The organism is Buttiauxella sp. A111, assembly GCF_014189855.1.
Classification (GTDB): Bacteria; Pseudomonadota; Gammaproteobacteria; order Enterobacterales; family Enterobacteriaceae; genus Buttiauxella; species Buttiauxella selenatireducens.
On sequence record NZ_BJFN01000004.1, the window covers coordinates 288,358 to 346,028 of the forward strand.

A 57,671-nucleotide genomic window follows, 5' to 3' on the forward strand; every position below is an offset into this window, starting at 1 on the left:
TCAGCATGAAGGCCGGAATACTCTTTTAGGCAAATCCAGGTTGTAACCCTTCATCATCGTTTGGCTGTAGCCAGGCTCTGACTTTATTCACCAACTCATCAAGACAATCATCATGCATTCCGCGCTTCATGAGTTCTTGTTCCAGCGAAAACAGATACTGCGCGTTAGTGCCTAATGGGCCGCTGGCGGCGGCAATTAACGGGGCAATCACCTCAGCTCGGGTATCGGCTTCGTAAAGCGGATGACGAGGGTCCATGATAAACACCAACGCATTGACCACCCGACCATCATCCAGCTCAAGTTTGCACCAGGTGGGTAAATAACAGCCGGTGATCATTTCTCGTTTCCAGACCAGCGTCAGTTCGTCTACAAGAATCTCTTCGGGTAGACGATACGCAAGACCGGTGGTGCGCCCGCCCTCTTTCAGTGCCAGCATGCGTCCTGGCTGGCAAGCGGTGCCGCGCCCCGCTGTCAAACGTAAACAAAATGCACGATGCCAGCCAACGAGCGTTCCTGCGGCTGAATCTTCATATTCGAATGCCGGGTTCCACATCAGGGAACCGTAGCCAAAAATCCATACGGGACTGCTATCGGGACGACAGGCGAGCGTTGCGGCAAGTGAAGCCGAGCGCTGCTCAGGGGTCCACAACAACGATTCCTCAATGGAACCAAAAGCTGTCTTACAATCCGCTTTCATTAAGAAATCACGTGTTAACACGATACACCTCCGCCACTGCAAACTTCCGTGTGATTACGTCAGATGCGCCTTCCGGGCTTTATATTGACTGCTCAATAACCTTAATAATTCGCGATGCAACTCGAAATATGTCGGTTATTTATAGAGCAGCATAACTGTGAACATATGCAATTAACGGGACGCTGGCAAGTTTGATGACAGTCACAAAAAAACAAAAATGTCATATTAACTTGCCATACTGAGGAGTCTTGCGCCGTTTGAATATCAATATCAATGCATTATGTAAGGTTAATTTTTTTCGTGTGCGACTTATACGTGTTATACCCAAAATTGAAGATGTGTAGGCGTCATTGATGAGGTAAAAATCATCTATTATTTATTTACTTAAAATGCATCTTCATGTTTTGCATTGCTTAATATCAGTAAACATAGATTTTTAATCATCAGAAATACTATTGCTATTGAAGCGGTAAAACTGAGTAAATTTCCGCAGAAAACGTTGATTATTTGTTATGTTAACGGGGTTTTATTGCACGACTATAATAAATAAATGACTTAGCAACTCTGGATATGGAGAAGTACTTTGACCAAAACACAACATGAGGCGGTGAAAACCCGTCATAAGGAGAGTTCCCTCATTTTCCCGGTGTTAGCGCTGGCTGTATTGGCGGTTTGGGGAGGGAGCCAGTCTTTGCCAGCGGTTGTTGGGATAAATATTCTGGCCCTGGTGGGCATTTTAAGTAGCGCCTTTAGTGTGGTTCGTCATGCTGACGTACTCGCACACCGTTTGGGTGAACCCTACGGTTCCCTGATTCTGAGTCTTTCCGTCGTTATTCTTGAAGTCAGCTTAATTTCCGCATTGATGGCAACGGGTGATGCCGCGCCGACGCTGATGCGTGACACGCTCTATTCCATCATTATGATTGTGACGGGCGGTCTGGTTGGCTTCTCATTGCTGCTCGGTGGCAATAAATTTGCCACGCAATATATGAATCTGTTTGGTATCAAACAGTATTTAATTGCCCTCTTCCCGCTGGCGGTGATTGTGCTGGTGTTACCTACCGCGCTGCCCGCAGGCAATTTTAGTACCGGACAGGCATTGATGGCGGCGGCAATTTCCGCAGCAATGTATGGTGTCTTCTTGTTAATTCAAACCAAGACGCACCAAAGTCTGTTCGTTTACGAGCATGAAGATGAGTCTGACGACGACGACCCGCATCATGGCAAACCGTCTGCACACAGCAGCACCTGGCATGCCATCTGGCTTATTGTTCACCTGATTGCGGTCATTGCGGTCACCAAAATGAACGCGGTGCCACTGGAGTCACTGCTAAGCACGTTGAATGCTCCTGCGCAGTTCACCGGTTTCCTGATCGCATTATTGATCCTCTCGCCTGAAGGTCTTGGCGCATTGAAAGCGGTATTGAGTAATCAGGTTCAGCGTGCCATGAATCTGTTCTTCGGCTCGGTACTGGCAACCATTTCATTGACGGTCCCGGCGGTTACGCTTATCGCGATGTTGACAGGCAACGACCTGACCTTTGGCTTAGGGATGCCGGAATTAGTGGTGATGTTGACTTCGTTAGTGTTGTGCCAGATTTCGTTTTCAACCGGGCGTACCAACGTGCTCAACGGTACCGCGCACCTGGCGCTGTTTGCCGCTTATTTGATGACGATTTTTGCCTGACAAATCTATGAGACAAAAAAAGCCCTTATCTCACGATAAGGGCTTTTTTGTTTTTATCTGCTAATTACTTGCTGGTATCAAGCGGTTCAAAGTTCTTGACCAGGTCGTCAATGGCTTTGATTTGCTTGAGGAACGGTTCAAGTTTCGCCAGCGGCAGTGCTGATGGGCCATCGCAACGTGCATTGTCTGGATCCGGGTGCGCTTCGATAAACAGACCCGCCAGGCCAGTCGCCATACCTGCACGCGCCAGTTCTGTTACCTGCGCACGACGACCGCCAGATGCAGAACCAAACGGGTCACGGCATTGCAGAGCATGGGTCACATCAAAGATTACCGGTGAGCCATTAGAAACTTGTTTCATTACGCTAAAGCCCAGCATGTCGACAACCAGGTTGTCATAACCGAAATTTGCACCACGGTCACACAGGATAATCTGATCGTTGCCACCTTCGTGGAACTTATCAACGATGTTACCCATTTGGCCTGGGCTTACGAACTGTGGTTTTTTGACGTTGATAACCGCGCCGGTTTTCGCCATCGCTTCTACCAGGTCAGTCTGGCGTGCAAGGAATGCAGGCAACTGGATAACGTCAACCACATCGGCAACAGGTTGTGCCTGGCTTGCTTCATGAACATCAGTGATGATTTTCACGCCGAAGGTTTGCTTCAGTTCCTGGAAAATCTTCATCCCTTCTTCGAGGCCTGGGCCACGATAGGAGTTGATGGATGAACGGTTGGCTTTATCGAAGGACGCTTTGAATACGTACGGGATGCCCAGTTTCTGGGTCACAGTGACGTAATGCTCACAAATACGCATCGCCAGGTCGCGTGATTCCAGCACGTTCATGCCGCCAAACAGAACAAACGGTAGGTCGTTTGCGACGTTGATATCACCAATACTAACCACTTTTTGTTTCATATTTTCGCCTTGTCAGGAGAGCCCGTCATACTTCAAGCTGCAGGCGTGTTGGCTGCAACTCGAATGATTAAGGGCTAAATTTTAGTCTTAATGCAAAGTTATCTGCTTTTGCGAAATCGAGTTGATTTGCGCTTTGATCATTTCGCTAATCGGGTCTTCCGGGCACTGCTCAACAAAATAGCTGAGGTCGGTGAGTGCCACATGTTCACAATCGAGTTGAGCATAAATCAAACCGCGATCGCGGATTTCATACGGATCTTCCGGATTGAACTGGAGCAACGCTTCGCTGGTACGCAGTGCCAGCTCCATTTGACGTTCTTCCATCAGCGCAGATTTCAGGGTGTCGAGTAGTTTACGCACCACTTCCGCGTTATCTGCTTCATCTAAATCTTCATCGAACAGTTCAGCTGTTGGCCCGACATTACCTTTCAACCACACTTCCAGCGTGTGCTCGTTGAGCGTATCGCCGTTAAACGGATTGATAAGCCACATTTCGCCGTCCATCCAGTCGCCGCGTAAAATCAGCTGGGTCGGGAAAATGACCGGATTTAACGGAATATCGAGACGCTCGGCAATCCACAAAAGAATAGCCCCCAGCGACACCGCACTCCCCTGACGTTTGTTCAGCACACTATCTAGCCACAATGCGTCGGATAGACGGTAAACGCCACTGGCATCTTTGAAACCCCAACTGCCGTAAAACAGTTCGACTAATTTTTCGAGTTGCACATCCTGGTGGAGACCTTCGCAGATCTCTTCACGCGCCAGGCTCGCCAGGCTTTCCAGTTGTGCACGTACTTCTTCTGCCGGGAAATCATCACGGATCAACTGCGAGACTAAAATCATGCCCTCGCACAACGGCGCCTGATTGAATTCGAAATCGGCTAACGACCTCATGACTTACCCCAATAATGGTATTTTTGTGGTGGCGAGTTTAATGATGATGTAAAGCACCACCAGGGCCAGCAGAAAGGCAAACAGCCGAATCTGCTGACTGCGCGGGCGTTTGCCCAGCACGATAAACCCTAAAACGATATAGATAATAACGCCAAATAGCTTCTCAGTCAGCCATGCACCTTGCGGTGTGAAGGGATAGAAATGCGTAATCATCACCAGCGCAGCACCACTGACCAGCAATACCGTGTCATTCACATGCGGCACAATGCGCACCCAGCGCTTGTTCGACATGGCTGAATCGCGGTATTGCCACCAGTAGCGTAAAACGAACAAACTGATGGAAATGAAGACCGTCAGTATATGCAAATGCTTGAGCGCGAAGTAAGTTGCCATTTAGCTCGATTCCTTCTTTCTAAAAAAAGCGTCCTACTGTCAGACGGTCATTGCCACCGTAATCCTGACAGCTTTGTATCTCGGTATACCCAGCATCGGTAAACAATTCGCGAACCTGGGATGCCTGCTGCCAACCGTGCTCAAGCAACAACCAACCGCCAGATTCAAGGAAGTGGCGCGATGTTTCCACCAGTATGCGTAAATCGGCCAGACCGTGGTTTCCGGCCACCAGCGCACTACGGGGTTCAAAGCGAACATCACCTTGCGAAAGGTGCGGATCTTCCTCATCGATATACGGTGGATTACTGACTATCACCGCAAAACGTTGTGTATTGAGCACACCAAACCAGTTGCTTTGCAAGACCTCAACATTGGTTATTCCGAGGCGCCTCGCATTATCGCGAGCAAGCTCGACTGCATCAGGAAGCAGATCAAGTGCGGTAATGTCACAATCAGGACGTTCACTGGCGATAGCCAGGGCAATGGCCCCGGTACCAGTGCCTAAATCCAGCACTGAACACGGAGTAGCAGGCATTCTTGCGAGGGCTTGTTCGACAAGGCATTCGGTATCAGGACGTGGGATAAGCGTCACCGGTGACACACGCAGTGGCAGCGACCAAAACTCACGCTCACCGACCAGATGCGCAATCGGCTCGCCCTGCACCCTTCGCGCCAGTAAAACCGCCAACTGCTGCTGTTGCTCAGTGGTCAGGACGGTTTCCCCGAAGGCCAGAATGAAGGTTCGCGCTTTTCCAGTGACAAAACCCAGCAGGATTTCCGCGTCGCGACGCGGACTTTCACTTTCCTGTAGCTGGCCGATTGCCTGCTGTAACCAATGTTTAAAATCCATTAATCCTGCTCAGACAGCGCCGCTAATTGGTCTGCCTGGAACTCCTGCACGATAGGTTCGATCAGCGCGTCGAGTTTCCCTTCCATCACTTCATCCAGACGGTACAACGTCACGTTGATGCGATGGTCAGTCACGCGCCCTTGCGGGAAGTTATAAGTACGGTTGCGATCTGAACGGTCTCCACTACCGAGCAGGTTGCGGCGCGTTGAAGCCTCTTCCTGCTGGCGTTTTGCCATTTCAGCAGCGCGAATACGCGAGCCCAACACTGAAAGCGCTTTGGCTTTGTTTTTATGCTGGGAACGCTCGTCCTGACATTCCACCACGATACCTGTCGGCAAGTGGGTAATACGGATTGCAGAATCCGTGGTGTTTACGTGCTGACCGCCTGCGCCTGAAGAACGGAAGGTATCAATACGCAGATCGCCTGGGTTGATATCAGGCAATTCTGCTTCAGGAATTTCTGGCATGACCGCAACCGTACAAGCGGAGGTATGAATTCGGCCCTGGGATTCAGTCGCAGGAACACGCTGCACGCGATGACCACCGGATTCAAACTTCAGACGCCCGTAAACACCTTCACCACTGATTTTGGCGATCACTTCTTTAAAGCCGCCATGTTCGCCATCGTTGGCGCTCAGGATTTCAACTTTCCAGCGGCGCGATTCCGCGTAACGGCTATACATGCGGAACAGATCACCGGCAAAAATAGCCGCTTCATCGCCGCCAGTACCGGCACGAACTTCAACAAAAGCGTTACGTTCATCGTCAGGATCTTTTGGCAGCAACAGAACTTGCAGTTGTTGTTCTAATTCTTCGCTGTCACTTTTCGCCTGATTTAATTCTTCTTGCGCCATTTCGCGCATTTCCGGGTCGTCGAGCATGCTTTGTGCGGTTTCAATATCTTCCTGCACTTGACGCCATTTCAGGAAGCAGCTGGAAACGTCACTTAACTGGGCATATTCACGTGACAACGCACGGAAACGATCCTGGTCGGCAATTGTGGCAGCATCCCCAAGCAGAGCCTGAACTTCTTCATGGCGCTCTTGCAGAGCTTCTAGTTTGGCAACGATAGAAGACTTCATGGGCGGTGTTTTACCTTGTAATAAGAGTTTATTTGCTAATCCAGCCCGAGGCTGTTACGCAGAATCTGCAGGCGTTCGTCATCCCCGTCACGGGCAGCCTGCTGAAGAGATTTGGTTGGAGCGTGGATCAGGCGATTGGTTAATTTCCATGCCAGATCCTGAAGAACAGTTTCGGCATTCGCACCTTGCTGAAGCGCGGCGATGGCCTTAGCAGCCAAATCGTCACGAACTTGCTCAGCCTGACTGCGATATTCACGGATGGTTTCTGTGGCGCTTTGCGCGCGCAGCCATGCCATAAATTCACTGCATTCCTGCGCGACGATGGTTTCGGCTTCAACAGCGGCAGCTTTGCGCTGCGCAAGGTTGCTTTGAATAATCGCCTGAAGGTCATCAACGCTATAAAGATAGGCGTTAGCCAGTTTGCCCACTTCGGGCTCAACATCACGTGGAACTGCAATGTCTACAAGCAGTAAAGGCTGATTGCGACGGGCTTTCAACGCGCGCTCTACCATACCTTTACCAATGATAGGCAGTGGGCTGGCGGTAGAACTGATAATAATGTCGGCTTCCTGCAAACGTGAATCGATGTCGCTAAGGCTGATGACTTCGGCTCCGACTTCATCAGCCAGTACCTGAGCACGTTCACGGGTGCGGTTGGCTATAATCATTTTCTGCACGTTATGTTCACGTAAGTGCCGCGCAGCAAGCTCAATCGTTTCGCCTGCACCGACCAGTAATACGGTCACGGTCGATAAAGATTCAAAGATTTGTCGCGCCAGCGTACAGGCCGCAAACGCAACCGATACGGCGCTCGCGCCAATTTCAGTTTCAGTTCGGACTCGTTTCGCGACTGAGAAGGATTTCTGGAACATGCGTTCCAGTTCGCTGGAAAGCGAATGCCCTTTTTGGGAGTCGGCAAAGGCTTTTTTGACCTGGCCTAAAATTTGCGGCTCGCCGAGCACTAGTGAATCAAGACCACTTGCGACACGCATTAAATGCGTGACTGCATCGTTGTCGTGATGCCAGTACAGGCTTTTACGCACTTCTTCCTCGTTGAGGTTGTGGTAATTACACAGCCAGCGTACGAGTTTCTCGTGCAGATTTTCCTGTTCTTCAACGCTCAGATACAACTCAGTACGATTGCACGTAGACAGCACCACGCCGCCCTGCACCATCGGCTGTTCAAGCAGGCTGTTCAACGCCAGGTCGAGCGTGTCCGGCGAAAACGTAACACGTTCTCGCAGCGAGACTGGAGCTGTTTTGTGGTTGATGCCAAGTGCTAATAGGGTCATTGAGCGGTCTGAGTAATACCGATGTTGATAAGGATTAACTCGGCGCATCATACAGGATGCGCGCAGTCAATAAAAGAGAGCCACCCCTTGCGGGGTATCAGTGCAATTAATGATTTAAGACAACTTGACCGTAGACGGCCTGACCGACCACCGCTAGCATAAACAGTTAACAACTAAAATGATTGAGAAGGATCTGCTGCCGCTATGTTTATGCCGAAAGCCCGTCTGCTGTGCCTTGCGCCACTGGCAAGCCTTGTTTTGACCGCTTGTGTAACCCCACAATCTAGCGGTCCAGGCAAAAGTCCTGACTCTCCACAGTGGTTGCAACACCAGCAACAAGTGCAAAAAATCACCCAATATCAGACGCGTGGTGCTTTTGCCTATCTTTCTGATAGCCAAAAAGTTTATGCGCGTTATAACTGGCAACAAACTTCGCCAGACCGTTATCGTTTATTGCTGACTAACCCATTAGGCAGCACCGAACTCGAGCTCAATGCGCAGCCAGGCGTTGTCCAACTGACTGACCGCAATGGTAAAAAGTACGTTGCCGATAACGCCGAAGAGATGATTGGGCGCCTGACCGGAATGCCTATTCCGATCAATAGCCTGCGTCAATGGATTCTCGGCCTGCCAGGCGATGCCACTGACTATAAAATTGATGCCCAGTATCGTCTGAGCGAAGTCAATTACATGCAAGACGGTAAAACCTGGAAAGTGGTTTACAGTGATTATGATGACAGTGTGAAACCTGCTCTGCCGTCAAACATGGAACTGCGCGAAGGTTCGCAACGTATCAAGCTCAAAATGGATAGCTGGACGGTTAAGTAATGAAAAATCGTTGGCCGTCACCGGCAAAATTGAACTTATTTTTGTACATCACGGGCCGTCGTGAAGATGGATACCATAATTTACAAACTTTATTTCAGTTCCTCGATTATGGCGATACCATCATCATTGAGCCCAAAAACGATGGCCAAATTCGTTTATCTACCCCTGTTGAAGGGGTACCGAATGAAGAAAATTTAATTGTCCGCGCCGCCCGATTATTACAAGACACCGCCTTACTGATGGGGACTTTACCCCAGGGGGCAGGAGCCGAGATAAGCGTTGAAAAACGCTTGCCTATGGGGGGCGGTTTAGGCGGAGGTTCTTCAAACGCAGCAACGGTTTTAGTTGCGCTAAACCACGTGTGGAACACCGGCCTGACTGAAGATCAGCTGGCGGCACTGGGCGTTACCCTGGGTGCCGATGTGCCCGTATTCGTACGAGGATTTGCCGCTTTTGCCGAGGGTGTTGGCGAGAAGCTCACCCCTGTCTCACCACCAGAAAAGTGGTACCTGGTTGCGCATCCTGGTGTCAGCATTCCGACGCCGGTTATTTTTAAAGATCCAGAGCTACCCCGAAATACCCCGATTAGATCAATTGACACGTTATTAAACTGTGAATTTGGTAATGATTGTGAGGTTATCGCAAGAAAACGTTTTCGTAAGGTTGATGACCTGCTTTCCTGGCTGTTAGAATACGCGCCGTCGCGCCTGACCGGCACCGGCGCTTGTGTGTTTGCTGAATTTGACACCGAGAACGCTGCCCGCCAGGTGCTTGAGCAAGCCCCGGAATGGCTGCATGGGTTTGTTGCGCGAGGCGTTAATGTCTCCCCGCTGCATCAGGCCATATCCGGGCAAGCTGAGTATTGGTGACAACGTCACCTTGTTTCAGACGTTGCATCAAGCTCTTTATACACCGCCTGGATGGCGCTACCCCGCCCGCATATGCTGCGGTAGTACCATCCGCCACTGGACGCATGCCTGAGGTTTTTCTCGTGCCTGATATGAAGCTTTTTGCTGGTAACGCCACCCCGGAACTAGCACAACGTATTGCCAACCGCCTGTACACCTCCCTTGGTGACGCCGCCGTCGGTCGTTTTAGCGACGGAGAAGTAAGCGTACAAATCAACGAAAATGTACGCGGTGGTGATATTTTCATCATCCAGTCCACCTGTGCACCCACCAATGACAACCTTATGGAATTGGTTGTTATGGTAGACGCCCTGCGCCGTGCTTCTGCAGGTCGTATCACCGCTGTTATCCCTTACTTTGGTTATGCTCGTCAGGATCGTCGTGTGCGTTCTGCCCGTGTGCCAATCACCGCGAAAGTGGTTGCTGACTTCCTCTCAAGTGTTGGGGTTGACCGTGTTCTCACCGTGGACTTGCACGCAGAACAGATTCAGGGCTTCTTCGATGTTCCTGTAGATAACGTCTTCGGTAGCCCAATCCTGCTGGAAGATATGCTGCAAATCGGCCTGGAAAATCCAATCGTGGTTTCTCCAGATATCGGTGGCGTTGTGCGTGCTCGTGCTATCGCAAAACTGCTCAACGATACCGATATGGCTATCATCGACAAACGTCGTCCTCGCGCTAACGTTTCCCAGGTTATGCACATCATCGGTGATGTATCCGGCCGTGATTGCGTACTGGTTGACGATATGATCGATACCGGCGGTACTCTGTGTAAAGCTGCTGAAGCGCTGAAAGAACGTGGTGCGAAACGTGTGTTTGCTTATGCAACTCACCCGATTTTCTCCGGCAATGCGGTTCACAACCTGCGTAACTCCGTTATCGACGAAGTTATCGTATGTGACACCATCCCACTGTCTGATGAAATCAAAGCACTGCCAAACGTCCGCACCCTGACTCTGTCCGGTATGCTGGCTGAAGCAATTCGCCGTATCAGCAATGAAGAATCAATCTCTGCGATGTTCGAGCACTAATCGAACTCGCATAAAAAACCCGCTGCGGCGGGTTTTTTCTTTTCTATCACCTGCCATTTTTGACAGATGATGCGCTCACGGATGGAATCAAAGTGAAAACCGTATCTTCTTCTGTATTGCCTTTCCGCGCTTTGGTAGACGCTTGTTGGCGTGAGAAATACACCGTATCCCGTTTTAGCCGCGACGTTATTGCCGGGATTACCGTTGGGATTATTGCCATTCCACTGGCGATGGCGTTGGCTATCGGTAGCGGTGTAGCACCTCAATATGGCCTGTACACTTCGGCGGTTGCAGGTATTGTGATTGCGCTAAGCGGTGGCTCACGTTTTAGCGTTTCCGGCCCTACTGCCGCCTTTGTGGTCATCCTCTATCCGGTGGCACAGCAATTTGGCCTTGCCGGTTTGCTTATCGCGACATTAATGTCCGGTCTGTTTCTTATTTTATTTGGGCTGGCACGTTTTGGCCGCCTGATTGAATATATTCCCCTTTCCGTGACGCTCGGTTTTACCTCCGGGATTGGGATTACTATCGCCACCATGCAGGTAAAAGATTTCTTTGGCCTCCAGCTTCCCCACGTCCCCGAACATTACCTGAATAAAGTGGCGGCGCTGGCAATGGCGATGCCGACCTTAAATTTCGGCGATGCGGCAATAGGGGTGGTCACACTCGGCGTGTTAATTCTCTGGCCTCGCCTGGGCATTCGTTTACCAGGTCATTTACCCGCACTTTTAGCTGGTTGCGCTGTTATGGCGATTGTTCATGCGATGGGCGCTGATGTAGCAACGATTGGTTCACGCTTCCACTATGTGCTCGCCGATGGCACGCAAGGTAACGGAATTCCGCAGCTGTTACCGCAATTGATGCTGCCATGGAACATTCCCGACTCAAACTTTACGTTAAGTTGGGACTCCCTGAGTGCCCTGCTTCCGGCGGCATTTTCGATGGCGATGCTCGGTGCCATTGAATCGTTGTTATGTGCCGTGGTGTTAGACGGCATGACCGGCACCAAACACAACGCCAACAGCGAACTTATCGGCCAGGGGGTGGGCAATATTATTTCGCCATTCTTCGGCGGGATAACCGCCACCGCCGCGATTGCCCGTTCAGCCGCCAACGTACGCGCAGGTGCAACCTCCCCGATAGCCGCCGTGATTCATGCGCTGCTGGTGATTATGGCGTTGTTGGTGTTAGCACCGTTGCTTTCATGGCTACCGCTTTCTGCAATGGCCGCCCTGTTGTTGATGGTCGCATGGAATATGAGTGAAGCGCATAAAGTGCTGAGCCTGCTGCGCCATGCGCCAAAAGACGACATTATCGTGATGCTTATCTGCATGTCATTGACGGTGTTGTTTGACATGGTTATCGCCATCAGCGTGGGCATTGTATTAGCCTCGCTGCTGTTTATGCGGCGTATTGCGCGCATGACTCGGCTGGCACCAGTAAACGTCCAGACGCCGGAAGGTGTGCTGGCTTTGCGCGTAACCGGTCCACTGTTCTTTGCTGCGGCAGAAGGATTATTTAATGACCTCGCCCAACGTATTGAGCAAAACCATCTGATTATTTTGCAGTGGGATGCGGTTCCAGTACTTGATGCGGGAGGACTGGATGCGTTTCAACGTTTCGTCGAGAAGCTGCCGGAAGGTTGCGAATTACGGGTGACGAATCTTGAATTTCAGCCATTGAAAACCCTTGCACGCGCTGGCGTGAAACCTATTGCAGGCCGCCTTGCTTTCTTCCCGGATATTCACGCAGCACTGGCTGAGTAACATTTGGGCCAAAAAAAACGGTTCTCAGAGAACCGTTTTTGTTTAATCCCGAGGATTAACTGTGGCGATGATTATCATCACGACGACAACGTTTATCAAAGTGGCGAACCCACCAGTAACGGTCGCAGACTTGTTCGTGTCCCCCCACGCGCGCACCAGCTAGCCAAAGAACCGCACCAACAAAGATGCTCAGAACAGCACCGTGGGCGAAGTATTGCGGGAAGTTAAACTGTGGGAGTTGGTTTAAAATGGAGTAACCGACACCACCCACCATGACGACAAGCCCCAACCCCATGAAAATATTGCCGAGTAACGAAGCGTTTTTGCGTTTCATATGTCACCTCCGGGTGTTACTGGGTCGGCGGGGAAAATCCCCATTCCTTGTGTGTAAAGTATAGACAACACCGCTTCGGATTATGTGCGTCAGCGATCACAATTACGAACGAAGGACTACAAATATTTACAAATAACTCGCTGAATAGCATGCAATTACAATGGTTAACCATGGGAACTATTCAATAGTTTGGGTAGCGGCACATTGCCGCTTTGTCATCGTGACATCAGCGCAGTAAACTACGCGGCTCTGGTCTGTTTTCAGGAAATTAAACGTGAGTATTAAATTAATAGTTGGCCTGGCAAACCCAGGTGCGGAATATGCGGCGACTCGCCATAACGCTGGGGCCTGGTATGTGGATCTGCTGGCACAGCGCCATAACCAGTCGCTAAAAGAAGAGAGCAAATTCTTCGGTTACACCGCGCGCATAAACCTTGCAGGTGAAGATGTTCGCCTGTTAGTGCCAACCACGTTTATGAACCTCAGTGGTAAAGCTGTCGGTGCAATGGCTACCTTTTTCCGTATTGCTCCGGATGAGATCCTCGTCGCCCATGATGAGTTAGATTTGCCGCCTGGCGTAGCAAAATTCAAACTCGGTGGCGGACACGGTGGCCACAATGGTCTGAAAGATATCATCAGCAAATTAGGCAATAACCCAAACTTTCACCGCTTACGTGTCGGAATTGGTCATCCAGGTGATAAAAACAAGGTTGTTGGTTTCGTACTGGGTAAACCACCGCTGAGCGAACAAAAGTTGATTGACGGCGCGGTAGACGAAGCAGCACGTTGCACCGAAGTTTGGTTAAAAGAAGGGTTGACCAAAGCGACCAACCGCCTACATGCCTTTAAGGCACAATAACGCATGCGCGGCTGTTAGGCAGGATTTCTGCCCCCGTTATATAGCGTTTGGGTGTATAATGGGGAAAGTTACGATCATTTTATCAATGAGATAACATTAACTCATTGAATATCAAGTCATTAAGGTGAATTAAACCATGGGATTCAAATGCGGTATCGTCGGCTTGCCGAACGTTGGTAAATCAACCCTGTTCAACGCGCTCACCAAAGCGGGAATTGAAGCAGCAAACTTCCCGTTCTGTACCATTGAGCCGAACACTGGTGTGGTACCGATGCCGGACCCACGTCTGGATAAACTGGCCGAAATCGTTAAACCACAACGCATTCTGCCTACAACCATGGAATTCGTTGATATCGCCGGTCTGGTGAAAGGCGCGTCCAAAGGTGAAGGCCTGGGTAACCAGTTCCTGACCAACATTCGTGAAACCGAAGCTATCGGCCACGTTGTACGTTGTTTTGAAAACGACAATATCATCCACGTGAATAACAAAGTCGATCCTGCTGATGATATCGACGTTATCAATACCGAACTGGCGCTTTCTGACCTCGACACCTGCGAACGTGCCATCCACCGCGTGCAGAAACGTGCTAAAGGCGGCGATAAAGACGCAAAAGCTGAACTGGCTGCGCTGGAAAAATGTCTGCCACAGCTTGAGAACGCGGGTATGCTGCGCGCCCTGCCTTTGACGGATGAAGATAAAGCAGCAATCAAATATCTGAGCTTCCTGACGTTAAAACCAACCATGTACATCGCTAACGTCAACGAAGATGGTTATGAGAACAACCCATACCTCGACAAAGTGCGTGAAATCGCCGCGGCTGAAGGCTCTGTGGTTGTTGCTGTCTGTGCGGCTGTTGAGTCTGACATTGCTGAACTTGACGACGCTGACCGTGACGAATTTATGGCTGAAATGGGTCTGGAAGAACCGGGTCTGAACCGCGTTATTCGCGCCGGTTATGAGTTGCTGAACCTGCAAACTTACTTTACCGCTGGCGTAAAAGAAGTGCGTGCCTGGACTATCCCTGTTGGCGCAACAGCCCCACAAGCGGCCGGTAAAATCCACACCGACTTCGAGAAAGGCTTTATCCGCGCTCAGACTATCGCGTACGAAGATTTCATCACCTACAAGGGTGAACAAGGCGCGAAAGAAGCCGGCAAAATGCGCGCTGAAGGCAAAGACTACATCGTCAAAGATGGCGATGTGATGAACTTCCTGTTCAACGTCTAAATCCCTTTCATGCCCACGGTATTTTATACGGTGTGCTGACAGAGTAAATAATTCAAAATCCACGCGAAAGCGTGGATTTTTTTATATTCTCTTAAGCGCTCCCACAACAGCGCCACGTATACTTTATAAAATCACTTCTATTGGAACAGAATGGCCATTTATGGACAGTTCTAAAATATAAAAAAACTATTAAGTTCAACATTTAAAATCTGCGAGACACAACGAAAAATAAAATATCACGACATTTAAATGATTTTATTAAGGCGTCGTTATCATTGACGCAATAATTAGCCAACCCTATAATCCAGAGCTCACTGAGAAAGCCGTCTTCGTCATGCAATTACAATGCACTAACATTAAAAAAACAATGTGCCATTAATGTATTCATATAAGCAACAATAAATAACAGTTTATATATTTTAGTTTCCCTTTTGAGCCTTCTTTAATCACTTAAAAAGAGTACGAATAGAACAATGGTTGATAAAGAGCTCATTCATCATGACGTTGTGCCGCCTTCAAAGAAGGCGCTCAATATACAAGGGAAACATCACTGGTATCATTCGATTACCGGAAAAGTGGCAGTTTACTTGATGCTGGGGGTGTTGATTGCCTATGGAGTTGGTTCTGGTGCCGGTTTTTTTGAAGTGAATCGCATTTCTCACGAGCAGTGGTTTAAGCAGGCTGCTACCAATTCACAAATCACCAGTTATATCATTCGCAATATCTACACTTCCGTTTCCGTTAGATCCAGTAGCGAAGGTCAGGTTGTCGCCATTGAATCCGAAAGGCCACTATGGGATGACGAGAGCATGATCCAGACGGGTTTTAACCCAGCTGACATTCTCACGTTAGTTTCAACACAAACCCATAATCCAACGTGGCTATTGTTTTATGACGATAAAAACGGTTTTTTCGATACTCAGTCAGAAAAAAAAACAACCACGACTGATGATAAAGCGGGCCACTTTGCATTAAAAGAGTATTACCGCGGATTTGCCACGCTCAACGGGAAAGATTATTTCGTCGGTTCGATCCCCATCGTTAATTTATCAGGCAAGACCATAGGTGCAGTGGTCACCAGTATCGGTGAACGTGAAGCACTTTCAGCCACCCATAATCAATTGTTAACACACACCTTGCTAATGTTGATATTGATCCTCGTCGTGACGGTGGTGGTGGTTAATTGGCTGGTGCGTAATCTCTTTCGCCCGGTTCCCCGCCTTATCCAGGCAGTGAGTTTGATAGCCGATGAAAAAACCGATCAGGTCACCCCATTCCAGTCTCAAGACGATGAGATAGGTGAACTGGCAAAAGCGATTGAAAAGTTGCGTGTTGCCATGGTTGACCGTGGATATTTGCAGCGCATGCAGGAGATGGCGCAAAAAATGGAGTACATGGCGCACCATGATTCCCTGACGCAACTGCCCAATAGAGTTGCCTATCGAAACTCCATCGACGAAAGGCTGATCAAACTGAGATCCGAAGGGAGTCTCTTTAATCTTTTGTTGATCGATTTAGACCACTTCAAGCCTGTCAATGATACTTATGGGCACATCGTTGGCGATGAACTGCTCATCGAATCCGCTGCTCGTTTGTCTGCACAACTTGGCGAAGGTGATATGGCCATCCGACTCGGTGGCGACGAATTTGCCATTCTTCAGCAGGTCAATGGCGACGCAATTTCAGAAGCGCAAGCGCTGGCGGAAAAAGTGTTAGCCGCCCTTAATACGCCCTTTGTATGTAGCGGGCATACCTTTGCCATCAGCAGCAGTATCGGGATTTCTTGTGCACCACAGCATGGTCTAACCCGTGAAGATTTGTTCGCCCACGCCGATCTCGCGCTTTACTCCTCTAAAAGCTTCGGCCGCAACTGCTTCCATTTTTATACTCAAGGCATGGCGATGACGCCATCTCACGACCTTCCCATTATTCCAAATGAGTCACACATATAAAAAAGGGAGAAAGATAATTTTCTCCCTAAATATATCCATATTTATTACATCAATTGCAGAATCATGCAGAAAGACATTCCGCACAAGACACCATATAACAAGTTGTTCTGTGCTGTTTTACGCACACGTTTCTGAGAATGGATGGTAGCATCTTCCAATCTTTTACGTACGCTGCGAGAAGCCTGAACATGGTGCGATATTACATCTTTTGAACAATGTCGGAATCTAGCGATATCATCCCGAATAAACTCATCGACAACACCCTTGTTAGCTTTGAGTTCGCGGACAATTCCTTCCAGCATTTTTTCCATGCCTTTTACCCGCAGGACAACATCTTCTTCCATTTCCAGTGGCAACATAATCCAAATCCGTGATTAATAAGAACACTCAGAGATAATTCATTTACCTCACATCCATTGCACAATAATAATGTAGTTAAGAAATAACCTAATCAAGCTTATAAACATTAATAAGCCTTAAGTTGAAAAGAATTCAAGTGAATCGGTGTTTAAATGTTCATCTGTGAATGATTAATTAATCACGCTCTCCATTTGTTATTTTGTTATTACTCTTGGGCAACAAACGAATGTCTTCCGCACGCCGTTGGCATACGGTTATCCCCCTGAGCAGCCATGCTAATTCAGTCAGCGTTTAGAATTAGTGACTGAGGGTTACACGCTGTGCCAGGGTAGAAAGACCGCTCTCCGGGAAAGGGCTTTCCATCGCAAAGTTCCATTCATGCGCGGTACAGATGCCATTACTTCCTCCCTGGTGTTCACATGCCGCAATTCGTTTTGCGGGACCGTTGGCGCAAGCAAGTAAGAAAGCCACCACAATAACACTGGGAATTATTAACTTAATCATTACAAAAATTTTTCACTGATGGGGGAAAACGGGGAACAGAATGCCTATTCTACGCAAATAAATTTTAATAAATCATTTAAATTTGATATTAATAGTTGAGGCGCTGACTGCGCTTTGTTGATGATGTACACAATCCCTGCTTAACCTCATCAATTTTTTAATACTCATTTAACGCACTGATAACACATCGGTGTATTTGTGCGCATTCTAAATTTGAAACAGCGTTTTTAATTCCTTTCAGGCCAAGTTGCCCCTATAATATGCGCGATCCCCACTTGAATGGTTTCAGCGCATTGAACTGTCCTACTACACTAAAAAGTCATCAATCTCTTCGACAGGCTGAACCGCAAGCACACTTTCCTCTGCACGCTTTATTTCTGTCACCTATCCTTAGTAGCGGGTGGCACTTGAACAATACCAGCATTTGTTTGCGCTCCGGCGCCCGTATCGACCGGAACCGAATTTTCACAATCCTTCTCAACTTACAGATAAGACTGTCATGAAAAAGACTAAAATTGTTTGCACCATCGGTCCAAAAACCGAATCCGAAGAAATGCTGAGCAAAATGCTTGATGCTGGCATGAACGTAATGCGTCTGAACTTCTCCCACGGTGACTACGAAGAACACGGTCAGCGTATCAAGAACCTGCGCAACGTCATGGCGACTTCAGGTAAAAAAGCAGCAATTCTGCTGGACACCAAAGGTCCTGAAATCCGTACCATCAAACTGGAAGGCGGCAAAGACGTTTCTCTGAAAGCGGGCCAGACCTTTACTTTCACTACTGACAAAACTGTTGTCGGTAACAGCGATATCGTTGCTGTGACTTACGAAGGTTTCACCAGCGACCTGAACGTGGGCAACACTGTACTGGTTGACGATGGTCTGATCGGTATGGAAGTTACGGCTATCGAAGGTAAAAACGTTGTTTGTAAAGTACTGAACAACGGCGACCTGGGTGAGAACAAAGGCGTTAACCTGCCAGGTGTTTCTATCGCTCTGCCAGCTCTGGCTGAAAAAGACAAACAAGATCTGATCTTCGGTTGCGAACAAGGCGTTGACTTCGTTGCTGCGTCCTTTATTCGTAAACGTTCTGATGTGGTTGAAATCCGCGAGCATTTAAAAGCTCACGGCGGCGAAAACATCCAGATCATCTCTAAAATCGAAAACCAGGAAGGCCTGAACAACTTCGACGAAATCCTCGAAGCTTCTGATGGCATCATGGTTGCTCGTGGTGACCTGGGCGTTGAAATCCCAGTTGAAGAAGTTATCTTCGCTCAGAAGATGATGATCGAGAAATGTGTTCGCGCACGTAAAGTTGTTATCACTGCAACTCAGATGCTCGACTCAATGATCAAAAACCCACGCCCTACTCGCGCAGAAGCGGGTGACGTTGCTAACGCCATCATTGACGGCACCGACGCAGTAATGCTGTCTGGTGAGTCTGCTAAAGGTAAATACCCACTGGAAGCTGTGACCATCATGGCAACCATCTGTGAGCGTACTGACCGCGTGATGACCAGCCGTCTGGATAACAACCATGACAGCCGTAAACTGCGCATCACTGAAGCAGTTTGCCGCGGTGCAGTTGAAACTGCAGAAAATCTGGAAGCTCCAGTCATTGTTGTTGCAACTCAAGGCGGTAAATCAGCTAAAGCTGTGCGTAAATACTTCCCGAATGCAACCATCCTGGCTCTGACCACCAATGAAGTGACTGCTCGCCAGTTAGTTCTGAGCAAAGGTGTGATTCCTCAGCTGGTTAAAGAAATCGCTTCTACTGATGATTTCTATCGTCTGGGTAAAGAAGTTGCTTTGGAAAGCGGCCTGGCTCGCAAAGGCGACATCGTAGTGATGGTTTCTGGTGCTCTGGTACCAAGTGGTACAACCAATACTGCGTCCGTTCACGTACTATAAATTTACTGCGAACGAATAATTTGCTTTAAAAGCGCCTTCGGGCGCTTTTTTTATTCGCTTTAATAGCTGTTCCGAACTAAAAATCAAATCGGCCTGATCTATTTAAGTCTCATTTTACTAAGAAGAATCCGATTAAAATCCCCTGTTTTTTCTATTTTTTTTAGGTTTCACCCTCAGTTCGGTGTTTCTTTGAGCGAACGATCAAATTTAAGTGCATTCCCATCAAAAATTTATTCTCAAGATAAAAAACTTTGTGTAATACTTGTAACGCTACATGGAGATTAACTCAATCTAGAGGGTATTAATAATGAATCGTACTAAACTGGTACTGGGCGCGGTAATCCTGGCTTCTACTATGCTGGCAGGTTGTTCTTCTAACGCTAAAATCGATCAACTGTCTTCTGACGTTCAGACTCTGAACGCTAAAGTTGATCAGCTGAGCAACGACGTGAACGCAATGCGTTCTGACGTTCAAGCTGCTAAAGACGACGCAGCACGCGCTAACCAGCGTCTGGACAACCAAGCTCACTCTTACCGTAAGTAAGAGTACTTGTATTAAAATGGCGCACATTGTGCGCCATTTTTTTTGCCTGAATCTCCCGCACTCAGAACCTCTCTAATTCATCACCACACTACTTTGCCCACTTACCATGCTTCCACTGCCTCTGGTCGTCCTGACGCCCTGTATCGGGGTAATATTCACCGGTTGTGATGGGACACCTTGTGGCGCATTAACCAGTACCGGATAACCCGCACGCCTTACGATGGCACTATCCACCTGCGCTTTGTCGCTCAATGGGTTATCGATAAATGAACCAAAGGATGCGGAAATTGCAATCGGGACGGTTTGTGGATTTTCCCAATCATTGCGCGATAGCGGCTGATGCACTTCAACATAGCGCCTTCCATCCGGCTCTGTGGTGAATTTTACGGGCTCATTAATTATCTGCACGCGAGTCCCCACGGAAACCTGGCTAAACACGGCCTTGATATCGGGTGCACGCATACGCATACAACCCGAGCTCACACGCAAGCCAATGCTATTACGCGCATTGGTACCGTGAATCAGGTATTCACCACCACCCTGCTCAAGACGCAGTGCGTAGCGGCCAAGAGGGTTATTTGGCCCTGCTGGCACCATAGCAGGCAGCGTTATGCCTTGCGCTGCTGAACGTGCGCGGATATTTGCCGTTGGCGTCCAGGTTGGATTAGGGATCCTCTGGCTGACTCGAGTCACCATCACTGGCGTTTCTCTCCCAAGCTGCCCAATACCCAGCGGATAAACTTCAACACGATTCTGCCCCGGCGGATAATAATACAACCTCAACTCAGCAAGATTGATAACAATACCCACGCGTGGTGCATCCGGTAGGATCATTTGCGACGGTATCGTTAATTCGCTGCCGGGTTTTGGTAACCAGGGATCAACGGTATTGTTTGCCTCAATCAGCAGTAACACACCGGTATTATATTTCGCGGCGACGGCCTCAAGGTTTTTACCGTCATTCGGAACAATGTAGGTTTGATTTTCACCTATTATTCGGCTACCCGGTGGAGGCAATAAATAGTCAACAGCCCATGCTGACTGGCTTGCAGCAAGAGCACTTATCAAAACTAATGTTATTTGAGAGAACGCGCGTTTCATACTGAATTCCTGTATTCACCGACTAAGTGCCGGAATGCTGAAAGCCGTGCGAGGCAATAAAATTACCTCGCGTTAACAGGATGAAAGCTGTTCTTTGAGTTTAGCTAAGATTGGCGGCTTTGGTGCGGATTGCGCGGATCATTGCTTCAAGCCCTTGGGAGCGAGACGGTGTAAGATGCTGAGCCAACTCAAGTTTCTCAAACCAGGGGCGGACATCAAACACGACAATATCCTGCGCCGTCATCTGTTGGTAGAGAATAAACACGATTGCAATCAGCCCTTTGACGATGGCTGCGTCACTGTCACCCTCAAGCGTCATGACACCATCAGGCTGTTGGTGCATCACAATCCACACCTGGCTCTGGCAGCCCTGAATGGTATTTTCAGCTATGCGCTCACTGTCAGGGAACTCCGGAAGCCGTCCGCCGAGTTCTATGATGTAGAGATACTTGTCTTCCCAGTTGCTGCACCGACTGAAATTTTTCAGCAACTTTTCTTTGTCTGGCAAATTAGCCATGGCTTTCTCCCTGTTAGCCCAGCAGACGATGAATGCGCTGCAAACCTACCACCAGACGATCCACCTCTTCTTCAGTGTTATACATGGCGAACGAAGCGCGGCACATCGCCGGAACCTTGTAGAACGCCATTAATGGCATCGCGCAATGATGTCCGGTGCGAACCGCAACGCCATAGTTATCGAGGAAACTCCCCACGTCGTAGGCGTGGTGTTTGCCCAGATTAAACGCGATTACACCGAGGCGTTGGTCCGGGCCATAAATCGTCAGGTCTGGAACCGTTTTTAACGCCTGCTGTGCATACCGCATAAGCGATTGCTCATACTCGCTCACTTCGGACAAATTAAGGCTCTCGACATAGCGCAAGGCGGCACCCAGACCGATAATGCCTGCGGTATTGGGCGTACCCGCCTCAAAACGCCACGGTGCAGCTGCGTAAGTGGTGCCAGCGGTCAGACTGACACTCGCAATCATCGATCCGCCCCCTTCCCACGGTGGCATGTTTTGCAGGATTTCCTCGCGTGCATACAGCACACCGATACCCGTTGGGCCATAAATTTTGTGGCCGGAGAACAGATAGAAATCACAATCCATCGCCAGCACGTCGATGGCGTGATGCATGATGGCCTGTGCGCCATCCACCAGCACTTTCACCCCAGCCTGATGGGCAATCGAAATCATCTCCTGTACTGGGTTTTCAGTGCCCAACACGTTCGAAACCTGGGTAATCGCCAGCAGTTTGGTATGTTCGTCAATCAGCGTCGGGAACACGTCCAACTGCAGCGTACCGTCCTGATTAAGTGGGATCACACGTAATGTTGCACCCGTATGCTCGCAGAGAATTTGCCATGGCACGATATTGGCATGGTGCTCCATAGTGGAAATAATAATGTTATCTCCAGCATGAATATTGGCGCGCCCCCAACTATTGGCGACCAGGTTAATGCCTTCGGTCGTACCGCGAACAAAAACAATTTCTTCCGGCGTTCGCGCATTAATAAAGCGTGAAACCTGGTTGCGCACATTCTCCATTAACTGTGTCGCTTCCGCGCTCAGAGTATGAATGCCGCGATGCACCGCCGCGTAACCATGGCTGTAAAAATCCAGCTCCGCGTCGATAACCGCCTGCGGTTTTTGCGCGCTGGCGGCACTGTCTAAATAGACCAGCGGCTGCCCGTTCACTTCGCGGCTCAAAATTGGAAAATCAGCCCGCACCCGTTCGATGGAAAAACTCATGCTTCTCCCCCTGCAAAGCGCTGGCCGATCCTCGCCAGCACCTGCTGTTTCAATGCTTCGTCGCGAATATTTTCCGTTAGCTCTGCGGCAAAGGCATAAATGATCATCTGCATTGCAGCCTGCTCTTTAATCCCGCGCGAACGCAGGTAGAACATCTGTTCGTCATCGATGCGGCCAATGGTGGCTCCGTGGCTGCATTTCACATCATCGGCATAAATTTCCAGCTGCGGCTTGGTGTCCACTTCCGCCAGACGCCCGAGCAACAAGTTGTTGTTGGTCATCTGCCCGTCAGTTTTAATCGCATGCTGCGCCACGTTGATCATGCCGTTAAACACCGCGCGCCCTTTGTCGCGGACGATAGTTTTATGCAACTGGCGGCTGTTGCAGTAACCCTTGTTGTGCTCAAGCCAGGTGCGGGTATCACACACTTCGTTATTTATCGGCAGCGCCAGGCTGTTGATACGAAGTTGAGTGTTTTCACCGTTAAGCTGCGAACTGGTGTTGTGGCGCAACACCGCCGCCCCAAGCAGAAAGCTATTGCTCTCAACCGTGGCATCCTGGCCGATGACCACATCGTTATGAGCGAAGTGATAACTTTGCGCGTTTTCAAACGCCAGTTTGTAGTGATGCAATTGGCTGTTTGCCGCCACATCCGCGGTGAAACGCGCCCCGGTAAAATGCGCGTGCTCATCAAGGCTGACGAAATGTTCAATAACTGTCGCACGGGCCCCTTCGCCAAGCGATAAGTGATGGCGATAGTGCGCGGTATTCATCTCATCCTGCGCACTGCCACGGCTGATATGCATGAGCAGCAGAGCTTTAGCGGGGCTGTCATTGCGGGAAACGCGAATGTGCGTCACCGTTTCAGCCAGGCTTTCGGTAAGGTGCAAGAACACCTCGCCCTGCACCGCAGCAGGCAACGACGCTCGCTGGGTATCAATGGTGATATCAAACCCGCTGTTGGTCAGATCGTCGCTCAACTCGCGGCTAAATCGCCCATCCACAAAGACCAGACGCCACTCGTCCAACGGTAATGCCAGCGCGTTACGTTGAATTTCGCTTAACGCTTCCGAAGCAGGCAACACAAACTGGTTATTGAGCAACCCTTCAAGCGGTGTGTATTTCCAGTTCTCATGTTTGCGTGTTGGCAGCCCCAGGCGCAGCATTTGCTGCATATGTTCCTGGGCTTCTTTGCTGCGCATTGAGCCCTGTGTTTCAAACAGGTGGTGCCACTGTTGCAGAGCGTTGCCGTTACTGCTGTTCGGTAAGCCAGCCATAACCCTGCTCCTCCAGTTGTTTCACCAGACTGAAATCTCCTGATTTCACAATCCTGCCCTGATAAAGCACATGGACAAAATCAGGTTTGATGTAGTCGAGAATACGCTGATAGTGCGTAACGATGACAAAGGCTCTGTGACCATCGCGCAGTGAATTCACCCCTTCAGCAACAATTTTCAGCGCATCAATATCCAGCCCCGAATCTGATTCATCCAGAATGCAAAGTTCAGGTTCGAGAACCGCCATTTGTAGAATATCGTTACGCTTTTTCTCACCACCGGAGAAGCCTACGTTCACCGAGCGGCTCAGTAAGTCTTCCGGCATTTTCAGCAATTTGATTTTTTCTTCCATCAAGTCCTGAAAATCGAAACGGTCGAGATCGTCCAGCCCACGGTATTTGCGCACTGCATTCAGCGCGGTCTGCAAAAAGAACTGATTACTCACGCCTGGAATTTCCACTGGGTACTGGAATGCCATGAAAATGCCTTCACCCGCACGGTCTTCCGGCGATAATTCCAGCAAGTCTTTGCCTTTAAAATGGACCTGCCCACCGGTGACTTCGTAATCTTCACGTCCGGCAAGCGTTGCAGAAAGCGTACTTTTCCCTGAGCCGTTCGGCCCCATAATCGCGTGCACTTCGCCAGGTTTTATCTCCAGACTCAAACCGCGCAGGATCTCTTTGTCCTCAACGCTTACCTGTAAATCTTTAATGCTCAGCATACTTTCTCCTGGTGCCTGGTCCATCAGGCGTAATTGTTGCCGTCAGTTTGGCTCGGTATAGCGCGCAAGAACCGGAGCGTACACGTAGTACGTGAGGATTCTGAGCACTACACCGGGTCAAAATGACCAATAAAATAGCCTGCTGGGACAGGCACTTATCCGACGCTGTGTTCAAGGCTAATTGCTAATAATTTTTGTGCTTCCACCGCAAACTCGAGCGGTAATTCCGAGAACACATCTTTGCAGAATCCATTGACGATCATTGAAATCGCATCATCCTGCGCTATTCCGCGTTGCAGGCAGTAGAACAACTGGTCTTCCCCGATACGCGAGGTTGTCGCTTCATGTTCAAGCTGGGCGGTGTTGTTGCGGCATTCGACATACGGGAAGGTATGCGCTCCGCTGTCTGGCCCGATGAGCATGGAATCGCACTGGGTAAAGTTACGGGCGTTGGTCGCGGTTGGCATGATTTTCACCAGCCCGCGATAACTGTTCTGGCTGTGTCCGGCGGAGATACCTTTCGAGATAATCGTCGATTTGGTGTTTTTGCCGATGTGGATCATCTTGGTGCCGGTATCGGCCTGCTGGTTCCCAGCGGTCAGCGCGACGGAGAAAAACTCGCCGATAGAGTTATCACCGCGCAAAATCACACTGGGGTATTTCCATGTAATAGCCGAGCCAGTTTCGGACTGCGTCCAGGACATTTTGCTGTTTGCCCCTTCACACAACGCACGCTTGGTCACGAAGTTAAGGATCCCGCCAGTATTGCCGTCCCCAGGGAACCAGTTTTGCACCGTGGAATATTTAACTTCAGCGTCTTTATGAATGATGACTTCCACGACCGCGGCATGCAGTTGATAGCTGTCGCGCACCGGCGCGGAGCACCCTTCGATGTAGCTGACGTAGCTGCCTTCGTCCGCCACTAAAATGGTGCGTTCGAACTGACCGGTTTTTTCGGCGTTAATCCGGAAATAGGTCGAAAGCTCCATCGGGCAACGCACGCCTTTTGGCACATAAATAAAGGTGCCGTCAGATGCCACCGCCGCATTTAGCGCGGCAAAAAAGTTGTCATTGCTGGGAACCACAGTACCGAGATATTTTTGCACCAGTTCAGGAAACTCATGAATCGCCTCACCGAAAGAGCAGAAAATAATCCCCTGTTCAGAGAGTTTTTCACGATAAGTCGTCGCGACCGAAACCGAGTCAAAAATGGCATCCACGGCCACATTTGAACCTTCGCGCACCGGCACACCGAGCTGGTTAAACGCTTCTTCCACTTCGCCGGTCAAATAAGCATTGCCTCCCGGCTGTTGAACCGCACCGGGCTGGGATTCGCAATTATCGTCACAGCTGCCGCACGAAGGGGCTGAGTAATAGCTGTAATCCTGATAGTTAAGTTTTTCGTAATGCGCTTTCAGCCAGTGGGGTTCTTCCATCTCAAGCCAGGCACGATAAGCGCTCAGGCGGAATTCCAGCATCCATTCAGGCTCATTACGACGCGCAGAAATCGCCCGCACCACATCTTCGTTGATGCCGTGTTCCAGTTCGTCAGTTTTGAGCTGGGTGAAAAAACCTTCTTTGTACTGATGGCCGCCCGCCCAGGTTTTCACTTCTTCAGTCGTTTCAGTGTTACGTGACATAATCCCGCCTACACCCCAAAGCTTTCACCACAACCGCATTCGTGCTGGGCTTTCGGGTTGTTAAATTTGAATATTTCATTTAATCCTTCGCGCACATAATCGACTTCCGTCCCGTCGATAAACGGCATCGCAGAAAGCGGAACCCACAGTTTCGCGCCGCCCGCCTCAAAAAGGAGGTCGTCGGCTTTAGGCTCTTTTACGGTATCCAGCACGTAGCCGAACCCCGCGCACCCTGTCTGTTTAATGCCCAGACGGACGCCGAGAAAGCCGGGCTGCTGGCATGCCAGTTTGCGAATATGTGCCGCAGCATCAGGGGTTAACGTCAGCCCCTTCCAGGCAAATTCACTGGGATCGAAGCTACCGGTTCGCACATCCATAATTCACCTCTTGATGTTTTGCCGCCCAACGGCCAATACCCCATGTTAATGATAACTATTATCAATACAACATCCTGATAACAGGGGTATTCACGAAATGCTCGATTTTTAGGCGTCTTAACTAAGGATAGACCCTGTTGAAACTCTTGCAGAGGGTGAGTTGTGCTAATTAAGCTAATGAAATAAAGAGAATTTATCTTTGAATGGAAAGCTCAGGAGATAGAAAGTAAAAGATGTATAGAAAATACCAATTATTACAAAAGGCAGGAGCTAAAAAAAACGAACGCAGGTCTGGGAAACCTGCGTTGGATAAAAAAATCAGGAAGCGTTGAGCAGCGATTTATTAGCTTCAAGGGCGTCAACCGCACATTGTTGGTCCAGATGACCACCCGGCGCACCGCCGATACCAATGGCACCGATGGTCTGGTTATCGACTTTCACCGGCACGCCTCCACCCAACAGCAAGAAACCTGGGATATCACGCATATTCTGTGCACCGGCGTTATCCTGCGCACTCTTCATTACATCGCCAGTGGCATTTTTGGTTGTCAGCGCGGTATACGCTTTCATACGGCTGGCTTCAACGGTATGCGGGCCTGCGTTATCCATACGTTTAATTGTTTTAACCACGCCGGCGCGATCCACAACCGTCACCGCGACGTTATAGTTTTTGGCACTACAGGCCTGAATCGCGCTTTGGGCGAGTTTATCGGCAAACTCGAGTGAGAGGTTCTTTTCAGTCAGAACGTTGCTGGCAAAAGCGGGCATTGCGGCTGCGCTGCTGAACAGGGCAGCGGCGAACAAGATGGAATTTTTCATGGTTTCGTCTCTCAACTCGGTGTGATTAATTTACATGAGTTAAGGTAACCAGGCGCAATCAGAGAAACCATTCGGGTGATTACCAGGAAAACCAGGTAATTTTACTTACCCGTCAAACCACCGTAGATTTTTATCAGTTTCGCCAGCGAATTAATCTCAAGCCGCGCAAACAGGCTGGCACGATGGGCTTCTACAGTTCGTGGAGATAACGAAAGGTCTCTCGCCATCTCTTTGTTCGATTTCCCCTGCATGATCAGCGCCATCACTTCCTGTTCACGGGCAGAAAGCGTTGCCAGTTTTGTCTGCAAATCGGCCTGGCTTTCACGCTTTTGCTGACTCAGTTTCTGCTGTTCGAGCGCTGCCCCCACCGTTTCAATCAGAAGGTCGGCATCAACGGGTTTGGTCAGAAACTCGAATGCTCCGTTTTTAAACGCACGACGGCAAAGGTCAATGCTGCCATGGCCTGTCATCATGATAACCGGCAGCGTACTCCCCATTTGCTGCCAGTTTTCCAGGAGTGTAATACCCGACTTGCCGGGCATCCGAATATCCAACAGCAAGCATCCGTTGAGAGTCGTAAGATCAGATTCAGACTCCTGAAAACTCTGCACGCTGTCATAGCTTTGCGTTTCCCAACCCATCGTCGCGAGCAGCGCAGTTAACGAAAAGCGTATCGCTTCATCGTCATCAATAAGATAGATGCGTTGCACAATCATGCCTCCGGTTGAATAAGGGGAAATATCAGGGTAAAACACGCCCCTCCGGTCGCGCTATTATCCGCCTGAATGCTGCCGTTATACCGCTGCACCAGCGTCTCGGTCAGCGCCATACCCAGGCCAAGCCCCTCTTTTTTGGTGGTGAAGAAAGGCATAAACACCTGCTGTAATGCCTGTTCGCTCAGCCCTGGTCCGCCGTCGGTGACAGTCAAAATGATATGGCTCTCGGTTTGGCTGGCGCTGACGGTGACCCAAGCTTTATCCGTTTGCTGCTGAGCCTGAATAGCGTTATTGAGAAGATTATGGAATATCTGCTCAATACCCAATGGGGATGCCATCAGCAGAGGCAACGACTCAGGAATTTTATTGATAACACTGACGTTGCCACGCTCAATTTCATTGCCCAGCAACATCACTACTCTTGTCCAGACCTGACGTAAATCCACCGGTTGCAACGTCTGTTCATCACTGTGCAGTTTTTCGCGAAATGCCAGCAGCAAACTGCTAATGCGCTTGGTTTGCATTACTGCCGCATCCAGCAACGGCTCCGCCTTTTCCGCTTGCTGCTGTTTAATCAGACGTTGCGCGGTTTGCGAGTAACTGAGAACGGCGGTGAGCGGTTGATTCAGTTCATGAACCATTCCTGCGGCAATTTCCCCCATCGTATTTAACCGCGCCAGTTCTGAAAAATGGGCACGTAAATCGGCGATATGGCGCTGGCGTTTTGTCGCCTGGTACTGATTATAGAAGTAGATTACCGCCGCCCAGAAAATCCCCAGCAGTGCCAACATAAACCAGGGCAAGCTTCGCCAGTCCGGGTTATTTGTCACTAACAGATTCAGCGGCTGAGAGGGACTTGCCACCTCTTTCTCCCAACGCCACCAATCCCCCTTCCCTTCAGCCCCCTGCGTGAGAAGCCGTGTTCCCTGCCAGCTCAGGCTAAAGTGCCGAAATTTCTGTGAACGAACGAAATCGGCCAACAATGTGGGTAAATCAATCAGCAACGAACCTTGCGGGGAATTTATCCAGTACGTTCCGGCGCGGGCGGGGTTTATATCCGGGCGTGGCGGTTCATGGGGTTTGGTTTGCCAGCGCAGAATATAGGGGAATTTTTTCTGCACCACAGCGGGGTCGCTGCTGTTAGAAAGCAGCGCCAGAATGACATCGTTTTGCGAAAGCTTGACCGTAATATCGCGGTACAAAATACGGAACTCAGCACTTTGTTCCTCGTATTGCTGATACAGCGCATAGATAACCACACCGCCACCGGATAGAGCCGTGAGCATCAGCCAAACCAGCGCCTTTACCATAAAACTAGAGCCAGCCTTTTTTAGTAAAAGTGGCTTTGGTGGCTTCGTTCAGATCGTAGCGGTGAAGATCTGCCGGTTTAACCCAGGCGATTTCCTGAAACTCTTCGTTAAAAGTGATCTGCCGGTTAGCACTGACACAGTTGAATAGCAGATAGATCATGTAGATTTCTTCTTTCGTACCATCTGCATAGGTTTTTGTCCGCACATCGTCCGAGAACGTCCACGGTGTAATACGTGTGATCTGCAACTCCGCGCCCAGTTCCTCGCTGATTTCACGCAGTAGCGCTTGCTCAACATTTTCGCCCGGCTCCATTCCGCCACCGGATAACGCCCATTGCCCTGGGAAAACCCCTCTGTCGTTTGCCATTTTGCACAGCAACACTTCGCCGTTGTTTTCAATGATTGGGCAAACGATAACTCTCTGCCGCATATGACCTCCTGGTGTCTTTTAGTTTATGCAAACGTTAGCAGAAACAGGTTCAGGAGTCTCATCGGTAACACGTTTAAGGCGCTGTTAGTTGATTATTTGCGAGGCGCTTTCCACAAACCAATAACGTACCGAGTACGGAATCAATCTTTGCGAAATACCCGACTATCCGCCCAGCGAAGGGCGGTTGTCATTTTCCAACCCAGCACCTCAATGCCATTCCCGCCCACGTGATTGCAACGTCTCAGAGGGTTTTTCCAGGAACAAGCGTTGATAGTCAGTTGCGAACTGGCCGAGATGCCAGAAGCCCCATTGCATCGCGGCATCTTTCACGGTGCTCCAGGTAGACCACGGGCTTATCAATTCCCGGCGCACAGCATTCAGACGCAGCGTTTTAAGCCACGCATTTGGGCCGATACCCAGCACCGCATGGAAACCATTTTGCAATGTACGACGGCTAACATGCAGCTCATTGCAAAGTTCAAGCACCGTTAAGGGTTCCGATGTGCGACTTAATACGCAATCACGCGCTTGCGACACCAGCCGTTGATAGCTAGTTTTACGCGACATTAGCTCAGAAACCACGGGCTGTGCACTTTCAAGCAGTTCACTCATTCCCGATAGCAAATTGTGTGTGAGCACCTTGCGCACATTTTCGTTGCTCATACATTCCGGGTCATGGCTACCGTGCGCCAGTGCCTGATGTATAAATTGCCAGATTGCTTCTTTTTTCTGCGGACATACATCGAGGGCTGAGTTTTTTTGCAGAAGCTCAAACAAGATTTCCGGTTGATAAAACAGCCCTGCATTGCGAAATAGCACATCGTTACCAATGACCACGCCGAGGATGGTGTACTCATCAGGCGTGCTCAATTCAAATTCCGTCCCGCCAGGACGCGCCGCAATCTCTTCTTTGCCCAACAGTTGAGTACCAATAAACCCTTTTTCACCATAGGTGGCCGGAATGCCAAACCAGAAGGCATTCGGCCACACCATGCAAGACTGTCGCAGGGCAAGATTGGTGTACTCACGGAACATCTGAATGCCATCAAGCAGAAGCTCCGTCAGCTCCCCCTGGAAGTGTCCAGGCTGAAGCTGATCATAGAGCTGCTGCCACGCAGTGATAGTGCAAGCGTGTTCATACACATCTTTTGTCTGGCGCCGATGTACACACTTATCCTCAATCAGCGGCGCCACTTTCTCGTCCCGCGCGTAGTCCGTTTTACGCAGATGATGTAAGTCAGTGTTAATTTTCTTACTCATACGCGACTCCTTGCGCCGCTACACAGTCTTCAAACGATAACGACTGCTACGCTTACGTAATTTTCCGTCATGGAATAATGCATCAAGTTGTGTTCTGGCTTCTTCGAGCGGCCAGTTAAAATGCGCCGCAACTTCACCTGCGGTCATACCGTGCCCCTGAGTTTGCAGCACATCGAGTAACGCTTGTGCCACCTCCGATGTGGCTATCGTTGCTTTTACCGCTGCTGATTTAACGTCGGGCTTACGGTTAAAACTGCACACCAGCCGCTCGATGTCCTCATCGGGACGGCCCAGTTCCTTACGGCTAATCACTCGCCCGGTGCGGCTTGCAGCAGCCGCACCCGCATCCAACGCCGCGCGACACGCAGCGAGATCCCCTTCAACAACCAGCGTCACCATGCCAGGATTGAGCACTTCATGGCTCAACAAACGCACGTTTGCCGCTTTTAGCATCGCATCTGCAGCGTCAATTCCCGCCACCAGACCGTAAACTTCAAGTAATCCGAGAGAGTTCATTGATGACTCCCTAAGCGCGCTGAATTGGGTTACGCGCTATCTCAAGCACGGCCTCACTAAAGGCATTACAGGCGGCTTTACAAGCGGCCTGACTACCGGTCATGAACGCTGCCGAGTAGTTGGTTTCTGACGGCGGCGGCACGTAGGTCACAATGCGCACATCGGCAGATTTCAACGCAGCATCAATGCCAAATGTCGCTTCCAGTGGCGGCGCAACCAGATATGCCATTGGATCACCAAGCAAAATACCGGCCGTTGTTGAAAGATACGATCCTGTACGGGAAATAAGATGAGCCAAAAATGCGGTATCTTCCGAATCGTTAGCCCACTGAAACGCAGGACCTTGTTCTATAGTGGCATACATCGAATCCAGGCCAGCACGCACCTCCGCCGGATTTGGCCCGCCCAGCATAATCAGCACTTCCCCGGCGGTCGGTGATGGGCCATGCGCTGCACCTGCGTACAACGAGCGGCCAAACACGACTTCAACCTGAGCCTGTTTCGTGGCTTCATCGGCGGCGATATAGGTTACATCATCGGAATCAGCAGTAATCAAACCCAGGCTACGAATATGGGAAGGTAATTTCAACTCGCGAGCAAACCCTTCGCTGACGTTTGCGATAACCCGCATCGCTTTCACATTCGGTTTAATCAAATCTAAAGCTGGCATAGTTATGCTCCCTTAACGAGTCAGGTTGATGCCCGACGCTTTCTGCGCCAGCATACGTTTTGCAAGTTCGACAATCACAGCAGCCGCTTCAACAGGTGGCGTACCACCCCGGTGAATATTGGAGATACAGGTGCGATCGGCTTCCACCGTCGTGGCGGTTTTTGGTGAATACACTGCGTAGCAAGATAAGCTTTCTGATTGACCCAGCCCTGGGCGCTCCCCTACCAGCAAAATCACCACTTTCGCGCCCAGCAATTCACCGATTTGGTCCTCGATCTTCACGCGCCCATAGCGGACAAAGAACGGTGTGCCAACATGCAGCCCGGATTGTTCCAGTCCCTGTAACAGCGGCGGTAAGATCTCGCCATAGTTAGCGGTGATAGCGTCGGTTGAAAGGCCGTCAGAAATCACCACCTGAACGTCAGGGTTCTGTTTGCAACTGGTGCGCAGCGTTTCGATAGCGTTAGCGCTCAAGCGACGCCCTAAATCTGGGCGGGTGAGATAGAGATTTTTGTCGCTGATTTCTGATTGCAGCTCCAGCAGCCCTTGCTGTTGAACCCATTCAGCTGGCACTTCTTTGAGAACGGTATCCTTCGAGCGTGAATGGTCAGCCAGGAATCGTAATAACGCCTGCGTGCGCGGACGAGGGCCTGCGCGCCCGGTACAAACACGTGCAGCGGTGCTGTGGCGCAGTTCTTCCAGAACCTCGGCACGATGAGGGTTCTTCACACCAATCCACATTTTGGCTTCAGTTGAGCCCAAATCCACGCTACAGCTTTCTTCTGTCGTTTGAACAACGGCTTGCGTTACTGGCGTTGAGGCAACGGCAGGCTGCACGGCATTTTCCGGTTTATGCATCTGATCCAGAACACTGCGCACAATCTCTTCAATCTGTTTTTGATCCATGATGATTTCCCTGATGATTTCAGAAGAACAGCGACGGGTCGCCCGCCCGTGACGTTAAACGGCCATTAGCCATTAACCCCATTGTTTCCAGCCATGCTTCAAACTCCGGCGATGGACGCAGATTCAGCAGCTGGCGCACGGTGGCGGTATCGTGAAATGCCGTGGTCTGGTAATTCAGCATGATGTCGTCACCCAGCGGCATACCCATGATGTAGTTACATCCGGCAGTCGCCAGTAGGATCATCAGGTTCTCGTTAAGATTCTGGTCCGCATCCGCATGGTTGGTATAACAGCAGTCACAGCCCATTGAGATGCCGCTGAGTTTGCCCATGAAATGGTCCTCAAGCCCGGCACGGATAATCTGGCGGTCGTTATAGAGATATTCAGGCCCGATGAAACCCACTACGGTATTAACGATGAAAGGATCGTAATGGCGCGCCAGACCGTAATTTCGTGCTTCCATGGTCACCTGGTCTGCGCCAAAGTTCGCACCAGCGGAAAGTGCCGAACCTTGCCCTGTTTCGAAGTACAGGCAGTTTTCTCCGGCGATGCGGTTAAACTCAGCGCCTACCGCACGCGCCTCGTCCAGCATGGCAAGCTCGACGCCGAACTCTTTGAGCCCTTTTTCGCTGCCACAAATACTCTGGAAGATAAGTCCACCCGGAGCGCCTCGTTTAATCGCTTCAATTTGGGTGGTGACGTGCGCCAATACGCAGCCTTGCGTCGGAATCGAATACTTGTCGATAACGTTGTAGATGGTATCAAGCACGCGGGTTAAGTTACCCACATCGTCCGTCACCGGGTTAACGCCAATGACCGCATCACCCACACCAAAACACAGCCCTTCGTAAATTTGCGCTTCGATGCTGCGCACATCATCACGCGTGTCGTTAGGCTGCAAACGCGCGCTGAAAGTGCCAGGTAAACCAATGGTGGTGTTGGCTTTTTTAATCACCGGCATTTTCTTGCCGCCGTAGATTAAGTCCGCGTTCGAGCATATTTTAGCGACGGCGGCGACCACTTCAGAACTAATGCCTTTGCGCAGAAAAGCAATATCGTCAACGCTGGTGTCATCGCTAAGGATGTACTCACGCAGCTCGCTTATGCTCCAGTTTTTAATCCGTGTATAAGAGGTTTCGTTGATGTCGTCCTGGATAATGCGCGTCACGCAGTCATCTTCATAAGCGATAACTGGATTCATGCGAATATCCGCAACCGTCATCTCAGACAGCACCTGTTTTGCCGCCACACGTTCCTGAGAACTCTGCGCAGCAACGCCTGCCAACACATCGCCGGAACGTAATTCGTTGGCTTTCGCCAGTACTTCTTTAACATCTTTGAACTGATAAACTTGCCCAAACAGCGTGGTTTTTAGTTTCATTATGTCGATCCCTCAGGAAGGAAAGGCGAGTGATTTGATCGTTACCGGGACGACTGCTCCACTAAACAACGGCAAACCAATGTCAATATAATCGCCAGTACGGGTGACGACTTCGTCTATCACCGCAAGCTTGCGCGGCTCCACTTGTGGAAACAGCAGCATTCCCAACGCTTTACCGAGGTCCTGCTCCGCGACAACAATCAGCGGTTGCGAGCCAGGAAGGCGTTGGGTAAAAAGTTTCAGAGCGTTGATAACCAACTGCACGGTTGCATAGCTGGTTGGAAGTGCAGGTGGAATGGCTAACGCGTAACAATCCTGCGTCGCATTAAGGTCCATTTGTTCCAGTCCCTGTTGCCAGGTTTCTGCGAGTTCGCCCTCGCCAACGGGGTGAACAACCGGAATGTTACGCAGCGGTAACGTCATCTCGTCGAGCCAGATGGTGCTACCTGAAAGCGAGAGAGTATGCGCGCCGGCACCAATCACGGTAGCGCGCACGGTTTGATCGGGAATGTGTACACTGAGCGAGGAAAATCCTGCATGCCGATGAATTGAGCGCGCCAGAAGCGGGCCAATGTCACCGTAGCCAAACGGTGTTTCTGGTGGCTGGCGATAGCATTCCCCTACCCCACCCGACAGCGTAATCACGTCAGCAGGTTTACCCGCGGGCAACGTATCGGTCATTAACAAGCGTTGCGCCAGTGCTGAAATCTCACCGGTGACGACTTCATAAAGCAGTTGCGCCATGCGGTCGGCAACAGCGTCTAGCTGAGCAGGCGTGAGCGGTTTTTTACCTTTGCCGCATACGCCTTCACCGAACAGCTCATCCGCAATCCACTGCCCTGGTTTATGGATAAATGTGACATTGCCGTGAGCATCGGTTTCAAACAAACGTCCGCCAACATTAAGGCAGGCTGAAGCGACAACCTTGCCTCCTTCGAACAGCACGTAGTTCGCTGTACCGCCGCCAATATCAATATTCATGACTCGGTTTAGCTGGCGCTGTGATAACGCCTGCGCCCCGGAGCCGTAACCTGCAATGACTGACTCAAGATGCGGTCCGGCGGTCGCGACGACAAAATCCCCAAGCTTTTGGGAAAGCGCCATCACGGCTGGACGCGCATTGCGAGTTTTGGCGGTTTCACCGGTAATAATAATTGCCCCTGAATCAATGGATTCTGGGGCTAAACCCGCGGCTTGATACTGCGCGAGAATAAGGCTTAGCAGCTCTTCTTCTCTCAGATGTCCATCGTTATCAACCGGGGTAAAAAACACCGGGCTTTGCCAGGTAATTTCACGTTTCACGAACTCATAGCGCGGAACCTGCGAGATTGCAGCTCGGTTAACCAATGCAAGGCTTGAGAAAATCACCTGTGTTGTGGTGGTGCCGACATCAATACCAACGCTATGCAGTTCGCGAATTTTCACGATTGCGCCTCCGCAGAATCAACCACGACATGGGTGCTTTCTTCTTTCGGCACCAGCAGCATTGCCACACCTATCGCGGTAACGCCGCCCACCAGCTTGCCGACAATCATAGGGAAGATCATCGGTGACATGTTGGCCGCAGCGAACCCCAAATGGTCGCCGAGTGCGAAAGCCGCCGACACCGCAAATGCACAGTTGATGACTTTGCCGCGCGCATCCATATTCTTCATCATGCCGTACATCGGAATGTTGTTGGCGAGCGTCGCAACCATGCCGCCTGCAGCAATATTGTTGATTTTCAGCAAATTGCCTACGCGCATTAACGGCTTGTCAAACCAGCGAGTCAGCAGCAGTACCATCGGATAGGCACCAAGTAACACACAAGAGATCGAACCAATGACTTCAATGGCTCGCATCACTTCGCCAGGCTTGTCACCTTCACTCATAAAGATAGGATCAAGCCCGGGGATCAGCGTCCAGCCCACGAGGAATTTCACCACGGCCGCCGCAAGGCCGACGGTAATAATCGCGACGAGGATTTTGGCGAAGATTTGGAAACCGTTAATCATTTTTTCCGGGATAAACTTCAACCCCAGCGCGACTAGCACCGCAACGATTATCACGGGGATCATGTTGAGCAAAATCAGGCTCATGGTGAATTCAATCGGCTGCCCGTTCACTTCAACACCGGAGTACATCGCCACCAGGCCACCAGCAATGCAGCCAATCGGAATGGTGACAATCCCCGCCAGCACGCCAAGCGCCAGGTAACGGCGGTCTGAAGGCTCGATAATGCCCAGCGCAACGGGGATAGAAAACACAATGGTTGGCCCCATCATGGAACCGAGGATAAGCCCTGAATAAAGCCAGGCCGCGACGTCCCCTCCGGCAAGTTCTTTGGCAAGGAAGAAACCGCCCATATCACAGGCCAGCAGCGTCCCGGCAAACATCGACGGGTTTGCGCCAAGCATTTCATAGACAGGGATAATCACCGGGCCAAGCAAGAAAGCCAAAACCGGTGCCAGCGCCGTCATCCCGACCATCGCCAACCCCAACGCTCCCATTGCCATAAAACCTTCTTCAAACTGGCTACCTGAACCGGAAATACTTTTGCCCAGTTTGCCCAGCCCTACAAAACCGAGGATTTTTTCTGAGCCACCAAACTGAGTAAAAACTCGGTCAAGCGCGGCAATCAGCATAAAAATCATCATGATGTACATGATAACGTCGTTAATGCCCATTTCCCTTCTCCTTCATCGCCTGCGAACAGGCCGGTGTAATGCCCGTTCAGGCGTCCTGATACAGCGTAATAATCTGGGCTTCCGTCACAGTGCGTGGATTAGTGGTAATACAGATGTCGTTGAGTGCCGCACGGGCGAAACCGACATAGTCAGACTCGCGTCCTCCAGCCGCGCATAACCCGCTGCCTAACTCCAGTTCGTCGATGAGATGTTCAACAAAAGCGATGGTTTCGCTGGCCGCACAAGATTTGCCCGTCAGGGCGTGACCAATCTCGCTATAGGCGGTTTTGCACACCAACTGGTTAAATTTCATGACAGCAGGCAGCATGATGGCGTTAGCCTTACCATGGGGAATGCCATAGGCGGCACCTATCTGGTGTGCGCTGGCATGGCATAACCCAAGACCTGCATTAGAAAACGCCATTCCGGCCATATACGATGCGAGCATCATCGCTTCACGAGCAGCCAAATCATGCCCTTGCCCTACAGCCTGCGGTAACGCGTGCCCAATACTGTTGATGGCGCGATACGCAAGCCCGCGTGTTAACGGTGTGCCATTACTTGCCACATAAGCTTCAATAGCGTGTGTTAAGGCATCGATTCCTGTTGCGGCGGTAATATGAGGTGGGACACCCAGCGTCAGACACGCATCAATAATGGCGACATCTGGGATCAACATAGTGTGGACAAGAACCTGTTTACGGTGAGTCTGCGCTGCGATAATTACCGCCACGTTGGTGGCTTCCGAACCCGTTCCCGACGTGGTTGGAATAGCGATAAACGGCAGACGGCGATTCAGGCGTGTTCCGGCCACTATGCTTTCGAGGGCGAGTGATGGATTCGTGGCAATCACAGCCACCACTTTTGCGGCATCCAGAACGGAACCGCCCCCCAGAGCAACAACGCCATCGCACTGGCAACGGGCGATTTGTTCAACCGCTGCACCGATATCACTGTCAACAGGTTCGCCAGGCGAACATGGCCAGATTTCATACGCGATGCCGCTGCGCTTCAGATTACGTTCCAGCACATCGGTCATTCCGGCTTGATGCAACATGCTATCAACCATCACGAAAGGACGGTAAATGCCGCGCTCAAGTAATGCCTCGCCGCAACGCGCCACTGCACCAGGCCCCATAAACGTGGCGGGCGGTACAGAAAACTCGCGCACGTTGCGGGCATTCATCATATCCAGCGCCTGATAGAGCGCGGATTGCATCTCTTCACTGTGCATGAGCACCCTCCACGTGTGTCATCCCGCAAACGGCAATGGCCAGCGGAGTCATGAAAATAGAGTGCGGAGGCAACTGAATAGTTAATTCAGGGAAACACTGACGGAACAGCCCTTCGACACCCGGCTGCATACAGGAACCGCCCGCCAGCCAGAGCTGTTCGACGTCGTAACCCTCAATATGACGAGCGACAATGTCCGCCATTTTTTCGTAAACCGGGCGAACCACAGGCCAGAGATTTGCATCGCTACCGCGCTTCATTTGTTCAGCTTCTTCCAGCGCGATGCGTTGATTACCTGCGAGCGTAAGGGAGATATGGTGCCCGCCCGTGGCTTCATCGCCGGAGTAAATCACTTGACCTTGTGAAACGACGGCAATGCCAGTGGTGCCACCGCCAATATCCACTACCGCCGCTTTATCAAGCTGGAGCATATCGGCAACGGCTGTCGGCTCATCAAGCACACGGCTCACTTCCAGACCCGCAGACTCAAGCACATTGACCGAAATACGCGGATCGGTGCCCGGTGGAAATGAGGTAGCGGCGTGGCTAAAACGAAAGCCAAGCTGTTGCTCTAGCGTGTCGAGATGACGACGTACAATCTGCACCGCGCCGAAAAAATCCCAGACCACGCCATCACGAACCACATCGGCCCAATCGAGGCAAACCGCAACGGGCTGACAATCGCTGTCGACAACCAGCGACACGACATCGCACGTACCGAGATCGATTCCCAGCCACAGCGGTTGCTGATCGGCATTCATTGGCCTGTTGCACAGCAAAGATGCATTCCGTAAACGGTCATTGAGCCAGGTTTGTTCGCTGCGTGCCATTGCCCCTCTCCTTAAACGATGCGGAATCCATCGACCAGTACACAACGACGCAGGCGTACAAAGGTTCTGGCCGATGTCACACCTTCGCCAGTTGGCGTGGTGATGGTCATGGAGGTCCAGCCTTCGCCACCCAGTCCCAGCCCGGCGATACACGAGCCATTTTTAACGAAAATACTGGTGTCGATGGCATTCGCCATTGCGTTCATATTGTCGATATTGCGCGAGTGCATGGCGGCGGTATGGTGGCAGCCTCCTTCCAGCTTCACCGCCAGCGCAATGGCCTCGGTGACATTTGCCACACGGATCATCGGCAATACCGGCATCATCATTTCTGTGACGGCAAAAGGATGGCGCGCCGTGGTTTGCACCAGCAGCAAGCGTGTTTCATGGGCCACGTTAAGATCGATAGCGGCGGCAATTTTGGCCGCATCACGCCCAACCCAGTCGCGAACGACTTGCCCTTTTCCCTGTTCATCCACGTTTTTCAGCACAATCGGCAGCAGTTTTTCGGCCTGCGCATCGCTGAGCAAAACGGCGTGATTACGCTGCATCTCTTCCAGCAACGCGTCCGCCACGCTTTCCACCACGATCAGCACTTTTTCATCGGCGCAGATGATGTTGTTATCAAACGACGCTCCCTGCACGATAGCTTTAGCTGCGCGAGGAATATCGGCGGTTTCATCCACGACAACCGGTGGATTCCCTGCACCTGCGGCGATCAAACGTTTGTTAGTGTGTTTACGCGCCGCGTCTACCACCGCTTCGCCACCTGTCACCACCAATAAACCGATGCCAGGGTATTTGAATAATCGTTGTGCGGTTTCGATATCAGGATTGAGAACCGTCACCAGTAAATTCGCCGGTCCACCCGCCGCAACAATCGCTTCGTTGAGCCAGCTGATCGTTTGCTGCGAGACATTTTTTGCCGCTGGATGCGGTGCAAAGACCACGCTGTTCCCGGCGGAGATCATGCTGATTGCGTTGTTAATGACGGTTGCCGCTGGGTTGGTAGACGGAGTTACCGAAGCCACCACGCCCCATGGCGCATTTTCGATGAGCGTCAGACCGTTATCACCGGTTAACACTTGCGGAGTCAGGCATTCAACGCCCGGAGTACCGCGAGCCTGAGCAATATTTTTGGCACATTTATCTGCAACGCGGCCCATCCCGGTTTCCGCTACCGCCATTTCCGCAAGCGGTTGTGCATGTTGCTCGCCCGCCAGGCGGATGGCCGCCACGGCTTTCTGGCGCATCGCCACGCTGGTTAAGGATTTTTGTGCCACGCAAGCCGCTTCAACGGCATCATCCAGTGAGGCAAAAACGCCTGCGCCGCACGGTTTTGTGACGGGTTGTGGTGTTGTGTTTGCCGCCATTCCTGCCAGCACAGCTTTCACCACCTGTTCAATTTGTTGCCTATCCATGCCGCTCAACCCTCACTATTTATGGAAGATAATTTCTCTGTCCATGACCACTTCATCGACGATGCCTATCACGCACATGTCGACCGGAGAGGCTTCACTATGATGTGCACGGCGAGCGGAACTCCCGCCCACCAGCAACACCCATTCGCCGTTTCCGGCACCAATGCTGTCAGTGGCAATTGCACACTCACCACTCGGTTCGCCCTGGCGGTTAATCATCTCCACCATCAGCAATTTGTCGTGTTCAAGCCCGCTGTGGCGGACTGTGCAAACGATTTGACCAATGACCATTGCCAGCTTCATGCTCGCCTCCGGACAAAATTCAGATAAAGCAATCCTGTGCCGCCCTGAGGCTGCCAGATAATCAGGTAAAAGAAGGGTGACGTCGGGGGATGACGTCACCGGCTATCAATCGATAGTTTTGTCGCTACCCAGGCCAATCGGGAAGACTTCTTCCAAATCGCCATGTGGACGTGGGATGACATGAACGGAAACCAACTCGCCAATACGCTGAGCCGCAGCAGCTCCGGCATCCGTTGCAGCTTTACAGGCTGCTACATCACCACGCACCATTGCCGTTACCAGCCCACCGCCGATCTGTTTTACGCCAACCAATTTGACGCGTGCGGCTTTGACCATCGCATCCGATGCTTCAATCACTGCGACCAAACCTCTTGTTTCGATAAGTCCTAGTGCTTCCATGATTTATTTCCTCTCACTCGGTTAAAAAGTTAGACATTTATGGGTGCATATTCTTCACATAGGGCACGTGCTAACCCCTCGACAATGCGGGTTCGGTACATCTTTCCATCTCGGTATAAGTTTGTGTCTGAGCAATCAGCACCAGCTCAATGATTTCACGCGTGCTGCATCCTCGAGAAAGGTCATGCAATGGTGCATTCAATCCCTGAATCATCGGGCCAATTGCGCGGAATCCGCCCAGCCGTTGCGCAATTTTGTAGCCAATATTGCCCGCCTCAAGCGACGGGAAAACCAGCACATTTGCCTGCCCTCCCAGCACACTTTCAGGCGCTTTTTGCGCAGCCACCTGGGGAACAAAGGCTGCATCAAATTGCAATTCGCCATCCACGCACAGTTCAGGGGCGCGCTCACGTACTATCTCCGTCGCCTGTTGAACTGTGGCAACGCAAGGATGGCGGGCGCTGCCGTTGGTAGAAAATGACAACATGGCGACACGTGCTGGCTGCCCGGTGATTGCCTGCCAGCTTTGTGCACTACTGATAGCGATATCAGCAAGCTGAGCGGCTGTCGGTTGCGGTACAACGCTGCAATCGGCAAACCCAAGGATCCTTTCTCCCTCTGGCGGCAGCATCAAAAACAGTGAAGAGAGTGTTTTAACACCCGGTTGCAAGCCGATAACTTTCAAACCGGCACGCAAAACGGCAGCCGTAGATGACATATTCCCGGCAATACACACATCGGCTTTCCCTGCCTTGACCATCGCAGCCGCAAACCAGAGCGGGTCACGTAATCGTTCTTTGGCATCATCCGGCGTTTTATCACCGAGACGCTGCGTCAGTTGCTGATAAAACTCTACCAACCAGTCATGTGACGTGGCTGGATCGATAATCTGTAATCCGTCGAGTGGTAGGCCAGCCGCCAGAGCGAAATGGCGCAAAGCAAACGGATTAGCCAGGATAATGGGTTGTGCCAGACCGTGATGCTGGAGGTAATGCGCAGCTTCAATAACCCGCGCGTCCTTCGCATCCGGGAAGACGACACGCTTAGGCTGGTTTTGGGCCTGGCGACGGCAACGGTCAAGCAACATGTGAGCCTCCAGACAGCCGCCGCAGTAGCGTTGCTGCATCTGGCCACTCTTTTTTCAGGCACAGGATCATCAATACATAAACCGCGCTAGAGAGGCGATTAAGTGCCAGCATTAAATCCGCTTTTTGTACGTGGTAATCCGCACCAATAAAGACTGTTGCCGCGCAGATTTCGGTTTCACGAATCTTTGTCCGAAGCAAATTGAGCAATGCGACTTCGCGCCCATGCGCCGCATCGGGAACCAGATGATCGTGCCCAAGATATTTCAACGGCTGGTGTGATAACCGGTGTAAATCGTCAGCAGATAAACCCACTAATTGCTGTTCAGGCAATGCCTGCTCCAACGCGTCAGCACGCATGATATTGCCCAGCAGGGAACGAATATCGGCAAGCCAAAGTGCAGCCGTTTTATCGAATTCAGTTTGCAGCCATACCGCCATAGCAATGGCGCTATCCAGGCTTGCGCGAAATGCCAGACGAGGATCGTTTTTCGCCACAAATACATGCGCATTAAGGTGGGTTAGCGTGTCTGGTTTTTCTTTCACTTGCTGCTGGCATAACTCGCAATGCGCGACCTGTGCAACGGATTCACTCGTCAGGCCGTGTACCGGCTGTAATTTCTCTTCCGTTTCAACAAACAAGCGCCCGTCATCATCCTGGAATTTCACCAGCAAACGGCGTGCGTCAATGAGTTCACGGGCCGACGGTGTCATACGGCTGTCAGCTGGAAGGCGGATTTCGCTCCCTTCGCTGAGGGTGTGATTTGCCCGTAGCCAATCTTCAGTAATGAAGGTGCTCATAAGCGCCTCGCCTTAGCATTCCTGCCAATTGGCAGGCCAGGCAACATAGAGAAAACGAACGTGGCTGGGAGTGCCAAATTCGATGCTGGAACCTTTAGGGATAAACATCACATCCCCTGCTTTACCGATAAGCGTTTCGCCTTCATGGCGTATGTGTAATTCCCCTTCCAGCACCATGTCGATTTCATCGTAATTCAGCGTCCAGGGGAAAAAACCGTTTTCCCACTGCATGAAACCTGCCGCCATGCTGCTGCCATCCGCGCCCGTTACCAAATCGGTTAACCCAACACATGGCTCTTGCGCACCATCAAAACGGCCAAATTTTACCGAACTACCATCAATAACTTTGATGCCGCCCTTGCCCGTTACCGCGCGAAAGCTCGGTTGCATCCCACTGCCCACGCGCGTTTTCTGTTCTTGCTCAACCTTCTCAATAAGCTGCGCCACCAGGCTTTCAGTAAACATTCCCTCCGGTAGCTGAGAGATGATTTCTTCGCGAATACGCTGGCGTTCGGAGCGAGGCGGAGAGCTTTCTGCCACTACAGGGCTTACACCCTCTTCCACTAACGAGATGTCCAGTTGCTCGGCAACCACACGGGCTTCAGGCGTGACGATGGATTCTTTCAGGACAAAAGTAATGGTTTTAAGACCACTGGAATGGGCTTCACGAATATCATTAGCCGTAATGAGCTTTTTCATTGAACAGGTTCCTCCTGACCACATATCTCGGCCAGATAATCCTCAAGTTGCCTGACGCTCGCAGCATCCAGGCTGTTCAGTGCAAATATTGGCGGCGTAAATCCTGAGTCGATGAGCATCGCCTGTGTCTGTGCAATATTTGCATCGGGCAAATCAATTTTGCTTATTGCCGCAACGCGTCGCAGATGCGGATAAATATCTAACAACCCGGCGGGGATGCGGCATTGCGGATCGTTTGCTGCGTGAACATATATCAATAATTCCGCATCGATCAGGGTATTAATTAATGCAGAATACAACCGTGGATGACTAAAAAATTCCCCCGGCGTATCGACATTTCCCACATCACTAAATTCAACCGCCTGAGTTTTTCTGGCCTGTGAATAATTTCCCTGTAACGCGTTAAACAATGTTGTTTTCCCTGCACCCACGGTGCCGACAAACACGATGCGTTTCATGCGGCTAGCTCCGCGTCACAGTACAGACGGTATAACTCAGAATATTGCTTAGGCCGGTTATCGTCTGTTGTAAGGCTTCCTCTACCGAACCGACTGAGCCGTAAACCACTAATGCGCCACTGAATCTATCCAGAAAACCAATGTTTACGCTGGCGGCCTTGGTGGCGAGGTCTCCCGCAATCATGGCGGTTTCACCCGGCGTCAGGGTCATAATGCCAATCGCTTCAGCGCCAGGAACGCCTATTTTCTTCGCTAACTCCTCACCGGGATGAGCAATTAAATGCGCCAGTGTGACCTGTTTTCCAGGAACAAACTCCTGAATAATGCGTTCCTTTTCCATTGAGCCTCCTGAAGAATTACTGCCATGCTGACAATAAACAGGAAAATGGAATAACAAATTTCGGCAAGTAATGGGGAAAGTTGAAGTGGATCACTCAATATTATTTCTCTTTCAAAGCCTATATTTATTTGTGCGATACAACTCGAATTATTGGAATGTAAATATGAAAAATAAATATTAATTCATTTCAGTATGTAAATAAAAAAAGGCGGGATAATATCCCGCCGTCATTATTATTTGCTAAAGAGTCTGTTTCACACCACTGCCGTTGTTAGCCTTGATGTACAGCAAAGCCGCCCTTGCTCGTCGCTGATTTCAATCTGCCAGACCTGATGGCGGCGTCCAACGTGAACCGCCGTACACACGCCGCGCACAAGGCCTTCACGCGCAGAACGCAAGTGGTTAGCGTTGACTTCAAGCCCAACAATTTTTTGCTCACCTTCGGTGCATAAATACCCGGCTACGGAACCGAGCGTTTCTGCCAACACCACCGATGCGCCACCATGCAGCAAACCAAATGGCTGCCGGGTGCGGTTGTCGACGGGCATGGTGGCTTCCAGCGCATTATCGCCAATGTGGGTAAATACAATTCCCACATGTTCCACCATATTGCCCGCGCCCATTTTATTCAGCGCTTCCAGATTCACTTCACGTCGCCAGATCATCCCAGAATCTCCAGTAGTGCTTGTAGCGGATGGCGTACACCATTGCCTTCCACACGTTTGACCTGACTACGGCAGGAATAGCCGGTTGCCAGGCAGCGTTGGCGCGGCAGGCGTTGCATCGCCTGATGCCACGAAAGTTCGTAAATCCCCAGCGAGTTCGCATGGTTTTTCACTTCATGCCCGTAGGTTCCCGCCATACCGCAGCAACCGACGTTGACATTTTCGAGTTGCGCCCCCAGACGAGCAAAAATGGCTGCCCATTGATTTGGCGACGTCGGCAATGCGGTTACTTCGGTACAGTGGCCGAACAGATACCACGACTCGCCGCTCACTACCTTAGTCTCACGGTTTTCCAACACGGACGGCAACCATTCATGAACCAGTTGAACATGGAAATCCCCACGATCCTCGCCCAGAGTTTGCTTATATTCGTCGCGATAACAAAGTACCAGCGCGGGGTCGACGCCGACCATCGGCATACCTAATTTCGCAATGCGATTCAGGAATTCAGAGGTTTTACGCGCGGTGCGGGCAAATTTTTGCAGGAACCCTTTTATGTGTTGCGCTTTACCATTGGGTGAGAATGGCAGTACGACGGGGTTGTAACCTAATTTGCTCACCAGACGCACAAAATCCGCCACCACTTGTGCATCGTAATAACTGGTGAACGGGTCCTGCACCACCAGCACGGTTTTAGCTCGTTGTTCTGCGCTAAAGCTTTCGAGTTGCTCAAGCGTGGTATTCGCGCAAGCGTGCCCGACCAACTGCTGCTGTAACGTCGGCGTGGAGAGCAGCGGTAAATCAATCATGCCGATGTGTTTCGCAGAAAGATTGCGCACCCACGGCTGGCTCATAAAGAAGTTAAAGGTTTTCGGGGCACGCGCCATGAGCGGTGCATAGCTTTCTACCGTTGCCACCAGATGGTCACGCATCGGGCGCAAATAGCGCGTGTGATAGAGCTGTAAGAAGCGCGAACGGAATTCAGGCACATCAATTTTAATTGGGCACTGAGTGGAGCACGCTTTACACGCCAGGCAACCTGACATCGCCTCTTTCACTTCATGGGAAAAATCATACTCGCCTTTGCGAGCGTGCCAGGAGTTACGTGTACGCTCGATAAGCGTGCGCAGACTGGCTCGTTTTTCCGGTATTTGCTTTTCCAGCGCATCAGGATCAACACCACGGTCGGCCAACAAACGCAGCCATTCACGCGTTAACGTAGCGCGGCCTTTTGGCGAATGAATGCGGTTGCTGGTGATTTTCATCGACGGGCACATTGGGCTTTTCACATCAAAGTTAAAGCACAAGCCATTGCCGTTACACTCCATCGCGCCACGCCAGGAAGTACGCACCGCAATCGGGATTTGCCTGTCGAAAGTCCCGCGTTTCACCGCGTCGACCTGCATCATCGGGTCATCAACGCCCAGAGGAGGACAGATTTTGCCTGGGTTTAAGCGGTTATCCGGGTCGAATACCGCTTTGATGCGGCGTAGCTCTTCATACAGCGTTTCACCAAAGAAGGCCGGACTGTATTCGGCGCGGAAACCTTTACCATGTTCCCCCCACAACAAACCGCCGTATTTCGCGGTAAGCGCCACGACATCGTCGGAAATACGCTTCATCAGTACTTCCTGATGCGGGTCGGTCATATCCAGCGCCGGGCGCACATGCAGAACCCCGGCATCAACGTGGCCGAACATGCCGTAGCTCAGATTGTGGCTATCAAGTAACGCACGGAACTCCGTAATATAGTCGGCCAAATGCTGCGGCGGTACGCACGTATCTTCCGCAAAAGGAATCGGCTTCGCCTGCCCTTTAGCATTCCCCAGCAGGCCGACGGCTTTTTTACGCATGTTATAGATACGTTCAATTCCCGCCAGTTCAGTACATACCTGCCAGCCGATGACTCCGCCCTCGCCCTGCGACATTAATGTGTCGAGGCGTTCACACAGTGAAGCTACCTGGCCTTCAATTAACGCCAGATCGTCGCCTGCAAATTCAACGATATTCAGGCCAAGCATCTCTTTGCCAGGCACATCGGTGATCAATTCACTGACCGAATGCCAGACGATATCTTCCCGCGCCAGGTTGAGGACTTTGGAATCGACGGTTTCGACGGAAAGGGCTCGAGCTTCCACCATGAACGGCGCATTGCGCAGTGCGGAATCAAACGAGTCATATTTGATATTCACCAGACGACGTACTTTTGGCAGCCGCGTGATGTCCAGCTTCGCCTCGGTAATAAACGCAAGCGTACCTTCTGAGCCACACAGAATGCGCGTCAGGTCGAATTGCGAGAGGTCGTCGTTAAAAACGTGGCGCAGATCGTAGCCCGTCAGGAAGCGGTTTAGTTTTGGGAATTTGTCGAGAATCAGCGACCGTTGTTCACGGCAACGCTCAAGTACCGTGCGATAAATCTTGCCGGTCGGGCTATCGTCACGCCCCAGGTCTTGCGCAAGCGGTGTCGACATTGGATGCGTATCAAGAATATCGCCACCGAGCAAAACAGCACGTACCCCCATCACGTGATCGGAGGTTTTCCCATAGACCAGTGAGCCTTGCCCCGAGGCGTCGGTATTGATCATCCCGCCAAGTGTGGCACGGTTACTGGTAGACAGTTCCGGGGCAAAGAAGTATCCGTATGGTTTGAGAAATTGATTGAGCTGGTCTTTTATTACGCCCGCTTCGACTCGCACCCAACCCTGTTCAGGGTTGATTTCAATAATGCGATTCATATAGCGCGACATGTCGACGACAATGCCTTTATTCAGTGACTGGCCGTTCGTGCCAGTCCCGCCGCCTCTCGGGGTAAAAATCAGGGATTTGAAGCGGTCTTCTGAGGCGAGTCGGGTCAATAGCGCGACGTCAGCCGTAGAACGGGGAAATAAAACCGCATCCGGCAACAGTTGATAAATACTGTTATCGGTGGACATCGTGAGCCTGTCAGCGTAGCTGGTCGCTGTATCGCCGGTAAAACCTTGCTGTTCCAGTGCCTGCAAAAAATTGAGCACCAATTGAACAAGACCTGGTGCCTGAGAAATTTGTGGGATCATTGAAGGGTCGACCCTGCTCGAAGTTGTAAGTTATCGTTTGCGTATAAAACTTTTTATATACCCTTTAGCACTTCCGTTCCAGCCAGGCCGGCAAGCGAACCAACACCCGCGCAGCCTGAAGAATGAAGGGTATTTGTTTTTAACACATTTTTTTAGGACATGCCCGCCTGTTTTGTTTCTGTTAAAAATCGAGGAAATACATCATCATTATTGGATCCGCTTTGCGGTTTTAACGCAGGCACTTTGCCCGTTATCAGTTATTGAGGTGATTTTATCTATGGTTAAAGTCAGTCAGCCAAAGGATCTGTTGCAGATCTTGCTGTCCGTATTATTTATTTCGGTGATGATTATCGCCTGTTTGTGGATTGTCCGGCCGTTTGTTCTGGGTTTCGCCTGGGCTGGAACCATCGTTATTGCGACCTGGCCGTTGATGCTCAGAGTCCAAAAATTAATGTGGGGAAAGCGTTCGCTCGCCGTTGCGGTGATGACGCTTCTGCTACTGATGCTATTTGTTATTCCGGTAGCGCTGCTGGTGAACAGCCTGGTCGATAACAGCGGCCCCGTTATCGCGTGGGCCACAACAGGCAATATGGAATTGCCAAAATTTGAGTGGCTAAACAGCATTCCCCTTATTGGTAACAGTCTTTATTCTGGCTGGAATACGCTGGTAGACAGCGGCGGCAGCGCCATTATGGCGAAAATTCGTCCTTATATTGGCACCACGACGACCTGGTTCCTTGGGCAAGCGATACACGTTGGCAGTTTCCTGATGCATTGCGGACTCATGTTGTTGTTTAGCGTGTTGCTGTATGCGAAAGGCGAGACGCTTGGCAACGGCATTCGCCATTTCTCGTTCCGCCTGGCAGGCAAACGTGGCGATGCGGCAGTGTTGCTGGCAGGGCAAGCGGTTCGCGCTGTGGCGCTGGGAGTGGTGGTGACCGCACTGGTTCAGTCCGTGTTGGGCGGTGTTGGGTTGGCAATTGCCGGGATACCCAATGCCACGCTGTTAACCGTGGTGATGCTGATGTGCTGCCTGGTGCAAATTGGCCCATTATTGGTGCTGATTCCATCCATCGTCTGGCTGTACTGGACGGGCGATAACACCTGGGGCACGGTGCTGCTGGTATGGAGTTGCGTGGTCGGCACCATGGACAACGTCATTCGCCCGGTGTTGATTCGTATGGGCGCCGATTTGCCGATGATCCTGATTCTTTCTGGCGTCATTGGTGGTTTGATTGCTTTTGGCATGATTGGCTTGTTTATCGGGCCGGTGCTGCTGGCAGTATCGTATCGTCTGATTTCGGTGTGGATGCATGAAGCACCGCCACCGCAAGATGATCCCAATGAGGTCGTTGAAATTCTGGAAGAACGCGAGTAAAAGTCGCTGAAAGTTTGTGTTGCTCTCACTTCCCGGGAGCAACACAAGCGCAATGATTAACAATCCTTATCAATCCCCCGCTTTTTATCGCCTGTTCAAGCCTTTGATTTTACAAAGATGCAGTAATGTGATCTCAATCATTACTTTCCATTAACTATTGAGACGAATCCGAGTGACGCCCCAGGGGGATGAACCTACTATTACTTCACGGCTATGAATCAACACATTGATTTATAAGCATGGAAATCCCCTGAGTGAAACAACGAATTGCTGTGTGTAGTCTTTGCCCATCTCAACGATGGGCTTTTTTTTTGCTCTTCACATCCACTTAAATGAACGTTACTTAACAAAGTTCTCGTCGCTCAGAATACGAAGCGGATCGATATCGCTCTCTTTTTTTATCACCAGACTGCTCTCGGAACGCACGCATACCCCACCGTAATGGCCGCCGGTGGTAAACGTGCACAGCTGAACATAGCGCCCTGCCACTTTTGGCAAACACCAGAGTTGCTGGTAGATATTTTTCTGCCCTGAGAAGTTGCCCGATGTTTCGTCCAGAACTTGCTCCTGGTGGCTGATAAGCCCAATATTATTGCCGCATCGTCCGGCTATCGGTTTGATGGCATAGCCGCTTTGCTCAAGCTCTTTATTGAGTTCAAAATCAGCGTTCAGCAGGTAACGGTGGTTAGGGAACAGTGACCATAAAACAGGCAGGATCGCTTTGTTGCTGGGAATGATTGTCCATAACGGCTCAAATACCATCACTTCAGGACGCAACAATACATCTATCAGCCTTACGTCATGTTGAGAATGCCCTGTACGAATTGGAAGCCCGGCATAGACGGCTTCACTCTCCGCTCGTAGTTGCTCCAGCGCGGTTTCCCATGCCCACGTCTTCCAGACGCAATTAACCTGGCGATGTTCTGCATCCACCAGTTGCCCGGTTGCATCCCATTGCAACTGTTCCAGCCCATGCAGAATTTTACTGTCAAAACCCGCTTTCAACAGAGAGCGTTGAACAAACTGCGCATGGTAATTTTCTTCCGCATCGTTATCCTGGAGAATATGGACGAAGGGACGCGCATAGCTATGCTTCCAGGTATTGGTTAACGCATTGAACAAATGTTCACCAGGATCGCTACCTTCTGTCACTCCCGCTTGCTGCGCCCATTTAGCCAGAATCAAGCCCGCTTCGGTATGGCAAGACGCTGAATCCGCGTTGTACTCATACACTTTTAACCCTCGTTCATCCATGCAGAAGTCAAGCCGCCCTGTGACCATATGATGGCGACGATTCTGCCAGGAGAGTCTCAGGCGTGGCCATAAAACTTCTGGAATATCAAACAACGCCAGCAGTTCATTATCTTTCAGCACTTTATCCGTGGCATGCAGATACATGAGATGCAATTCATTCGTGGCCCGAATAAGCTCCTGTTCGGCACTGTGGGAAAGCGTAAAGTAGCGATACGGGTTGGCGTTAACAATGTGACCCTCTTTGGCCTGAACATAAGCCAACTCTATCGGGTCCTGTTCATCGAGCCAATGGCTGGAAAACTGACCTTTGTCGTCTACCTGTTCATTATGAATCGCCAGGCACTCAACAGGAATTGTGGGTTGTGGAAGACTGTATTGGCTATCTGCAGTCTGAATCATCCAACCTAAGATTTCGGTATCATCAAAGGTATCCTGAATGAAATATTTACCATCCTGATGAATAAGCACCAGCTCTCGGGTCCATTGCTGGCCGACAGGGAGGTGGCTATGGAGCACATTTTGCTCTGCAATTCTGACTTTATCGGCCAGAACCTGAGTAATCACCGCCACGTGCCCGGTATTTTCAAACTCGCCCCCTTTTTGCCAGACAAGCATTGCACCCGCTACGGGTGCGCGTTCACAGCCATTGGCAAATGCCTGAAGGGGAAGAATATTGTCATTGACGACCTGGCGAAGATAACGCAACGAGAAGATTTCATACGCCATACTGACGTCGGTAAAAACCATCCCGTGATTGATATAGAGAAAGCGGCGCACGAACTCGACACACTGCCACTTATATCCCATATATTCGTGGTTCAGATAATGTCTGAACCAAATGTCATCCGGCCAAGCGTTGGGGTCAAGTGAATCGTAATTCGAGGAATATATTGCCACCCCCCCAGGTGCGTGACCTAACAACGCACCAAAAGGAGCATGGCTTTCTGTACTGCTTACACTCATGACAACAGCCTTACACATTTAGCGCTGCCATCCCGACAGCGAGGATAAGCGTTTATCTTACGCGCTTCGCTCGTAAAAAAGGGAACTTTACGCGTAAAAATGCTCTACCTCGCAATGACTTACCATGCGCCACTTACCAGCGATGACCCGTGTATCACCACTGACTCGTATCACTCCAGCGCTTCTGATCTCCCCGCTTGAGGCCCCAATACGGATCTCAAACTCTCCGGGTTCCACCACGCGATCCCCATTACGACGGGTGAAATTGAGCATATCTGTTGGGACGCTAAACGTGAGTTGCGCGCTGGCACCTGGTTCCAGATGCACGCGTTGAAACGCTTTTAATTCCTGAATCGGGCGCACCATTGATGCCACTTTGTCGTGCACATAAAGCTGCACCACTTCGCTTCCCGCAACGGTTCCACTGTTACGGACAGTGATGCTAACGCTGACAATACCGTCATCAATGGCCACATTTTCTTGGGCAAATTGCAGCGGGCTGTAGTCGAACTCTGTCCAGGTTTTACCAAAACCAAACGGATAGCGAGAACCAAAGTGGAACGCAAAAGGTGTGCCACCACTCTTCAGTTTGTGGTTGTAGTAATACGGCATGGCACCCGCACTTTTGGGAATGGAAACCACCAGCCGGCCACCGGGTTCCGCACGCCCGGTAAGCACATCGGCAATGGCGTACCCGCCCTCTTGCCCTGGCGCCCAGGCCATCAGCAGTGCCGCAACCTTATCTTCCTGGCCCCCCAGGTTATATGGCCGGCCTCCCGTCATTACCACTACCACCGGTTTGCCTGTTTGAATGAGTTCATCCAGCAATTGCTGCTGTACGCCCGGCAGCACCAGGCTGTCAGTATCTGAGCCTTCACCGACGGTGCCACTCTGGAATAACCCGGATAAATCCCCCACACACAGCACCACAGCATCACTTTGTTGAGCGATTTTCACCGCATCTGGGATCAACGAAACGTCGTTTGAAACTGGAGAGGATTGTATCGGTTTACCGCCGCTGTCACCCGGGAAAACGGGTGCGCCAGCCATACGTTTTTCGATGATGTGGCAACCTTTGGCGTAACTTACGTTGTCGCTTCCCAAACATTCCCGTAATGCCTCCAGCGGTGTTACCACTTGCGAAGTTTGCTCCAGCATATCGCTGATGATCAGATGCACCGGGAAGCTATATCCACTTAGCAGTGCCAGCGGATCGTCGGCTGTAGGCCCAATAACAGCCACACGCATTGGCCCTTTTAGCGGTAAAGTGCCGTCATTCTCAAGCATTGTGATAGAACGCGTTGCCACTTCTCGGGCAATTTGTTTGGTGGATTCCGTTTGCAGCGCCACGCCATTCTCATCGCGATAAGGATGTTCAAACAGGCCAAGACGGAATTTCTCTGTCAGAACGCGCGCGACAATTTCATCAACTTTTGCCATTGTGATTAAACCGCGCTCGACCGCCTGTCCCAGATGGCGTGCGCAATCATCTTTAGGTAATTCCACATCCAAACCAGCATTGAAGGCCAGTGCCGCTGATTCTGCCGCATCGTGCGAAATACCGTGATGCTGATGCAGCAGGCTAACACCGCCATAATCGGCAACAATCAGTCCATCGAACCCCCATTGTTCACGCAATAGAGTCGTCAGCAAGAATTCATCTGAGTGCCCTGGCTGATTATCAATATCGTGATAGGCAGGCATGACAGATCCAGCATTGGCCAGCTTCACCGCCATTTCGAATGGCAGCAGGAAGGTATCGTTCAGTTCGCAAAATCCCAGATGGACTGGCGCATGGTTACGCGCCCCTTCGCTAAACGAGTGCCCGACATAATGTTTCAGGGTCGCCAGCAGGTCGCGATTCTTACCTTGCAGGCCTTTCACATAATGCGTAGCCATCATGCCAACCAGCCAAGGGTCTTCACCAAATGTTTCTTCGGTACGCCCCCATCGCACATCACGTGACACATCCAGAACGGGGGCAAGTCCCTGATGGCAGCCCGTCGAGCGGGCTTCATCGCCAATTGCTGCCGCAGCGCGCTCAATGAGATCCACATCCCAGGTGGAGCCATAGTTAAGGGATGAAGGAAAAAGAGTAGCGTCTTTGCACAACAATCCAACTAAACACTCTTCGTGAAACAGTGCCGGAATGCCCAGTCGGGTTTCTTCAACCAGGGTTTTCTGTAACCGATTGGCTGCACGCACGCCCTCTTTTGCATCCACAATATGAGTGCCTAACGGCCTTGTGATTTGCCCAACACCTAACTTCAACCGCTCAGTGAGCCCAGCCTGTTCAGTGACTCCGGCAAACTCATCGCTTAAGTCGGTACGTTCACGGTGATTACCGTCGCTGGATAAAATCAGCCAATACGCATGCATTTGTGCGAACTTTTCTTCCGCTGTCATGCGCGAAAGTAGATCGCTGACACGTTCGTTAATCGGGCGGTGAGCTTCCTTATAAATGGCCGGCATAGTATTCCCCTTTCAAGAGATGAGTTCCAACCATCAATATGAGTGATGAATGAAACCACAAACAATTGCCAGAATAACCAGCAAGATTACGTTTTTTGGTTTTTAACGATAAGTGTGATGGGATTCAAAAATATTCTGGCTAACAGGCTAATTCAGTAAGAACCTGATGGGATTAGAGATAACTCCGTCACAATTGATAAGAAACATAAAACACAAATGAAAAATTACAATACTCCTCTTAACCTTCACAACATATAACTAGTGGCATATTCCGGCTCTTAATAAAGGTGAATGTATGTCGGTGCTAACTGAAAAAATTACCAACAAAGAAAAACTGGGCTTTGGACTCGGCGATGCGGCAAGTCACATCGTGTTTGATTCCTCGGTCGCTATTCTGGCTTATTTTTATACTAATATTTATGGTTTACCCCCAGCAGTGATGGGGACTCTTTTTTTAGTCGTCAGGGTACTTGATGCCATTACCGATCCTATTATGGGCGCGATTGCTGATCAGACAAAAAGCCGCTGGGGGCGTTTCCGCCCGTGGTTATTGATTATCTGCGTTCCATTTGCAGTCAGTTGTGTACTGGTTTATTCCACACCAGACTTTGACCAAACCGGTAAAATTGTTTATGCCGTTCTCGCTTATATTTTCATGACCTTAATGTACACAGCGATTAATATCCCGTATTGCTCGCTGGGTGCAGCGATTACTTCTGATCCGCAAGAGAACCTGTCATTACAATCCTGGCGTTTCGCCATTGCCCCCATTGGTGGCGCGATGGGTACCGCATTGATTCTGCCGTTGGCTGATTTTATTTCACCTGCTGACAGAGCGACCGGCATGCAGTGGGCGATGGGCATCTTTGGAGTCATTGGTTGTATCATGTTCCTGATTTGTTTCCTGACCACCCGCGAACGTATTACACCGGTTAAAGAAGAAAACCTGAATATTATGCGCGATGTCCGCGTGTTATTAAAAAATGACCAGTGGCGTATTCTGTCTGTTTATAATTTGGCGATGTTGTGTGGTGTAGTAGTCCGTGGCAGCCTGTTGGTTTATTTCGTGCAATATATTCTTAATCAGGGCAGCGGCATTATTTCTATGTTTATGCTTGCTACCACTATAGCTGCGGTATTTGGTAGTTTGTTTGCAAAACATCTCGGTGGCTGGATGTGTAAAATCCGCGCTTCGGTTTGGGTAAACGTACTCAGTGCTGTGGTTGGATTATTGTTCTTAGTCTTGCCGACTCATTACTGGATGCCTGCTTTTATTGTCCATATTGCCCTTAATATATTGCAGGGTATTAATGCTCCACTGCAATGGTCAATGATTACCGATGCTAATAACTATGGTGAGTGGAAAACCCAACGCCGTATTACAGGGATGAATGTTGCCGCAAATATATTTATCATTAAACTGGGCGTGGCAATTGGTGGTGCATTAACAGGTTGGGGTCTGGCATGGTTTGGTTACCAGGCGGGTGTAGAGCAACAATCTGCCGAGGCTATACGTGGCGTACTGATTCTGTTTACCGTACTGCCTGCTATTTTCTACTTAATTACTGCAATTTCGATTCGTTATTACAAACTTACCGAAGAGCGAATGAACAGTATTGTTAGCGATCTGCGTACCGGGAAATTCCAGAGCGAAAGTGAAGTGACTGGAGTCATGAGCCCTAAAGCGTCGGTATAAAAGTGGTAAAAAAAAAGGCTCCTCAGCAATGAGGAGCCTTTTTAACGTGAAGATAATTACTTGTTCGTTTCTGCCAGACTCAACCAGGTTTGCACCACGGTATCCGGGTTCAGGGAAAGGCTATCAATCCCCTCTTCCATCAACCAGGCAGCAAAGTCTTCATGGTCAGAAGGCCCTTGTCCACAGATACCGACGTATTTACCTTGTTTCTTCGCCGCTTTGATTGCCATCGACAACAGCGCTTTCACCGCGTCGTTACGCTCATCAAACAGTTCAGAAACCACGCCAGAGTCGCGGTCCAGTCCCAGTGCCAGTTGGGTCATGTCGTTTGAACCAATGGAGAAACCGTCAAAATATTGCAAGAACTCGTCAGCCAACAAGGCGTTTGACGGGATCTCACACATCATGATGATTTTCAGCCCATTCTCGCCACGTTTCAGACCCTGACGTTCCAGTTCTTCAACAACAGCTTTAGCCTGCGCAACGGTACGCACGAACGGCACCATCACTTCGACATTCGTCAGGCCCATATCATTACGTACGCGTTTCATGGCAGCGCATTCCAGCGCGAAGCAATCGCGGAAGCTGTCGGACACATAACGACCAGCCCCACGGAAGCCAAGCATTGGGTTTTCTTCTTCCGGTTCGTAACGCTCGCCACCCACCAGGTTGGCGTATTCGTTAGATTTGAAGTCAGACAGACGCACAATCACGCGCTTCGGCCAGAATGCTGCGCCCAATGTCGCAATCCCTTCAGTCAGACGACCGACATAAAACTCAACGGGATCGTCGTAGCCTTTCATCATTTCACGGATTTCGTTTTGCAACGCAGGCTCTTGCTGGTCAAATTCAAGCAACGCGCGAGGATGCACACCAATCATGCGGTTGATGATGAATTCCAGACGCGCCAGCCCCACACCTTCATTTGGCAGGCAGGCAAAATCAAAGGCGCGGTCAGGGTTACCGACGTTCATCATGATTTTCAGCGGCAGATCCGGCATGGTATCGACTGTCGAACTTTTAATGCTGAAATCCAG

Annotated in this window: 55 protein-coding genes and 1 other RNA gene (1 of these 56 running past the window's edge); 13 read left to right on the top strand and 43 right to left on the bottom strand. The window is 50.6% G+C overall.

Translation table 11 applies throughout. The features are described 5' to 3' along the window. Positions 1-25 precede the first annotated feature (25 nt). Entirely contained in the window at positions 26-718 is a 693-nt protein-coding gene (locus tag BSPA111_RS13550; RefSeq protein ID WP_183271683.1) for a gamma-glutamylcyclotransferase, read from the bottom strand. A gap of 562 nt (positions 719-1,280) precedes the next feature. Between BSPA111_RS13550 and chaA the strand changes: the two genes are divergently transcribed. Further along, the gene (gene chaA / locus BSPA111_RS13555; RefSeq protein WP_183271684.1) at positions 1,281-2,384 is read left to right on the top strand and encodes a sodium-potassium/proton antiporter ChaA; all 1,104 of its coding nucleotides are present in this window, start codon (positions 1,281-1,283) and stop codon (positions 2,382-2,384) included. A gap of 64 nt (positions 2,385-2,448) precedes the next feature. Here the strand turns inward: chaA and kdsA are convergent, their stop codons facing one another. From kdsA to hemA, 6 genes are all read right to left on the bottom strand, one after another. Further along, positions 2,449-3,303, bottom strand: coding sequence for a 3-deoxy-8-phosphooctulonate synthase (kdsA, locus tag BSPA111_RS13560; RefSeq protein WP_183271685.1), 855 nt, complete (start codon positions 3,301-3,303; stop codon positions 2,449-2,451). An 87-nt stretch (positions 3,304-3,390) separates the two neighbouring features. Beyond that, the gene (gene sirB1, locus BSPA111_RS13565) at positions 3,391-4,200 is read right to left on the bottom strand and encodes an invasion regulator SirB1 (RefSeq protein ID WP_183271686.1); all 810 of its coding nucleotides are present in this window, start codon (positions 4,198-4,200) and stop codon (positions 3,391-3,393) included. 3 nt (positions 4,201-4,203) lie between these two features. Further along, positions 4,204-4,593 (bottom strand): invasion regulator SirB2, encoded by a 390-nt coding sequence (sirB2, locus tag BSPA111_RS13570; RefSeq protein WP_183271687.1) that lies wholly within the window; start codon positions 4,591-4,593, stop codon positions 4,204-4,206. A 19-nt stretch (positions 4,594-4,612) separates the two neighbouring features. Beyond that, positions 4,613-5,443 carry a peptide chain release factor N(5)-glutamine methyltransferase gene (prmC, locus tag BSPA111_RS13575; RefSeq protein ID WP_183271688.1) on the bottom strand — a complete coding sequence of 277 codons (831 nt, stop codon included), beginning with the start codon at positions 5,441-5,443 and terminating at the stop codon, positions 4,613-4,615. Beyond that, positions 5,443-6,525, bottom strand: coding sequence for a peptide chain release factor 1 (gene prfA, locus BSPA111_RS13580; RefSeq protein WP_183271689.1), 1,083 nt, complete (start codon positions 6,523-6,525; stop codon positions 5,443-5,445). The genes prmC and prfA overlap by 1 nt, the downstream gene beginning before the upstream one ends. Before the next feature lie 35 nt (positions 6,526-6,560). Further along, positions 6,561-7,817 (bottom strand): glutamyl-tRNA reductase, encoded by a 1,257-nt coding sequence (gene hemA / locus BSPA111_RS13585; protein ID WP_183271690.1) that lies wholly within the window; start codon positions 7,815-7,817, stop codon positions 6,561-6,563. Between the two features lie 204 nt (positions 7,818-8,021). On the opposite strand from hemA, the gene lolB reads away from it, so the two are divergent. The 4 genes from lolB to dauA all read left to right on the top strand — a co-directional run bounded on the left by lolB (position 8,022) and on the right by dauA (position 12,350). After that, a complete protein-coding gene (gene lolB, locus BSPA111_RS13590; protein ID WP_183271691.1) occupies positions 8,022-8,645 on the top strand; it encodes a lipoprotein insertase outer membrane protein LolB in 624 nt (207 codons plus the stop codon). Then, entirely contained in the window at positions 8,645-9,514 is an 870-nt protein-coding gene (gene ispE / locus BSPA111_RS13595; protein WP_183271692.1) for a 4-(cytidine 5'-diphospho)-2-C-methyl-D-erythritol kinase, read from the top strand. Before lolB ends, ispE begins: the two co-directional genes overlap by 1 nt. 122 nt (positions 9,515-9,636) lie before the next feature. Next, positions 9,637-10,584, top strand: a complete 948-nt coding sequence (prs, locus tag BSPA111_RS13600) for a ribose-phosphate diphosphokinase (RefSeq protein WP_008454180.1) — start codon at positions 9,637-9,639, stop codon at positions 10,582-10,584. 92 nt (positions 10,585-10,676) lie between these two features. Then, positions 10,677-12,350, top strand: a complete 1,674-nt coding sequence (dauA, locus tag BSPA111_RS13605; RefSeq protein WP_183271693.1) for a C4-dicarboxylic acid transporter DauA — start codon at positions 10,677-10,679, stop codon at positions 12,348-12,350. A 55-nt stretch (positions 12,351-12,405) separates the two neighbouring features. Here the strand turns inward: dauA and ychH are convergent, their stop codons facing one another. Next, positions 12,406-12,684, bottom strand: a complete 279-nt coding sequence (gene ychH / locus BSPA111_RS13610) for a stress-induced protein YchH (RefSeq protein WP_183271694.1) — start codon at positions 12,682-12,684, stop codon at positions 12,406-12,408. Between the two features lie 274 nt (positions 12,685-12,958). On the opposite strand from ychH, the gene pth reads away from it, so the two are divergent. The 3 genes from pth (at position 12,959) to BSPA111_RS13625 (ending at position 16,723) form a co-directional block, all read left to right on the top strand. Next, positions 12,959-13,543 (top strand): aminoacyl-tRNA hydrolase, encoded by a 585-nt coding sequence (pth, locus tag BSPA111_RS13615; protein ID WP_183271695.1) that lies wholly within the window; start codon positions 12,959-12,961, stop codon positions 13,541-13,543. 136 nt (positions 13,544-13,679) lie between these two features. Next, positions 13,680-14,771 (top strand): redox-regulated ATPase YchF, encoded by a 1,092-nt coding sequence (gene ychF / locus BSPA111_RS13620; RefSeq protein ID WP_183271696.1) that lies wholly within the window; start codon positions 13,680-13,682, stop codon positions 14,769-14,771. Between the two features lie 473 nt (positions 14,772-15,244). Further along, positions 15,245-16,723 carry a diguanylate cyclase domain-containing protein gene (locus tag BSPA111_RS13625; protein ID WP_183271697.1) on the top strand — a complete coding sequence of 493 codons (1,479 nt, stop codon included), beginning with the start codon at positions 15,245-15,247 and terminating at the stop codon, positions 16,721-16,723. A 44-nt stretch (positions 16,724-16,767) separates the two neighbouring features. On the opposite strand, the gene BSPA111_RS13630 is transcribed toward BSPA111_RS13625, so the two are convergent. Beyond that, positions 16,768-17,082, bottom strand: coding sequence for a hypothetical protein (locus BSPA111_RS13630; RefSeq protein WP_183271698.1), 315 nt, complete (start codon positions 17,080-17,082; stop codon positions 16,768-16,770). A gap of 298 nt (positions 17,083-17,380) precedes the next feature. Next, positions 17,381-17,587 carry a hypothetical protein gene (locus BSPA111_RS13635; protein WP_183271699.1) on the bottom strand — a complete coding sequence of 69 codons (207 nt, stop codon included), beginning with the start codon at positions 17,585-17,587 and terminating at the stop codon, positions 17,381-17,383. 499 nt (positions 17,588-18,086) lie between these two features. On the opposite strand from BSPA111_RS13635, the gene pykF reads away from it, so the two are divergent. Together pykF and BSPA111_RS13645 are read left to right on the top strand one after the other, a co-directional pair. Then, positions 18,087-19,499, top strand: coding sequence for a pyruvate kinase PykF (pykF, locus tag BSPA111_RS13640; RefSeq protein WP_183271700.1), 1,413 nt, complete (start codon positions 18,087-18,089; stop codon positions 19,497-19,499). Between the two features lie 307 nt (positions 19,500-19,806). Continuing rightward, complete coding sequence (locus BSPA111_RS13645; protein WP_034455915.1) at positions 19,807-20,043, top strand: major outer membrane lipoprotein; 237 nt, start codon at positions 19,807-19,809, stop codon at positions 20,041-20,043. A gap of 72 nt (positions 20,044-20,115) precedes the next feature. Here BSPA111_RS13645 and BSPA111_RS13650 read toward each other — a convergent pair whose 3' ends face one another. The 30 genes from BSPA111_RS13650 to BSPA111_RS13795 all read right to left on the bottom strand — a co-directional run bounded on the left by BSPA111_RS13650 (position 20,116) and on the right by BSPA111_RS13795 (position 48,871). After that, entirely contained in the window at positions 20,116-21,144 is a 1,029-nt protein-coding gene (locus BSPA111_RS13650; protein WP_183271701.1) for a L,D-transpeptidase family protein, read from the bottom strand. Between the two features lie 100 nt (positions 21,145-21,244). After that, complete coding sequence (sufE, locus tag BSPA111_RS13655) at positions 21,245-21,661, bottom strand: cysteine desulfuration protein SufE (RefSeq protein WP_183271702.1); 417 nt, start codon at positions 21,659-21,661, stop codon at positions 21,245-21,247. Positions 21,662-21,674: 13 nt separating this feature from the next. Further along, on the bottom strand, positions 21,675-22,895 hold the full coding sequence (sufS, locus tag BSPA111_RS13660) for a cysteine desulfurase SufS (protein ID WP_183271703.1): 1,221 nt from the start codon (positions 22,893-22,895) through the stop codon (positions 21,675-21,677). Further along, positions 22,892-24,172: a Fe-S cluster assembly protein SufD gene (gene sufD / locus BSPA111_RS13665; RefSeq protein WP_183271704.1), complete on the bottom strand. Its 1,281-nt coding sequence runs from the start codon at positions 24,170-24,172 to the stop codon at positions 22,892-22,894. Before sufD ends, sufS begins: the two co-directional genes overlap by 4 nt. After that, positions 24,147-24,893: a Fe-S cluster assembly ATPase SufC gene (sufC, locus tag BSPA111_RS13670; RefSeq protein WP_183271705.1), complete on the bottom strand. Its 747-nt coding sequence runs from the start codon at positions 24,891-24,893 to the stop codon at positions 24,147-24,149. Before sufC ends, sufD begins: the two co-directional genes overlap by 26 nt. Positions 24,894-25,048: 155 nt before the next feature. Continuing rightward, entirely contained in the window at positions 25,049-26,533 is a 1,485-nt protein-coding gene (gene sufB, locus BSPA111_RS13675; RefSeq protein WP_183271706.1) for a Fe-S cluster assembly protein SufB, read from the bottom strand. Between the two features lie 8 nt (positions 26,534-26,541). After that, a complete protein-coding gene (gene sufA, locus BSPA111_RS13680; protein ID WP_183271707.1) occupies positions 26,542-26,910 on the bottom strand; it encodes a Fe-S cluster assembly scaffold SufA in 369 nt (122 codons plus the stop codon). A 318-nt stretch (positions 26,911-27,228) separates the two neighbouring features. After that, positions 27,229-27,729 (bottom strand): heme-binding protein, encoded by a 501-nt coding sequence (locus tag BSPA111_RS13685; protein ID WP_183271708.1) that lies wholly within the window; start codon positions 27,727-27,729, stop codon positions 27,229-27,231. 101 nt (positions 27,730-27,830) lie between these two features. Then, positions 27,831-28,442, bottom strand: coding sequence for a response regulator transcription factor (locus tag BSPA111_RS13690; protein WP_183271976.1), 612 nt, complete (start codon positions 28,440-28,442; stop codon positions 27,831-27,833). Further along, a complete protein-coding gene (locus BSPA111_RS13695) occupies positions 28,442-29,755 on the bottom strand; it encodes a sensor histidine kinase (RefSeq protein WP_183271709.1) in 1,314 nt (437 codons plus the stop codon). The genes BSPA111_RS13690 and BSPA111_RS13695 overlap by 1 nt, the downstream gene beginning before the upstream one ends. 4 nt (positions 29,756-29,759) lie before the next feature. After that, positions 29,760-30,185 carry a nucleoside triphosphatase NudI gene (gene nudI / locus BSPA111_RS13700; protein WP_183271710.1) on the bottom strand — a complete coding sequence of 142 codons (426 nt, stop codon included), beginning with the start codon at positions 30,183-30,185 and terminating at the stop codon, positions 29,760-29,762. A 207-nt stretch (positions 30,186-30,392) separates the two neighbouring features. Further along, the gene (gene eutR / locus BSPA111_RS13705) at positions 30,393-31,445 is read right to left on the bottom strand and encodes an HTH-type transcriptional regulator EutR (RefSeq protein ID WP_183271711.1); all 1,053 of its coding nucleotides are present in this window, start codon (positions 31,443-31,445) and stop codon (positions 30,393-30,395) included. An 18-nt stretch (positions 31,446-31,463) separates the two neighbouring features. Next, positions 31,464-31,961 (bottom strand): ethanolamine utilization microcompartment protein EutK, encoded by a 498-nt coding sequence (gene eutK / locus BSPA111_RS13710; protein ID WP_183271712.1) that lies wholly within the window; start codon positions 31,959-31,961, stop codon positions 31,464-31,466. A gap of 10 nt (positions 31,962-31,971) precedes the next feature. Then, entirely contained in the window at positions 31,972-32,631 is a 660-nt protein-coding gene (gene eutL, locus BSPA111_RS13715; protein WP_183271713.1) for an ethanolamine utilization microcompartment protein EutL, read from the bottom strand. A 12-nt stretch (positions 32,632-32,643) separates the two neighbouring features. Next, the gene (eutC, locus tag BSPA111_RS13720; protein WP_183271714.1) at positions 32,644-33,537 is read right to left on the bottom strand and encodes an ethanolamine ammonia-lyase subunit EutC; all 894 of its coding nucleotides are present in this window, start codon (positions 33,535-33,537) and stop codon (positions 32,644-32,646) included. A 19-nt stretch (positions 33,538-33,556) separates the two neighbouring features. After that, positions 33,557-34,918 (bottom strand): ethanolamine ammonia-lyase subunit EutB, encoded by a 1,362-nt coding sequence (locus BSPA111_RS13725; protein WP_183271715.1) that lies wholly within the window; start codon positions 34,916-34,918, stop codon positions 33,557-33,559. 12 nt (positions 34,919-34,930) lie between these two features. Next, complete coding sequence (eutA, locus tag BSPA111_RS13730) at positions 34,931-36,343, bottom strand: ethanolamine ammonia-lyase reactivating factor EutA (RefSeq protein ID WP_183271716.1); 1,413 nt, start codon at positions 36,341-36,343, stop codon at positions 34,931-34,933. After that, entirely contained in the window at positions 36,340-37,584 is a 1,245-nt protein-coding gene (eutH, locus tag BSPA111_RS13735) for an ethanolamine utilization protein EutH (protein ID WP_183271717.1), read from the bottom strand. The genes eutA and eutH overlap by 4 nt, the downstream gene beginning before the upstream one ends. Before the next feature lie 46 nt (positions 37,585-37,630). Further along, complete coding sequence (locus tag BSPA111_RS13740; RefSeq protein ID WP_183271718.1) at positions 37,631-38,818, bottom strand: iron-containing alcohol dehydrogenase; 1,188 nt, start codon at positions 38,816-38,818, stop codon at positions 37,631-37,633. Then, positions 38,808-39,647 (bottom strand): ethanolamine utilization protein EutJ, encoded by an 840-nt coding sequence (eutJ, locus tag BSPA111_RS13745; protein ID WP_183271719.1) that lies wholly within the window; start codon positions 39,645-39,647, stop codon positions 38,808-38,810. Before eutJ ends, BSPA111_RS13740 begins: the two co-directional genes overlap by 11 nt. Positions 39,648-39,658: 11 nt before the next feature. Then, complete coding sequence (locus tag BSPA111_RS13750) at positions 39,659-41,068, bottom strand: aldehyde dehydrogenase family protein (RefSeq protein ID WP_183271720.1); 1,410 nt, start codon at positions 41,066-41,068, stop codon at positions 39,659-39,661. A 15-nt stretch (positions 41,069-41,083) separates the two neighbouring features. Continuing rightward, positions 41,084-41,371, bottom strand: coding sequence for an ethanolamine utilization microcompartment protein EutN (eutN, locus tag BSPA111_RS13755; RefSeq protein ID WP_134183085.1), 288 nt, complete (start codon positions 41,369-41,371; stop codon positions 41,084-41,086). A gap of 105 nt (positions 41,372-41,476) precedes the next feature. After that, on the bottom strand, positions 41,477-41,770 hold the full coding sequence (gene eutM, locus BSPA111_RS13760) for an ethanolamine utilization microcompartment protein EutM (protein WP_034455942.1): 294 nt from the start codon (positions 41,768-41,770) through the stop codon (positions 41,477-41,479). 70 nt (positions 41,771-41,840) lie between these two features. Further along, positions 41,841-42,857, bottom strand: a complete 1,017-nt coding sequence (gene pta, locus BSPA111_RS13765; RefSeq protein WP_183271977.1) for a phosphate acetyltransferase — start codon at positions 42,855-42,857, stop codon at positions 41,841-41,843. Next, complete coding sequence (gene eutT, locus BSPA111_RS13770; protein WP_183271721.1) at positions 42,847-43,656, bottom strand: ethanolamine utilization cob(I)yrinic acid a,c-diamide adenosyltransferase EutT; 810 nt, start codon at positions 43,654-43,656, stop codon at positions 42,847-42,849. The genes pta and eutT overlap by 11 nt, the downstream gene beginning before the upstream one ends. Positions 43,657-43,668: 12 nt before the next feature. Further along, positions 43,669-44,355 carry an ethanolamine utilization acetate kinase EutQ gene (gene eutQ, locus BSPA111_RS13775; RefSeq protein WP_183271722.1) on the bottom strand — a complete coding sequence of 229 codons (687 nt, stop codon included), beginning with the start codon at positions 44,353-44,355 and terminating at the stop codon, positions 43,669-43,671. Further along, positions 44,352-44,813 carry a EutP/PduV family microcompartment system protein gene (gene eutP, locus BSPA111_RS13780; RefSeq protein WP_183271723.1) on the bottom strand — a complete coding sequence of 154 codons (462 nt, stop codon included), beginning with the start codon at positions 44,811-44,813 and terminating at the stop codon, positions 44,352-44,354. The genes eutQ and eutP overlap by 4 nt, the downstream gene beginning before the upstream one ends. 4 nt (positions 44,814-44,817) lie before the next feature. After that, entirely contained in the window at positions 44,818-45,153 is a 336-nt protein-coding gene (gene eutS, locus BSPA111_RS13785) for an ethanolamine utilization microcompartment protein EutS (RefSeq protein ID WP_183271724.1), read from the bottom strand. A gap of 254 nt (positions 45,154-45,407) precedes the next feature. Further along, complete coding sequence (menI, locus tag BSPA111_RS13790) at positions 45,408-45,818, bottom strand: 1,4-dihydroxy-2-naphthoyl-CoA hydrolase (RefSeq protein WP_183271725.1); 411 nt, start codon at positions 45,816-45,818, stop codon at positions 45,408-45,410. Beyond that, positions 45,815-48,871 (bottom strand): FAD-binding and (Fe-S)-binding domain-containing protein, encoded by a 3,057-nt coding sequence (locus BSPA111_RS13795; RefSeq protein WP_183271726.1) that lies wholly within the window; start codon positions 48,869-48,871, stop codon positions 45,815-45,817. Before BSPA111_RS13795 ends, menI begins: the two co-directional genes overlap by 4 nt. 277 nt (positions 48,872-49,148) lie before the next feature. Here BSPA111_RS13795 and ydiK point away from each other — a divergent pair, with 277 nt between their 5' ends. Together ydiK and rprA are read left to right on the top strand one after the other, a co-directional pair. Continuing rightward, positions 49,149-50,249: an AI-2E family transporter YdiK gene (gene ydiK, locus BSPA111_RS13800; protein WP_183271727.1), complete on the top strand. Its 1,101-nt coding sequence runs from the start codon at positions 49,149-49,151 to the stop codon at positions 50,247-50,249. Positions 50,250-50,456: 207 nt separating this feature from the next. Then, an RNA gene (gene rprA / locus BSPA111_RS13805) (antisense sRNA RprA) lies at positions 50,457-50,563 on the top strand. A 25-nt stretch (positions 50,564-50,588) separates the two neighbouring features. On the opposite strand, the gene gss is transcribed toward rprA, so the two are convergent. Together gss and BSPA111_RS13815 are read right to left on the bottom strand one after the other, a co-directional pair. Then, positions 50,589-52,466 (bottom strand): bifunctional glutathionylspermidine amidase/synthase, encoded by a 1,878-nt coding sequence (gene gss, locus BSPA111_RS13810; RefSeq protein WP_183271728.1) that lies wholly within the window; start codon positions 52,464-52,466, stop codon positions 50,589-50,591. Between the two features lie 87 nt (positions 52,467-52,553). After that, positions 52,554-54,938, bottom strand: a complete 2,385-nt coding sequence (locus tag BSPA111_RS13815) for a glycoside hydrolase family 3 N-terminal domain-containing protein (RefSeq protein WP_183271729.1) — start codon at positions 54,936-54,938, stop codon at positions 52,554-52,556. A gap of 295 nt (positions 54,939-55,233) precedes the next feature. Here BSPA111_RS13815 and BSPA111_RS13820 point away from each other — a divergent pair, with 295 nt between their 5' ends. After that, positions 55,234-56,634, top strand: a complete 1,401-nt coding sequence (locus BSPA111_RS13820) for a glycoside-pentoside-hexuronide (GPH):cation symporter (RefSeq protein ID WP_183271730.1) — start codon at positions 55,234-55,236, stop codon at positions 56,632-56,634. Between the two features lie 56 nt (positions 56,635-56,690). On the opposite strand, the gene ppsA is transcribed toward BSPA111_RS13820, so the two are convergent. Next, on the bottom strand, positions 56,691-57,671 hold the end of the coding sequence (gene ppsA / locus BSPA111_RS13825) for a phosphoenolpyruvate synthase (protein WP_183271731.1). Its footprint extends 1,437 nt past the window's final position; 981 of the gene's 2,418 nt are visible here — the last part of the coding sequence; its start codon lies beyond the right edge, outside the window — the gene reads right to left on this strand; the stop codon is at positions 56,691-56,693.

Excerpts from the sequence above, each read along its gene's own strand:
- menI (WP_183271725.1), bottom strand. The coding sequence starts at position 45,818 with ATGATCTGGCGACGTGAAGTGAATCTGGAAGCGCTGAATAAAATGGGC.
- BSPA111_RS13795 (WP_183271726.1), bottom strand. The coding sequence starts at position 48,871 with ATGATCCCACAAATTTCTCAGGCACCAGGTCTTGTTCAATTGGTGCTC.
- eutC (WP_183271714.1), bottom strand. The coding sequence starts at position 33,537 with ATGGATCAAAAACAGATTGAAGAGATTGTGCGCAGTGTTCTGGATCAG.
- kdsA (WP_183271685.1), bottom strand. The coding sequence starts at position 3,303 with ATGAAACAAAAAGTGGTTAGTATTGGTGATATCAACGTCGCAAACGAC.
- BSPA111_RS13650 (WP_183271701.1), bottom strand. The coding sequence starts at position 21,144 with ATGAAACGCGCGTTCTCTCAAATAACATTAGTTTTGATAAGTGCTCTT.
- sufA (WP_183271707.1), bottom strand. The coding sequence starts at position 26,910 with ATGGATGTGCGAACCGGTAGCTTCGATCCCAGTGAATTTGCCTGGAAG.
- sufS (WP_183271703.1), bottom strand. The coding sequence starts at position 22,895 with ATGAGTTTTTCCATCGAACGGGTGCGGGCTGATTTTCCAATTTTGAGC.
- eutN (WP_134183085.1), bottom strand. The coding sequence starts at position 41,371 with ATGAAGCTGGCAATGGTCATTGGTCAAATCGTTTGCACAGTCCGCCAC.
- prfA (WP_183271689.1), bottom strand. The coding sequence starts at position 6,525 with ATGAAGTCTTCTATCGTTGCCAAACTAGAAGCTCTGCAAGAGCGCCAT.
- eutQ (WP_183271722.1), bottom strand. The coding sequence starts at position 44,355 with ATGAAAAAGCTCATTACGGCTAATGATATTCGTGAAGCCCATTCCAGT.
- prmC (WP_183271688.1), bottom strand. The coding sequence starts at position 5,443 with ATGGATTTTAAACATTGGTTACAGCAGGCAATCGGCCAGCTACAGGAA.
- sufC (WP_183271705.1), bottom strand. The coding sequence starts at position 24,893 with ATGCTGAGCATTAAAGATTTACAGGTAAGCGTTGAGGACAAAGAGATC.
- BSPA111_RS13820 (WP_183271730.1), top strand. The coding sequence starts at position 55,234 with ATGTCGGTGCTAACTGAAAAAATTACCAACAAAGAAAAACTGGGCTTT.
- BSPA111_RS13815 (WP_183271729.1), bottom strand. The coding sequence starts at position 54,938 with ATGCCGGCCATTTATAAGGAAGCTCACCGCCCGATTAACGAACGTGTC.
- eutK (WP_183271712.1), bottom strand. The coding sequence starts at position 31,961 with ATGAACTCTCTCGGATTACTTGAAGTTTACGGTCTGGTGGCGGGAATT.
- hemA (WP_183271690.1), bottom strand. The coding sequence starts at position 7,817 with ATGACCCTATTAGCACTTGGCATCAACCACAAAACAGCTCCAGTCTCG.
- eutM (WP_034455942.1), bottom strand. The coding sequence starts at position 41,770 with ATGGAAGCACTAGGACTTATCGAAACAAGAGGTTTGGTCGCAGTGATT.
- eutH (WP_183271717.1), bottom strand. The coding sequence starts at position 37,584 with ATGGGCATTAACGACGTTATCATGTACATCATGATGATTTTTATGCTG.
- ychF (WP_183271696.1), top strand. The coding sequence starts at position 13,680 with ATGGGATTCAAATGCGGTATCGTCGGCTTGCCGAACGTTGGTAAATCA.
- sirB2 (WP_183271687.1), bottom strand. The coding sequence starts at position 4,593 with ATGGCAACTTACTTCGCGCTCAAGCATTTGCATATACTGACGGTCTTC.
- BSPA111_RS13645 (WP_034455915.1), top strand. The coding sequence starts at position 19,807 with ATGAATCGTACTAAACTGGTACTGGGCGCGGTAATCCTGGCTTCTACT.
- BSPA111_RS13630 (WP_183271698.1), bottom strand. The coding sequence starts at position 17,082 with ATGTTGCCACTGGAAATGGAAGAAGATGTTGTCCTGCGGGTAAAAGGC.
- sufE (WP_183271702.1), bottom strand. The coding sequence starts at position 21,661 with ATGGCTAATTTGCCAGACAAAGAAAAGTTGCTGAAAAATTTCAGTCGG.
- eutP (WP_183271723.1), bottom strand. The coding sequence starts at position 44,813 with ATGAAACGCATCGTGTTTGTCGGCACCGTGGGTGCAGGGAAAACAACA.
- ispE (WP_183271692.1), top strand. The coding sequence starts at position 8,645 with ATGAAAAATCGTTGGCCGTCACCGGCAAAATTGAACTTATTTTTGTAC.
- eutS (WP_183271724.1), bottom strand. The coding sequence starts at position 45,153 with ATGGAAAAGGAACGCATTATTCAGGAGTTTGTTCCTGGAAAACAGGTC.
- gss (WP_183271728.1), bottom strand. The coding sequence starts at position 52,466 with ATGAGTGTAAGCAGTACAGAAAGCCATGCTCCTTTTGGTGCGTTGTTA.
- eutJ (WP_183271719.1), bottom strand. The coding sequence starts at position 39,647 with ATGGCACGCAGCGAACAAACCTGGCTCAATGACCGTTTACGGAATGCA.
- nudI (WP_183271710.1), bottom strand. The coding sequence starts at position 30,185 with ATGCGGCAGAGAGTTATCGTTTGCCCAATCATTGAAAACAACGGCGAA.
- pykF (WP_183271700.1), top strand. The coding sequence starts at position 18,087 with ATGAAAAAGACTAAAATTGTTTGCACCATCGGTCCAAAAACCGAATCC.
- BSPA111_RS13740 (WP_183271718.1), bottom strand. The coding sequence starts at position 38,818 with ATGCACAGTGAAGAGATGCAATCCGCGCTCTATCAGGCGCTGGATATG.
- eutT (WP_183271721.1), bottom strand. The coding sequence starts at position 43,656 with ATGAGCACCTTCATTACTGAAGATTGGCTACGGGCAAATCACACCCTC.
- ychH (WP_183271694.1), bottom strand. The coding sequence starts at position 12,684 with ATGAAACGCAAAAACGCTTCGTTACTCGGCAATATTTTCATGGGGTTG.
- lolB (WP_183271691.1), top strand. The coding sequence starts at position 8,022 with ATGTTTATGCCGAAAGCCCGTCTGCTGTGCCTTGCGCCACTGGCAAGC.
- BSPA111_RS13685 (WP_183271708.1), bottom strand. The coding sequence starts at position 27,729 with ATGAAAAATTCCATCTTGTTCGCCGCTGCCCTGTTCAGCAGCGCAGCC.
- ydiK (WP_183271727.1), top strand. The coding sequence starts at position 49,149 with ATGGTTAAAGTCAGTCAGCCAAAGGATCTGTTGCAGATCTTGCTGTCC.
- BSPA111_RS13635 (WP_183271699.1), bottom strand. The coding sequence starts at position 17,587 with ATGATTAAGTTAATAATTCCCAGTGTTATTGTGGTGGCTTTCTTACTT.
- eutR (WP_183271711.1), bottom strand. The coding sequence starts at position 31,445 with ATGAGTAAGAAAATTAACACTGACTTACATCATCTGCGTAAAACGGAC.
- sirB1 (WP_183271686.1), bottom strand. The coding sequence starts at position 4,200 with ATGAGGTCGTTAGCCGATTTCGAATTCAATCAGGCGCCGTTGTGCGAG.
- BSPA111_RS13625 (WP_183271697.1), top strand. The coding sequence starts at position 15,245 with ATGGTTGATAAAGAGCTCATTCATCATGACGTTGTGCCGCCTTCAAAG.
- pta (WP_183271977.1), bottom strand. The coding sequence starts at position 42,857 with ATGTTGCTTGACCGTTGCCGTCGCCAGGCCCAAAACCAGCCTAAGCGT.
- sufD (WP_183271704.1), bottom strand. The coding sequence starts at position 24,172 with ATGGCTGGCTTACCGAACAGCAGTAACGGCAACGCTCTGCAACAGTGG.
- sufB (WP_183271706.1), bottom strand. The coding sequence starts at position 26,533 with ATGTCACGTAACACTGAAACGACTGAAGAAGTGAAAACCTGGGCGGGC.
- BSPA111_RS13725 (WP_183271715.1), bottom strand. The coding sequence starts at position 34,918 with ATGAAACTAAAAACCACGCTGTTTGGGCAAGTTTATCAGTTCAAAGAT.
- BSPA111_RS13695 (WP_183271709.1), bottom strand. The coding sequence starts at position 29,755 with ATGGTAAAGGCGCTGGTTTGGCTGATGCTCACGGCTCTATCCGGTGGC.
- BSPA111_RS13750 (WP_183271720.1), bottom strand. The coding sequence starts at position 41,068 with ATGGATAGGCAACAAATTGAACAGGTGGTGAAAGCTGTGCTGGCAGGA.
- eutL (WP_183271713.1), bottom strand. The coding sequence starts at position 32,631 with ATGCCAGCTTTAGATTTGATTAAACCGAATGTGAAAGCGATGCGGGTT.